Origin of the sequence: Streptomyces sp. NPDC005374, assembly GCF_042872225.1 — a bacterium.
In the GTDB taxonomy this organism is placed as follows: domain Bacteria; phylum Actinomycetota; class Actinomycetes; order Streptomycetales; family Streptomycetaceae; genus Streptomyces.
Genome location: NZ_JBIAKA010000006.1, coordinates 162,816 through 220,075 on the forward strand (window position 1 = coordinate 162,816; position 57,260 = coordinate 220,075).

Here is a 57,260-nt window from a genome sequence, read left to right on the forward strand (position 1 = left end):
TGGTCGGTACAACTGGCCGTCGCGGGGTGGTGCCCCCCGGGGGGGTGGCGCGGGGGGCTGGGGGGGTTCGCTGCCCGGCTCGCCACCACCGAACGAGACGGACGGCGGCCATTTCGCCTGCCGGACTATAGCCAATGATAAAGAAACTACGATCGCGGATAACGACCCGTCAGGATCCCTCGGAACCGGCCAAGAAGGGCACGCTGGTGCACGCCTGCGGTCCCGAACCCCTGCTGCGGGCGGTGCAGGAGCAGCGCGCGGGCTGGCCGTCCGGCACACTCGGCGTCGAACGGTTCGCCCCGGTGCGGGCGGCTGACAGAGGAGGCCGGCGTCGACGTCGACTTCTCGTGCCGGGAAGGCACATGTGGCACCTGCGAAACCGACGTACTGGACGGCACACCCGACCACCGTGACTCGCTGTTGACCGAGGACGAACGGGCCGCCGGCGACACCATGCTCATCTGTGTCTCCCGCTCGCGCGGACCTCGACTCGTCCTCGACCTCTGACGCCGATCACCTTCCGCTCAACTTCATCAGCGCCGAGCAGCGCGACCAGGCACTCGCGGGGCTGTCCTTCACCGCTGATCTCGGTGACATGGCCGACCGTCAGTTCGTCATCGAGGCCGTCGCCGAGAACCACGACATCAAATCCGGTGTCCTGCGCCTTCTGGACAAGGCGGTCGAAGACCCGGACGCGGTGCTGGCCACCAACACCTCCTCGATCCCCGTCGTCGACCTCGCCGTCGTCACCGAGCGGCCCGAACGGGTCATCGGCCTGCACTTCTTCAACCCCGTCCCCGTGCAGCGGTTGGTCGAGGTCATTCCCGCCCTCGTCACCGACGCCGACACGCTGCGGCGCACCCGCGACCTCGCCGAGCAACTGGGCAAACAGGCCATCCAGGCACCCGACCGTTCCGGCTTCGTCGTCAACGCCCTCCTCGTGCCCTACCTGCTCAGCGCGGTACGGATGGTGGAGTCGGGCTCCGCGCAACCGGACGACATCGACCGGGGCATGGAACTCGGGTGTGTGCACCCCATTGGACCGCTGCGCCTGCTCGACCTCATCGGCCTCGACACCGCCCAGGCCGTGGCCGAGTCGATGTACGAAGAGTAGAAGGAGCCGCTGTACGCGCCGCCGGCCCTGCTGCGCCGGATGGTCGCCGCGGGTCACCTCGGACGCAAGAGCGGCCGCAGGTTCCACACGTACGACGCCTGACGCTCCTCCCTCGTTCGCCGGTGCCCGCCAGTCCCTCGTCCGATCGACGCTCTGTACGCGAATGGCTCAGGGCCCAACGACGGCCGTTCGTATGCCTGTTGGGAAGGGCTTCGAATCAACACCGACCCGTCGGTCAGGGGCCATCGGGTGGTGAAGCGGAGCCAGTGGCGGCGGCCGGCGCTCACGAGCTGGGCGGCGGCGGAGAACAGGCGCAAGCGGAGCTTCTCAGGGTCCCCGGCGGCGGGTTCGGCCGGTCAGGCCGGCACCGCCACCGAGGCCCGTATGTCCTCTGCCGCCCAGCAGTTCGCAGCCCTGGCCGAACAGACCGCAGCCCGCCTTGGCCGCGGGCGCGGGCGGGGAACTGCCGCCGGAGCAGTATGTGCTGTATGCGGGCGTTGCCGGGCCCTGCGCTAGAAGGTCAGGTTCCAGGCGTCGATCTTGCCTGTGTCGGAGGCGGCGTTGTCGTTGACGCGCAGCTTCCAGGTGCCGTTCGCTACCTCCGAGGAGGCGTTCACGGTATAGGTCTGGGCGATGTTGTCGGCGCTGCCGCCGGAATGGTTGTGCAGCGTGTAGACGGTGCCGTCCGGCGCCACCAGGTCGACCTGCAGGTCACCGATGTAGGTGTGTTTGATGTCAACACCCACCTTGAGGGTGGCCGGGGCATTGCCGGTCACGCCGGTGACGGCGATCGGGCTCTCCACGGTCGCGTTGTCGTTGACGGCGAAGTCGGCGAGGTTCTCGAAGTACGTGCCGGGCGGCGGGGTGGTCCCGACGGCCTTGAGGGCGTCGACCTGTCCCTCGCCGAAGAAGGCGTTGTTGGCCGTCGTACCCGTGCAGCGGCTGTCCGAGGGGCAGGCGATGTCGTTGGCCTGGGCGGCCAGCTTGGCGCGGATCTGCGCCGGGGTGATGCCCGGGTTGGCGCTGGCGATGAGTGCCGCCACGCCGACCACGTGCGGGGTGGCCATCGAGGTGCCGCTCTTGCTGCCGTAGCCGCCGCCGGGGACGGTGGAGTACACGCTGCTGCCCGGCGCCGCGACGTCGATGACACTCTGCCCGTAGTTGGAGAACGAGGCCTTGGTGACGCCCGTGCCGTTGGCCGCGACCGTGACCACGCCCGGCAGCTCGGTCGGGATGTCGAGGCAGGCGTTGGTGATGGTGCGGGTGACCGGCGTCGAGTCGTTCGGGCTCGCGGAGTCGGTCGTCTTGTGGGCGAGGTCGTAGTTCTCGTTGCCCGCGGCGGCGATCTGGAGGGAGCCCTTGCCCTCGGCGTACTCCTGGGCGCGCTTGACGCCCTCGATGATGGCGGCCTGGTCGATGTTGTCCGGGCAGTTGAACTGCCACGGGTCCGTGTAATAGCTGTTGTTGGTGACCTTGAAGCCGTGGTCACCGGCCCAGACGAAACCGCAGATGGTGTTCTCGGCGAAGAAGAAGGCGTTGCCCGGCTCGGCGACCCGGACCGCGGCGATCTTCACCCCGGGGGCCACGCCGACGACGCCCTTGCCGTTCTTCGCCGCGGCGACGGTGCCCGCCACGTGGGTGCCGTGCGTGTCGACGTCCCGCCAGGCGCCGGCACGGGTGTCGGGCTTGCCGTAGGCGCAGGAGACCGAGTCGGCCGCGTCGAAGTTGGGCGCCAGGTCCTGGTGCTGGTCGTCCACACCGGTGTCCAGGATGCCGACCGTGACGGACGCGGAGCCCGGGTTCACGGCCCAGGCCTGGTCCGCCTTGATCTGGCTCATGTCGGCACGGACTGGTTCTCCGGCCGGGGTCGAGGCCTGGGCCGGATTGGCCGGGAGCGCCGGGTTGTAGGCGTCGGCCGGGACGTCCGAGGTGCGCGTGGCGCCGACCTGCTGCACGCCGGCGACGCCGCGCATGGTGGCGGCGAAACCGCTGGACGCCGAGTGCGCGACGATCACCCCGATGGCGTCGAAGTTCGAGAAGACGGTGCCGCCGTTGGCCTCGATCCCGGAGCGGACCGCCGAACTGTCACCAGGAGCGGTGATCACGAGATAGGCACGCGTGCCGGCCACCCATGTCGCACTCTGGGAAGCCGCCACTGCGGCCGGAGCGGGGGCCTTGGCGGCCGGCGCGGTGGAGGGGACGACGGGGAGCGTGCCCGCGAGGGCGCCCGGGGCGCCCAACGCGAGGACGGCGCCGAGCGTGGCCGCTAGCACCAGCGTGCGTCTGGGTCGGCTGGATATGTCGGGTATCAATGCGTCCTCCGGAGACGGCCCGGCCGTGCTGAGTGCACCGGCCGGGCCGTACGAAACGAGTGGTGGATGCAAGATGTCAGGTGCATGCCCCTGTTCGGAAGTACCTTTCCGCGCAGGGACGTCGCAGGGGCTTGGCTGAAAAGCGCCACTGGAAGTGCCGGCGCAGTACCGGATGGCCACCACCTAGCAGATGCACAGAGTGATCGCCCCCTCTGTACGCATCGAGCAGACCCAACGGCGGCCGGCCCGACCGCACGTTGAGGGGCTGGTGGACCGCATCACCCTGCCGCAGGCCGGAAGGAGCCGGGGGTGGTTCCCCACCTCGTACGGCGTGCCGCTCGACTCGGGTGGCCCCAGATGCGCGGGCTCCGGCCCTCCAGGGACCGTGTCCGAACCGACCGCCGTGCGGCCGAAAGCCGGCCACACGCCGACCAGGACCGCGCTCGGCTTCCTTGAGGACGCAGACGTCCAGCGGCGAGCCGTGCACGCCCTTGGACTGGACGACGACACCGAGCAGGCGTGCCGTCGTACAGTCACCGCCCTCACAGCACTGCCGGCGGACTACCGCACCGGCCTGGTCCGCCACCGCGCCCGGGACCTGTAACTGGCGTCGTACGGGAACTGTGCGACGTCATGGCAGGCTGACTCGTTCTGGCGGTAGTTGGTGACGTCAATTTGGCCGGTCGAAGGCCGAGTTGTACGCCGCGCTGCGGCGCGACTCCCGCGATGGCAGGTCGAACCAGGTGTTGCACTGCAAGCACGGCGTCACCTGGAACACGGTCAACAAGGCCCTGACCTCGGCTTGGCCGCAGCCACGCACGACAACCGCTTCGGCGCGGGCCGTCGAAGCTGGATCCGGTCACGCCGCTGATCGACGAGCACTCCTCGTCCGAGGCGTTGCGTTGCGTTGCGTTGCGTTGACCACTTGAACCCGTACCGATGAGAGGGCGCAAGCGGCCTGCGAGCAACCGCGCGGTCCCGCCAGGGACTGAGAGTCCGGTGTCTATACCTTGCTCGCGACCACCATGTAGTTCTCGGCCTCAAGATCGAACGTGCTCACTTCCGTCTGGAGTCCGACCCGGTGCAGCTCGACTTCGAGTTCCTCGTACCGGTAGGGCCAGCAGGACAGCAGTTCCGAGCGGACAAGAACCAACCCGGTCGCATCAACTTGCGCGATCGCAATCTCGATGTGGTGCTCCTCATCCCAATGCGGCGCAATCTCCCAGCGGTAGACCACGACGGCATCGCGACCGTTCCGGCGGACGAGTCGGTCACTGAACTCCAGCCGGGAACCTCTGGCCCTCACGAGTTCCCAAGTGCGGGATGTGAGTACCAAGCGCCCGCCGGGGCGCAGAAGCCGTGACATCGACTCCAGAGCAGCACCCCTGCCTGTCGCGCCCGCGGCATGGTGAAGCGAATTGCCAACGCAGAACACCATGTCGAACGTGTTGTCCTGGAAATGGTCGGGCAATTCTTCCCAGTTCGCCCGTACGGCCCGGACGGATGCCCCGAACTCCTCAGACAACTCTGCAGTCCGACGAACCATCGCCTCGCTGGCGTCAGTTGCGACAACCTGCATGCCCCGACCGGCGAGGCCAACCGCCAACTGTCCGGTTCCACACGAACAGTCGAGGACGTGAGCGTTCGGCGGCAGGAGTTCGAGGACGTCGTCGAACGACGCAGCGAACTCGGCTGGAGGCAACTTTGCATCCGAGATGAGCCATTCGTACACCTCGGCAAGCACGCCATAACCTGTCACAACCACTCCCCCCGTCACGCGGCAGACTCACGGTAGGACGTCAGTCCATCAGCGGAGCAAGCCGGGCACCAATGGTTTTCGCAAGGATGGCTCTGACGGTGTTTGCGGATTGTCAGTTGTCTGTCCGAGTGGAGGTCACCGGCTGTCCGTGCTACCGCCTCCTGACCGTTGACGAAGGGTTGGCGATATGCCGGAGACGGCCGGACGGTCCTGGAAACGTTGGAGCGGGGCCACAGGTGTGCAAAGAGGTGGTGTCGTCCATCGAGAGGTTCGGCGCACCCGGCCGCTACCTACTACCCAAGCCTCAATGGGCCTTGAAGGTGCATTCCATTAGTAGTTCTTAGGGGGCATCCGGCCGACTTGGAAGCAGCGTTGCCGGCTCCAAGTCGCGGGCTCCCCGCCACAGCGTCTCGAAGAACTCCCGGCAGTGGGCGAGGTTCTCTCGGTCTTGTTCGCCGCCGTCCAGGGACCAGCGGTCCAGCCGGGAGCCACCGATGATGTCCAGGAGATCGCCCTCGGCGGTGTCCGGCCTGGGAACTGCAGCAGCCTCCGGGTCAGGGCGCAGATCCAGCTTGTAGAGCCCCTCGTACATCACGCCGCTGTTGATGAAGTAGAGCTTGCGCAAGGGTGACATGTGCAGCACGCGAAACTCGACCGTGAGTGTCCCTTGTCCGCGCTCGGCCATCCGCCCTATGTGGGCCTTCAGGCTTCGCTCGTGCTCCATGACCATGTGCCTCAAATGTTCACGGAATCGGGGAGCGTCACAGACCTTGCCTGCGGCTCCCACCTGGCCCGGGACGTCGATCTCCTCGGTGAAGTCCGGTACCAGGACGCGTAGATGCACTCGACGCGCGGGGTCCGGGTTCAAGTGATACAGAAGGCTCTTCACCATGGTGGCGAACGTCTCGCCGGTCAAGCCCATCGCCGTCAGCTGCGCTTCTCCCCCGGCTTCGAGCGCCTGCCGGATCTCTGCTTGCAGCGCCCCTTGCGTGGCCCGAGGGCGCAACACCTGGTTCAGCCGCTGCAGTTCGTCCTCAAGGCGGCGCACCGTGGCGGTCAGGGACTCCTCTGTCTCCTGCTGTGTCGCGTGCGCAGCGTTCAGACGCTGGACCTCGCTGTAGAGCACGTAACCCACCGCGGTGAGTAGTGCGCCGCCCAAGTACACCTTGTCCTGCAAAGCGTCACCGAGAGGCTTCACCAACTGGGCTACCAAGCCCAGGGCGACGACAGCAGCGAAAACGATCTTCGTGACGGTCGACTCCGCACGCACCCATATGCCAGCCAGCCTCTCGCTCCACGAAAGCCCCGTATCCGACACAGCGTCCCCCCGGCGTGCACCAATGTCGCCTTCTGTACCCATGGTGCCCGTCAAATCAGCAGATGTGCCCGGATAGTTCACCACCAACGCCCATCAGCCGCAGCACATTGCGCCCCTCGGCCGGCTGTCACCACGAAATCCGGAGATGGCCGACGCCGCAGACCAGGGGCTTTCGTCTGAGTCAGGGGTCGGGATGATGGCCCTCGTTCGGGGCTGACAGTCTTGGGCGATGAGACCCCTGAAGACGTCCACAGAGGCGGAACTGCGGCGTCTGCTCAATGAGTGGGACCCGCTCGGCGTCACTCACGATGTGCAGCACGAGTACGACTGCATGCTCGCTCCTCTGCTCCACCGGCTCCGTTCTGGCGCCCGCCGGACCGAGATCGGCGAGTTCCTGCGGCAGGAGCTGGAAGAGCACTTCGACCTCGACCCCCTGGGCCTGCGGCCAGACGCAATGGCCGTCCGCGTGGTCGACTTTGGGCGTCGGTCGGTCCAGCTGAGGACGTGGACGGCGCACAGCCGCTCCTTCCGATCGCCTGATCGTTGATCCGGGTGTGCCGTTGACTTACGCACAGTGGGCGCCGATCGCGCCTTACTCGGCGAAGCACCGACTCTCGCGCCCGGCCTCCGGACGGGCGCTGCCGAACACCAAGACCGCGACCCACCCCGATGCCCGATGGGTCTTCCCCGCCCGCCAGGCTGGACAACCCGTGACCCCGGAAGCAAGGGCACCCCGGCTCCGTCACATGTTCGAGGCGGTCGTTGCTGGTCAGCAAGCGGTAATAGAGGGGGCGGAGACAGCACGGATGACCTCGTGGACGTCGGTGCCCTCAGGCACCTCGCCCCGGTCGATGGCTTGCTGGACGCAGGGTGCCCACTCCTTGACGCGGATGTCGTAGAAGCGGTGCAGGGCCTCGGCTGTCTTCGCCTCGCAGGTGGCGGCGGCGATCACTGCCTTGAACAGCGCTCCTTGCCGCGGGTCGGCCAAGGTGCGCTCCACGAGCCGGGCGTTGGCCTTGAGGTCACCGAGCAGTGAGCCGGTCTCGGTACGGGGCAGTGACTGCTCGGCCATGTCCACCAGCAAATCGGCCACCAGGCCGGTCACCGTTCCCCAGCGACGGTAGACGGTGGTCTTGCCCGCCAGGACGGACCGTCCCCGGATCCGCACCCTCAAACCCCATAACGGAACTCCAGTTTCGTTACTCGCTCGCGCCTGCTACATTGAGGCTCCACGCTAACGGAACTTCAAGCCCATTAGTCAGATCGGGCGGCGAGAGGAACAGCCATGGAATACAGGCGGCTGGGCACATCCGGCCTCAAGGTCCCCGCACTGAGCTTCGGCGCCGGCACCTTCGGCGGCCAAGGACCGCTGTTCGGTGCCTGGGGCAACACCGACGCACAAGAAGCACGCCGCCTCGTGGACATCTGCCTCGACGCCGGGATCACGATGTTCGACACCGCCGACGTCTATTCCGGCGGGGCCTCCGAGCGGGTTCTGGGCGAAGCGATCAAAGGCCGAAGGGACCAAGTGATCGTGTCCACCAAGACCGGCCTGCCGATGGGCGACGGCCCAGGCGATGCGGGCTCCTCCCGTTCGCGCCTGATCACCGCATGCGAGGACGCCCTGCGCCGACTCGGCACCGACCACATCGATCTGTTCCAGCTGCACGCCTTCGACGCCGGCACGCCGATCGAGGAAGTCCTGTCCACACTCGACGATCTCGTACGAGCAGGGAAGATCCGCTACCTCGGCATCTCCAACTTCTCCGGCTGGCAGGCGATGAAGTCCCTCTCGATCGCGGAGAGATACGGTCACCCGCGCTATGTCGCCCATCAGGTCTACTACTCCCTCGTCGGCCGGGACTACGAATGGGAGCTGATGCCCCTCGGGCTCGATCAGGGTCTCGGAGCCCTCGTCTGGAGCCCGCTCGGCTGGGGACGACTCACCGGCAAAGTCCGCCGCGGCCGGCCGCTACCGGCCAACAGCCGACTCCACCACACCGCGGACTACGGGCCGCCGGTCGAGGACGAACACCTGTACCGCGTGGTCGACGCCCTCGACGAGATCGCGCAGGAGACCGGCAAAAGCATTCCGCAGATCGCCATCAACTGGCTGCTGCAGCGACCGACCGTCTCCTCCGTCATCATCGGCGCCCGCAACGAGGGCCAGCTTCGCCAGAATCTCGGTGCCATCGGTTGGGCGCTCGAACCCGACCAGATGGCGAAACTCGATGCGGTGAGCGACAGAACAGCGCCCTACCCGTACTTCCCTTACCAGCGCCAGGAAGGCTTCGCCCGCGTCAACCCACCAGTTGTCGCCCCTCCGCCTGCCGCATGACCTCGGCGTCAGGTAGCTGGATCGTACAGCCGCGGCATCCCGGACTCGGACTGAGAAATGCTGCCTTGCCCCATGCCTGCCCGGGGCCCGGACAGCCCCGATGACAGTGTTTCCCTCTATCCGCCTGCTCGTCGGCACGACCACAGACGGTCGTCACGGAACCTCACGCGCAGAGGAATACGCGACAGCCGAATTCGCGAAGTCGCCAGTACGAGACCCCGTGCAGGCCGCTCGCGCACTCGCCGGCCGGAAATGCGGCACGGTTCAAATGACGCTCCCCACCAACTCACCGGACGCCGTTACCGGCCGTGATCATCAGGTAGGCGCGGCACAGAGCTCGGTGACGATCGTGAAGGAGGTGGTCACCATAGGCACCGCCATCGCCGGAGGCATCACCGTGTGCGTGGTCTGGCCGTGCGCCATGCCGTTGCGGATCTGCCGGCCGTAGTCGAGGTATTCGGCCTGCCGGGCCGTCAGGACCCCATCTTCGGCACCCTTCTTGATGAGCTGGTAAAGCGGCTTCTTGCCCGCGTCCGGAACGCGGTCGCGCAGCACGATCTCCACCGCGATCAGGGAGTGCATGACCGCCACGGTGGAGAACTCGTAGCAGTAGTACGACTGGCGCAGCAGTTCGCGAGCCGTATGGAGTACGGTCGCCGCGGCCTCCGGAACACCCGCGGGCACGACCAGGTCCTCAACAAGGTCGTGCATGTCGGCGTAGCTGTCGACGAAGAGGCGGGCGCGTTCGTCCGGGACCGGGAACGGCAGCCGCGGCGTGGTCATCTCCGTAGTCTCGCAGCTGTCTTCCCCGGGCGGCAGCGGCTTTCACCGGCTGCGCGCAGGGTGTCGGTGCCGGGACGGAGATCTCTCCCCTGCCGGAATGGCCGTATGTCGCACGTAGCGAACCCGGTCCAGGCCGTGGCCAAAGTCTGCGGCTGTCCGTTGCCCACTTCCTCAGCTGGTTGCCGACCGCCTGGAGAGCGTGGGGCTGACGCCGGGCAAGGCAGGCGCGGTCGTGTCGAGCAGAAGCAGGGCGTCATAGTCGGGACTGCAGGGTTCGGCGGTATGGACGCCGATGCGCTGCCCGGGGGTGCCTTCGACATGTAGTGACTGCGAGGTGAGGGTGACCGTTCCGACCTGTGGGTGCTGGCACGTCTTGTGGGCGGGCTTGGATCCGGTCAGGGCCGGTGATCTGGTCGTCGCCCCGTCAAAGACGCCGACGCCGAAGATGAGTTCAGAAGGCGCCCTGCTGACGGCCGGACCAATGTTCACGAGTTCGGGAGGCACCCGCCGAGAATGATCTTGTTAGAGTCCAGCCAAAGGGTGTTCAACGCGTGGGAGGTGGTCAAGCGATGACCCCCGAGGAGCAGGAACTGATCATGGGCCTGGCGGTCGGACTGGGTGATGGTCCGACGCGCACGCTCGACGAGGTGCTCGCCCACTTCCGCGAGTCCGACGGCGAGGCCCTGGCGCTCCGGCTGCTCCGGGACGCCATGGAGCGCCAGGACGCCGATGACGTCGAGATGGCGCTAATCCTCCATGCCGCCGCCGGCGCCTCGGTCGAGGAGTTCCTGGAGGCCTTGACCGAGTTGTTCCCCGCCGACTGGCACAGGGACCACGAGGACATCGTCGGGATGCTGGGCAGCCTCCGCTCGCCCCGTACGGTGCCGACGCTGGCCCTGGCGACCCACTGGGTTCCCGAGCACCTGGACTGGGACGAGAACCGGGCGCTTGCGGTGAAGGCGATCTGGGCTCTCGGCGCCATTCCCGGCCCGGACGCCCGGGACGCCCTCGAGGGCTTGCGCGACGACGAGAACAAGACCATCCGCGAGAACGCGCTGAATCAACTCGCACGCCGCGGCGAACTCTGACCGTGGAGTCGTAGCCGCTCACCCGGAACGCCCGGCCGCGTTTCCTCGACCAGGCGTTCCGCCCAAGATCAATCGCACCAGGACTTCCTGTACCTCAGCTACTCACGGGATGTCGCACAAACCACCCGCCGGTCCGTGAGTGATTCCCAAACTCATCGACATTGATCAAGGAACCGGCCCACGCGGTGACTCCCGAAGCCGTCGACGGATGACTTCCGTTCTCGTGTACAAAGCCAGAGGGGCAACGCTGAAAGAGCTCGGTGTCCGTCCAGCTCTGGAAGGCAGGTGCCATCGGTGTTGCGGCCGACGACCTCCGCAGCAACCTGGCCAGTGCTATCGAGCGCCCGTGCGAGCCTGTGCGAGGATCGCGAGGTGAACGATCTGCACTTCCGCCTTGCTGAGAAGACCGAGATTGCCACTCTCGTCCGTCTGCGTGACGACGCTGCCCGCTGGATGCTCGCCCAAGGCATCACCGGCCAGTGGCAGCCCGGTCAGCTCGACGAGGACCACTTCCGCAGGGTCATGGCGAGTGGTGAGGTCTGGCTCGCCGAGGCTGATGGCCGCGTGGCCGGGGCTTGGGAGCTGTGGTGGGAGGACGAGGACGCCTGGGGACCACAGCCGCCGGTGGCAGGCTACGTGCATCGGCTGATGGTGGACCGCAGCAACGCCCAGCCGGGGGTGGGACGGTTGCTGCTGCGTGCCGCGGAGCGTCGCATTGCCGCGACGGGGCGGGCGCTCGTGCGTCTGGACTGCCTCTCTGGCAACGCGCGTCTGAACGCCTACTACCTGGACGCCGGTTACCGGGCCGTCGGCCACAAGGCAGGAAAGCCGCAGCCGGGCGGTGCACCCAAGTCGTTCACCCTCCTGGAGAAGACCTGCGGGTCAGTCGCCGAGGCCGAGCAACTGTAGCCCGAGGGACACCCCGCTGAGGACAACGATGGCGGTAGAGCCGCTGACGGACGATCTACCCCGCAGACTGCTGCCCACGACCAGCGTGAGCACCCCGGAAGGCCAGCACACCAGCCCTTTGACCTGTGACTTCAAGTTGGCGGAGGCTCGGTGCGGTAGGGAAGATCGAGTGCGGCGCGTCGTGGTGTGCGCGGAGGGCCGGGCATCATCGAGGGTGCGCACTGCGTGCGGCGCGGGACATCGCGATGCGCGCCAAAGGGGCGTCCACCGTCATCCGGCGCGCACCAAGGGCGGAGCCACTCGATGGGCTCCACCCGACGTCGTGCGTCACCGCCCCCGCACGCGCGCGTACGCATCGCGGGGTATGGCCGCAGGAACGTCACCTTGATCATCGGGAGTCGCGCTCGTCATGCGCTTATGTGTCAGGCGGGCATGTGTCATGCGGGCAAGGCGGCAAGCCAGTCGGTCAGGAACCGGTTGATCTCCTCGGGGCGTTCCTGCTGAATCCAGTGACCGCAGCCATCAAGAATGTGCGAAGAGACCAGGCCGGGCAGAGTAGTGGGGTACGCCTTGATCGCGTCGGCCATCCAGGCCGTCGAGGCGTCCAGGGCGTCTCCCACGAACAGCGACGGCTGGGTGATGGGGGCGCCGTTGTAATCTGCCAGATCCTCCCAGTCCCGGTCCATGTTCCGATAGCGAGCCAGTGCCCCTGCCATACCGGTCCGTTCGAACTCCGCGGCGTAGACATCCAGGTCGTGCTCGCCCAGCCAGGACGGCAACCGGCCGGCCGGGAACCGGTCACCCAGCCTGCCGCCGTGGCTGACGAAATGAGGATCCGGCGTGCCCGGTGCGGGCATGGTGTCGGCGGACAGGGCAGCGTAAAAGCCCGCGAGCCAGCCGCGCACATCGGGCTCGATCTCCGCCTCGGCGCGGCCCGGATGCTGGAAATAGGAGACGTAGAACTCCTCCGCCCCGCCCATCTGCGCGAAAGCCTCACTGGGCCTCGGTCCGCCAGGCGGAGCGTAGGGCACGCTGAGCAGCCCGACCGCGCGGAAGACATCGGGCCGAATCAACGCGGAGTTCGCGGCTATGGTCGCTCCCCAGTCGTGCCCGACGATCACCGCGGACTGCTCCCCCAGCGCGTGCACCACCGCAACGCCGTCCTCCACCAAGTTGAGCATCCGGTACGCGTCCACCGCCCCGGGCCGGGAGGAGCGACCATAACCGCGGACATCCACAGCCACCGCGCGATAGCCCGCCGCGGCCAGTGCCGACAGCTGATGGCGCCACGAGTACCAGGACTCCGGGAACCCGTGCACAAGGAGAACCAGCGGACCGCTGCCCTGCTCCACCAGGTGGATCCGACCGGCAGGTGAGGGCACCAGACGGTGGGTGACGCCAACGGCGGTCTGTGGCATGGATCCTCCTGGGCACAACACGGATGGCCGGCGCCGGCGACCGGACCCGCGCCACTACTCTCACGCTCCGGCCAAGGGCACCGGCAATAATCATTCAGTGGGCAGCTCACCCAGCGCGACTCCCGTTGCCGGTTCAGCAAAAGCCGACCGCCCCGCAGACGACCTTCTCCACAGACCCGCCCTGCACCCCGTGAGCGCTCCGAAAGCCCGTCACACCAACCCATTGACCTGCGTCATCAAGTTGTCGGGGGCTCAGTCCGGCTTCGTAGGCGAGTACGGACGCCGCCTGTATCCCAGTTTGGACACCACTTGTCGACCACAGATCCTGGAAACGTTGTTGAGAAGTAACACCGCTGCGGAGTGGACGCAGCGAACCTATTCGGCGGGTTCGGCGATCAGTGCCGTACCGATCTTGCGGAAGCCAAGTCGCGCGTAGATCTGTGCGACGTCGTTGTCACCTGCCGATAGGAAGACGGTTGCCGCGCCCCGCGCTCGGGCATCGGCCACCAGTGCCGCGGTGACCGCGAGTGCGAGACCGCGACGCCGAGCCGTGGGGAGCGTTCCGACGCCGACGATCTCGGTGATTCCTGCGAGCGGTTGGTGCTGGCCCGCCGACAGTACCGATCCCTGCTCGACAGCTGCGGCGACCGCCGTCAGACCTGCCCGGATACGCGCGATCGCCCGTTCCACCGATCCGTCGGCGGCACGGGCGTCGACCGCTTCTGTCAATTGCGGTGTTCCCGCGTGACCGACGTGGGTTCCAGGCTCGGCGAAGGCAAGGTGAGGAACGGCCAGGGCGCTGGGCAGGATCGGATCATCCGCGCCGATGATCCGCACCGATATGTTCCGGGCAGCACTTGCAGTGGTGCTGCGGGAGTGCCGGGATCGAGCCCCATCAGTGGATGTTCGTGGACCACGAGTCCGGACTTCTCAACTGCCGACCGCAGCGTTGGCGTGGTCTCGGCGACCCATTCCAAACTCTCCAGGATCCCCAGCTCCCGCTGGCGGGCACGGACCTTGTGCACGTCGGTGGCCTCCAGCGGCCCTGACCACCCGCGTGCGGGACGTGCGTAGAACGGCCAGCCCGGGCCTTCCCGCACGAACAAGGTGAGCGGCCCGTGGTCTTCGACACGGGCACCGTGGCGTGGGACCGCGTCGTAGTACTCCTCGATCCGGTCCAGCAACGTCCCCTCAGGGTGATCGTCAAAATCGGCAGAAGTCACACCGGGCATCCAAGCAACAGAGCCCCAACGACGCCACGTCATTTCGACCTGCTCGCAGAGCACTCCAGCCTCCCACCGCAAGCACCTTGCCCAGGCCCGGTTGAGCGCTCTGTGCAGAGAAGTGGGTGCGACGCTCCTCCGCCAACTGGTCGTTGAACCGGTCGGGCATCCCGGAGCACGGAGAGACCCCGGGCCGCAGATGCCCCGGGGTCTCGTGCGCTCAAGGATCGGATCGTGACCTGCCGGGGCCTCGGGGGCGGCTGCCGGCCTGTCCGGGGTGTTCGACGGTGGTAGTGGCCGGATTTCGTCACCGGTGGGTTACAGCTCGGAGTGTGGGAGAACTGTCGACTCCACGGTTCCGTCTGGTGTGACGGGGGCGGCGAGTAGCCGTGCTCCGGGCAACTGGGAGTCGGGGGACAGCATGCGGTACGTGAAGGTGATGCCTGGTTCGGCGATGGTGGTCGTCGTGGCTTCGGCGGCGCTGGCGGTGGCGGGATGTCAGCCCGGTGGGGGCGGTACAGATACCGGGGACGGCGGTGCCACCCGGTCCGGGGCCGTCAGCTCAGCGGCCTCCTCCTCCACCCCCGGCTCCCCGAAGCCCGGCAGCTCCGTCTCCGGTTCCTACACGCCCTCCGCCTCCCGGCCCGCGCCCGCCGACTCCGCACCTCGGTCGTCCGCACCCGCTTCGGGCGGTTCGGCGGCGGCCTGTGCCGCGGGCAGTCTGAAGGCGACCGCCCGTCAGGCCGCCGTGCGGCCGGCCGGTACGGGCACGGGGGCGGCCGTCGTCGAGTTCACCAACGTGTCCGGACGTACGTGCGTCCTCACGGGGCACCCCACGGTGGCCGGCGCCGGGAACGGCTCTCCCGAGATGAACGTGCCACTCACCGTGAAGCCGACCGGAGCCGCAACGCCAGCGACGGTGGCCCCCGGCGGCAAGGCGTGGGTGAAGCTGACGTTCGTGCAGGTACAGGGGGAGGCCGACGGGTACTGCGTGTCCGGTTCGGCGCCCGTGGTGTATCCCACGATGGTCGTCCGGCTGCCGGGGTCCGGGGCGCACCAGGTGGCCCTGGACGACGGGCAGTTCGCCGAGTGCGACGACACCGTGACCGTCACCGCCGTATCAGCGGTCAGGCCTTCCTGACCCATTCCAGGCGTAACACCAGCGCGCGCAGCATGACGATGTCGAGCGGAACGGTGTCTGTTCTCACCGGCCGCCGATGGTGGCGGGTCCGGCGTGGATGACCTGGATGCGACCTGGCGCCCCGCACACAGGGGCGTCATCGCCATCAGGCGCGCCGTCGATGAACAGCACGACTCCATACGCCGGGCTCCACGGGGAGGTCTGGCGAACTCCAGGGGCCTGTGGCTTGCCCGAATGGCGCCAGGGTCAGCAGTCGACGACGGCCCGCCCGAGGGCTTCGGGGGTCGAGTGCCCCTGCGCTGGCGGCCCTTTGTCGGCGTGAGAGGTGCAGCAGGTCGTCCACGAGGATGCGCCCGGCCCCCGACCACGGCTGAACCATTGAGGTGACCTGCCGTTGACGTCCTTCACGACCTTGCCGTCAGGATCGTGAGAGGCATCGGTGGACCACCGGCAGGGCAAGCCCGTCGTTGATGTCGCTCTCCGCGTTGCGCAACTGGCGCAGCTCATTGGACATCCTGACGCGCCGCCGGTTGCCGGGGTTCGAAAGGACGGAGTAGCGCAGCGCAACCCACCGCGCTCGTTACAGCACCCGGCAGCGCAGCACCGCGAGCGGATGCCGTCTCCTGCGAGCAGAGACATCCGCTCGGCGTCGCTCATCAGATGGTCGACCGCGTGATCACCCCGAAAGGCCAGGATCAGCACCGGGAACTCCTCGTCCGGCGACCGAACCTCCACGTACCCCTGGCCGCAGGACCGCAGGTCGTTGAAGCGGTCTGACAGGTCCTTCACCTCTGAACGTCTCTCAACCGGGTGGAACAACCCAGATTCCGGCGACATCGCCGCCCACATCACGCTCATCCAGCCCCCTTCACACAAGCCGTCGCCCGCGGTCCAGGGCCGCGCTCCCACGTTCCGCCACGACAGGACTACTGGGACGGGGGGCATGATCGTGTTACGAGCTCCTATGAGATGGATTCCCTCGCTGCAAAAGGCAGTTCGGCTGCGTGTGGGCCGCTACCGGAGTTCGATGGCCTACGAGGCCGCCGGGAAGTCTCAGCCACCGGTCCCTTCGCTGATGTCGGAGACGACGATGTAGTCGATGAAGTAGTCCTCGAACTCGTCGTCGGTGAACTCGCCGACCGCCCACAGGTCCTCGATGTCGTCCCAGTACCCGCGGGGGGCGTCGATGCGCAGGGGTGCGGCCCGTCAAGTGTCGCGCTCGCATTCGTCGCCGCCTGTCTTGACCTTGACGATGCCGCTGAAATCGTACCGGCCGCGCTTGATGTGGTCGGGGATCGGGTTTGGCCCACAGCCTCGAAGCCCTCGGTCAACGACCCGTAAGCCAGTCCACCAAGTCATAGACCGCACGGCAGTAGGGATCGTGGACGTCCCTTCGCATTCGCTCCAACTCCCCCGTTTCCAGGAGTACCGGAAGCACAGCATGTGCTCCTGTGACACCAGCAACAACAGAGCCGTCTTCGTCGCGAAGGGGAAGGTCGACACCGAACGGCGGAACGTCCTGTGATGCGGGGGTGTCCAAGTAGAGCCGACATGTCGCCTGATCGAGAAGCAGGAAGCCACGGAGGCGAAGCTCCGCCGACTCATCCGGCACCTCGGAGACGGAGAAGGCTGCCGCCGCAGCCCGCAGGGCATCGGACAGCTCGAACCGCGGCTGGTCGACGAAACGGTGAACAGCGGCGCAGGCGTCGATCACGGGAATTCCGAAGGCGTCGCGCGGTGCCCTCTCGACCTCACCTTCAGCGCAAGCGGCCACTTCGCTACGCAAGGCGGCCTTTAGGTCTCCTGAGGGAATGTTCCCTTCGTGCAAGTCCGTGAGTGGCATGTCGAAGGCAACCGACGTGTCCAGTTGCTCTCCGTCCCACAGAACAACCCGGACGACGCCGCGTCGCTCCGGGGCACTCACGACACCACGCACCAGCCGGACTCCCTGCCCGGTTGCGACCGCCGTGACGCTGCTCAGCATTTCGTGTGCCAGTTGCGCCTGCAGACTGGACAGGCCCGTCTCGTCCCACATCATCAGTTGGTCCGTCACACTCGATTCAACGCGTCAGGGCACCTGTTGACACCCTGGCAGTAAGCCGTGATCACGCCGATCTTGTCGTCATGGTCAGCGAGCTTGTACCTGTGGTCAGCGGTCTCCCAGTGGTACTGCGCAACGACCTTCACGCGAGCGAGAATGATGCCGAGGCGGTCGTACAACACAGCGCCGTACAGCTTCCGGGTCGCTGTACTCCCCCTCTCGGGGTGCTCGCTGACCGCTACCTTGATGACCTTGCTGGTGTGGATGTTGTGCGGTCCGGAAAAGTGGACCCATCCGAACGTTCTGTTGCCCTGCCGGGTGGGGATGTAACGGCCGTCCGCGTCATGGCCGGCGAACCTCACCACGCTCCAGTGGCTGCTCACGGCCTCAGCTGCTGCAGCCCCCGAATCACCCGCCACGGCAGCAGAGTCCGCCGCGATGACCTTGTCCGTGTTGTCCGCTACGGCCGAATCTGCCTGTGCGACTACCTCCGTGACAGCTTCGTACGTGAGTCCTTGCTGAGCGGCCTTGTCAGCTCCGAAAGTCTGGACGTACTGCTCATCAGTCGCAAGGAGAAGTTGCCCATCCCCCGGACTGACCGGTGCGTCACTGCCAGCCGCATTGGTTCCTGCAGACGTTGAAGTCCGGCCGGCGACGTCGGGAGCATCGAAGCAATCGGGAGTCACCCCAAGAACAACGGATCCCAACAGTGCGAACGAAGCCACCTCGACCTTCAATCGTTCCCCCATATCCCATATCCCTGAATCGAAAATATTACTGACACCAGCAATACGTCGTGGTCAGCGGCGTAGCGCGCGCTCAAGCTACCTGCGAAAGGGTCCGATCGTCCACGCAATTCAATGATTCCTGAACCACCATGACAACTGGAGCCCAAGGGCTCTGCTCACGGCCCCTTGATGCGTTCGGCGCCGGCTGACTCGCCTCGAGGTTCCACCCTGCAGGGTCGAGTACGACGTCAGTACAGATCTCGGCGAAGAACTCGCAGTGCCCGGCACCTGCTGGTGCCGCTGAGGCCGTCCAGCCGTCGGCAAAGTCGTCGCTCCGGCCGAAGCCGCGTAGGTGGTCCATACTTCCCAAGAGGCAGCAGTCGATCCTCCGACCGTGCACGTTTCGAACCTGAACGTGTATGAATGCGGCGAACTTTGTGAACTCGACCTTGCCGACGCCTCTGACGTACACGGCTTCGCGTTCTGTCTCCAGGCCCTCCGTCGCCGCGCTACCGATGTGCCGTAGAACACGGCGCGCTTCCTCAAGCCGGTTTCCAGTCGTGCGCTGCTTCGGTCCGAAGCCGCCTTCGAGGCCGGTGGGTGAGAGGACGAAGGTCCGCTTCGGCGTTCCTCCCAGTCGACGCCTTTCTCCTCGGCAACCCGTTGGACTGCTCGGTCTGACCAGTTCACAAACCGGCCTACCTCGTAAGGGGCTGCCATTCGACCTCGAATTCGTCGGTGCAAGTCGGCTTCCGGAGTGGGGCCAGAGTGCCACTCCCGGGCTTGCTCTTCGCGGGATCAGCCGGATTCCCTCCCCGGAGGGGGCAGGCACCTTGGGGACGGCGCCGGGCGAGAACAGTGGTTCCGGCACCCTCGGGCTGTACCGGTTCCAGGCTGAAATCGCTGCGCAAGCCTGTCTGTCCGTGCTCACTCACCAGGACATCGAGTACGTCGTCTGCGAGCGGCACGAGGACTTCGTCGTCGGTTTCAAGGGCGGAAGAGACGAACTGGGTTCGGTGAAGCACCGTCAGTACCGCAGGACGCTCTGGAACGTCGGTGACCTGTGCCAGGACGGGGGGCCTGACCCACCTCTTGAACAGTTGACGTGGATGCGGCGGTGCGAGCAACGTCCAGCTCGTGTGCAGCCGGCTCACGGTACCCACCTTCGCCCGTCGTCAGCTGCCGGTGAGCGCTCTCGGAGGGGCGAACCTCCGCAAAGAACTGGCGTGAGGGCTCGTGTCTCCCGATGAGGCCGGCCATGCGGAGAAGCTCCGCGCGACGGGTGGGACGGGAGTGCGGCCGAACGCCTTCACTGCCGGGTGAGCGGGAAGCTGAGGACTCCGCGGTCGTGTCCGACGATCAGGTCCGGGCCTTCGATGGCCAGGCAAGTGAGCGTCACGTCCAGGTCGATGTGCCGTAGCGCGCCGGTCTCCGGTTCCCACACCCGAAGCCGGTGACCGTGACGGGTTCCGTGGACCAGGACCGTGCGCCCGCCCTGCAAGGCGGCGGCGATGATCGGCACGCCGAAGGTGCCTGTGGAGCTGGGCAGACCGTCCCCGATCGGGGCAGCGGTGACGGGATCCCACAGCATGACCACGCCACGGTCGTCTGCCGTGGCCAGAACGGTTCGGTCGGGTGTGGGCACAGCCGCCACGGCCGCCGCCCGGTGGTCGGCATCGGCGAGCGCGCGTGCACTCGGCTGCACGGCGGCGCCCCGGTCCCAGGGGTCGTCGACGGCCGGATCCCACACGTGCACGCGGCCCGCGGTGTCCGCGGCCGCGATCAGCGTGTGGCCCACGGAAATCGGCACAGCGGCGACCGACCGGATCGGACTGCCGTAGGGATTGAGACGCCCCACGCACTCACCGCTGTCCGGTTCCCACATCCGGACGGCGCCTCGGGGGGTGGCGGTGACGAGCAGGGTGCGGCCGTCGGGGACGACAGCGGCGCACATCGCGGTCACCCCGCCGAGCCAGTCGCCGGCAGGGTCACGAACCGGCTGCCCGGTGACAGGGTTCCACAGGGCGATCGTCCCGCTGTCGCCTCCGCTCGCCAGAAGGACGCGGCCCTCGGGCAGGGGCAGGGCCGTCATGGAGCGGACACGGTCAGGATGTCCCAGCAGCGGGTCGTGGACGAGTCGGCCGTCGGTCACGTCCCACAGGCACACCACACCCTCGTCCCCGGCCCCGGCCACCAGGGCCGGCCCACCGGGGCGGGACACCACCGCCAGTGCCTCGACACCTCCGGATGAACCGGGTGCGGAAGCGGAGAACACCGATATACGGCTCCAGAGTGTGCCATCGGCTGCGAGCAGCGCGTTCTCCTCCTGCCGGAACCGGGTTGCTGCTCCGCCTGTTCGTCCGGCCTCCGCCGGACGCTGCTGGGGACGCGCACCGTCCGGGCTCGCCACCAGGCCGTCGGCGATCGTCCACGTCTGCTCGCAGCCCCAGCAGCAGAAGTATCCGGTGAGCGTCATCAGCCGGCGGGCCAGGTCCCTTGCGTCCTCTTGTGGGGTGCCCCTGACCGCGACCATGCCGGCGACCAGGCACAGGACAGCCTGTGCCGGTGTGCCGGGAGACACCCCGGTCACCGCGACTTCGCGCGCCACCCGCAGGAAGGGCTCCCAGCGCTCCCCCAGTGCCTCTTCCTGCAATGCCGCGGCGGCCTCGCCCCAGGGATGCCCTTCCTGCCGGGCGCGGGCGGGGTCGGGCAGCCCTGGAGCCTCGACGGGCAGACGCGCCGGATCCACGAAGAAGTTCGGGATCTCGGTTTCGCTCCCGCAATCGGGACACGACAACAGGAGGCCACTCTCCCGGTGATCCAGAAACTGCCACAGCGCCTCGCCCATGGGGTGGCGGGCCAAGGCCACGCAGGAGAACACAAGTTGGGCACAGACCTGCGCTGGAGCACCGACGGTGAGAAGGCTTCGAGTGGCCGCCCGCTCGGCCAGACCCAGTGCGGCGCCGAATCCCACCTCGAGATCGGCCGGGACGGGGGGCAGGTAATCGGCGGTCACGATGAACCCCAGGTCCACCCAGAAGTCCACGGTCTGTTCCGGAGGCAGCACCGCTGCCGCCTCGACGAGATGCGGCAGGACCGCATAAGCCCCGTCGGCAACGACTCCGTCATCCAACAGGCCGCCGGACAGGTCCGTCCAGGTCCGCCGCCAAGCATCGCCGCCCCCGGTGGCAGCCGCGGAGGCCAATTGCTCCAGGAGCACCTGCAACTCCTCGAACTTCACACCGTCGAAATCACACCAACGAGGGCTGTCCAAGGGCAGCTTCGGAATCATGGAGCGAGTCTCGCAGGAGGCACTGACAATCAGGGGGCGGCTTGATGTCCGGGAGCCTTTCGCTCAGGTCATCGTGCAAGTCGATCGGGCCCAGAACCTGGGCGACGAGGACACGGCGTACCTGGCATTCTGGTCACATCGGGCCACGTCGGCGGGGTGTGCAGAGTCTCTTGGCGTCACCATCGCCGCCCCAGCCGATCCCGCCCGATCGCCCGATCGCCCGATCGGACAGGATCTCGTCACCTGGTCCTGAGCGAACTCAAGAACAGTCGCATTCAGTACCGGGTGGAGGAAACAGCACACATTTGATGCGGCCAGGCCTTGGACACCACCGGCGTCAACATCCTCCTCGCCGCCCACCGCGACCTCACCGAAGCCGGCGGCCGACTGCGCCTGGCCGCACCGACCGAAGCCGTGTTGCGCACCATCCAGATCGTCGGCCTCGAAACCGTCATCGCCTGCCACGCCACCCTGCGCCAGGACCTCGACACCTGAACCGAGCGGTCGTCACGATGCACCACTGCATCACGGCTGGCCGGAGCCCGCTTCGCGGAGGGGCCACGCTGCGGACCCCGGCCTCGTCAGTGCGGCCATTCGACTCGGGGCGAACTCCCGCGCGTCCCGAGTACCGCACAGACGATTCCGCGCGAGGCGTCGCGTCCAGGGAGTCCGCGGCTCCTCGCGCACGGCGGCCGTCGTCCATCACCGACCAGGGCGGCGGCCCTCCCCCACTCTTGCAGGCAGCTTCCCGCGCCATCCACATTTGAAAGGCGTACTTTCCCTGCGTCTTTGCACCGCCCGCAACGGACGAGACGGCTTCCCTGCCCCCGTCCACGATCAGACCGCCGTCTTCGCCGGCTACGACTATCAGGTACTGATCTGCGGTGCCCAGGCCGCGGACGGTCCCCGTGGCGGGTACGCACGGACCCGTCGGTCTGTGGAGGGACCGCGCACAGGGCTGGGACATGGACGCTGCCGGACGGGCCCCTGATCGCTGAAAGCGGCGGGATGCCATGAGCCGCCGGGCGGTGCGTGAGGAGGGCTGTGTTGGGAACTTGGGAGCCAGGCCGACGTCAGCTGCGTTCCCCTGGGGGCTGGCCCGGCCAGGTTCCTCTGGTTCTGACTGTGAGCCGGAGGAGCCGCGCCCACCGTCAGGACACAGCGCCCCGTTCACAGACCCGGCGGGCCACCTCACGGAGTTTGACGTTGTTCTCCTGCGAGTAGCGGCGCAACACCTCGAACGCCTGCTCCTCGGTGAGGTGGCGGCTGCCCATGAGAATCCCCATGGCCTCACCGATCACATGCCGAGTGGTGACGGCCTGTTCCATCTGGGCGTGGGTGCGGGCGCTGGAGAACGCGACCGCGGCGTGCGAGGCCAGCAGCCAGCCGGCCAGCTCACTGGCCTCGGTGAACGCACCCGGCCGCCGGGAGTACAAGTTCATCGCGCCCAGGTCCTCCTCCTCGGTGAAGAGGAGGAAACCCATCATGCTGCCCACACCGAGGCGGTGGGCCTGCGAGGCATAGGCGGGCCAGCGCGCCTGCTGTTCGGTGAAATCGGAGATGCGGAAGACCCTCTCGCCCTGGGACCTGCGGGCAGCATCGAAACACGGCCCCTCCTCCAGGGCTTCCTGCAACCGGTCACTGTCGGCGACCAGTTGATGACTGGGAGCCAGAGTCTGCACCTTCCTGCCGTGCAGAACGAGGATGCCCGCCGCGTCACAGCCCTCCACCAGCTCCGTGGCCGAAGCGGTGATCCGCTCCAGCGTGGCATCCACCGTCTCCTGCGCCAGCAGATCCCGCGCCATCGACGCCATCTGCTGCGCGAACCCGCTCCAGTCCATCCACCCGTCCTCAACCGATCGATCAACACATCCCGGCCCCGTCCCCGCCCAACCCTCTACCCGCTCTTCCCTTCAGGCAGCACGCGGGATGGAAAGTTGATCAACCTGCGAGCCCGATACGGCCGCGTCCCTTGGTCCCAACAGTTGTCGATCAGCGGCCGGACTTCGGCCAGGGTTGCCCGACGGTTCGCTTGCCGATTACCGCCTGCTTGGCCGCCGTGGATCCGATCGACATGACTTGGGCGGCTACCGAGGCGAGATGGAGAGTGCGCGCACGCGCCGACACCCCGGCGTACAGGACGCCGTCGAGGTCACGGTGGAGGACCCAGGAGAAGAAGACACCGTGATCATGGCGGCGGTCACAAGAGCCGCTCGGCGGGACGACCTCGTGTGCGCCCTGTGCGCGGAACTGCCGCCCTGCGCCATTTGACGCAACGCTTTTCAGCCGCCGCTCCGTGGGAACGTTTCCTGGGCACACCCCTGGTCCCTCACCCACGGAACCCACGGAGCGCCCGTGCTGAGCAGCTCAACTCCCTCCGCGGTCTGCGAAGTCGGCGAAGCGGTACCCCTCCTCGACCACACGGACGTGGCCGGCACCATCGTCTGCTTCCGCACCGAAGACACCGAGCCCACCGTGCTGTACCGGCACCGGCAGCACATCCTGCGTCCGTAACGAACATGACCGGCACCACGCCCCGCACCAGAGGCCGCTCGCCTCTCCCGGTGTACCTGACCTCCGCCGTTCTGGCTCGGACGGCGGACGAGGGAGCCCGCGTCGCACTCGTCATGCTGGCCACCCAGCATGTCGGCAGCCCGGCCCTCGGCGGAGCCCTGGTGGCCGCGCTGATGATTCCCCACGTGGCAGCGGCACCCGTGGCCGGCGTACTGGCCGACTCGGTACGGCGGCGCCGCCTCTTCCACGGCAGCGCCGTGACACTCTACGGTGCGGCGCTCGGCGCCCTGGCCCTGTTGGTGGGCCGCGCCGACGACGGCGTGGTGCTGGTTCTGGCCGTGGCCGCCGGGTGCGTCGCCCCCTTGGTCACCGGAGGTCTCACCAGTCTTCTGGGGGAGCTTCTCAGCAAAGAACGTCTGACCAGGGCGTTCAGCGCTGACGCCGTGTCGTACAACCTGGCGGGCATCTGCGGGCCTGCGGTCGCGGCAGCCCTGGGCACAGCGGTGAACGCGGGGACAGCCCTCGCGGTACTGGGAGTCGGAGCGATGGCGGGTGGGCTCCTGCTGTTCTCGCTGCGGCTGCGCCCCCGGGCCCGGAGACCGACCGGATCGGGACGGCTCAGGCCCGCTGACCTGGTGCAGGGAGTGGCCGAACCGACCCGCAACGCTCCGCTGAGGTCGGTCACCTGGGGTAGCAGCGTGGGACAGCTGGGCGTGGGGGCGCTGCCCGTGGTGAGCGTACTGCTGGCAGCCGACTACCACGCCTCATGGGCCACCGGCGGGCTGATGACCGCGTTCGCCGCCGGTGCCCTGGCGGGTTCCCTGAGCTATGCCTGGCACCCTGTGGGCCGACGAACCCCGGAGCGTGTGGTGCTCTGGGGTCTGCTGGCCACCGGGATCCCTCTGGCGTTGGTGCCCTGGGTTGGCCACGCAGTTCCCGCGGCGGGGCTGTTCGCTTTGGCAGGCTTCTGCACCGGTCCTCTGTTCAGCGCTCTGCTGGCCGGCCGTGACCGGTACGCGCCGGCGGCCGTCCGCACCCAGATCTTCACCCTCGGCGCCGGGCTCAAGAGCACCTTTGCAGCCGCCGGGGCGGGTGCAGCGGGCGCCCTCAGCGGACTGGGAGCCGCACCCCTGATGCTGGGAACCGCCGTCTGCCAGGTCCTCGCCACCGCTCTGGCCCTCGTCCTGTTGACAGGCGGGCGCACCGGCCCCAGCGGGCCGGCGGCAGGTCCGCCCGAGCCGCCGCCGACGTCTGCGGGGCAGGCGGGGCAGGGGCGCGGCGGATGAGGAGCGGGGCGCGGTCGTCAGGAGCTCGCGCCGGGCTGGTGGTTGAGGAACCGCTCGCACAGGTCGTGCACGTTCAGGCCGACGCCATGACGGGCTCTGGCAGCGAGCCGTTCCATGCGTGTGTCCAGGAGTTCCCTACGGCGTTGGATGGCCGTCGGTGTAGAGCAGAGCCGCGTCTCAGCCTGCCCGCCGCTTCCCTCGCACCTCGGCGCTTCGAGAGACGGCGGACAGTCCCGTCTCCGGAGAAGCGCCCGCGAACTCCTTCGATGATGCAGGTTCGGCTACTTGTTCTGAGGCGGCACCCAGCTGCGCCACCACCGCTTTGCCGTCCGACAGCGCAATAGCGCACTCACCGAATACTGCCGCTTCACCAGTTTTCCTCGAGACGAGCGAGGTGGGCTGCCACCCGGACAGGAGGTGGCAGCCCGCGCGTTGTCACAAGCTGAGGTAGAAGCGCACGGTCGTGCCGTCGTCGCTGGTGTGCACGCGTACCAGGTCGGCCACGTAGTGGACCAACATCAGGCCCCGGCCGCCCAACTGTCCGTGCTCCGGCGGGCGTCGGCCGGCCAGCGGATCGGCCAGTCGGCCCGCGTCGCGGACCTCACACACCAGCTGCCCCTGGTCGGCCCAGACCGCGAGTGTCCCGCCGCCTCCGCCGTGGACCACGCTGTTGGTCGTCAGCTCAGCGACCGCCAGCTCCACATCCATCAGCCGCACCCCGTCCATGCCCAGCCGCATCGCCTGAGCGAGAGCGAACTGGCGGACCGCCGGAAGGTCCTCATCACCGTAGGAGAAGGCCGCGGCGTCCGGTGCGGGCACAAGCGCCTGGTTGTACCGATCGACGACCGCCTGCCAGTCGTAGACGCCGCTGACCGACTCACGGCCATCCCCGTTGATGAGGGTCGGGTGGGTGACCCGCGCATCGGCGATCACCTGCGGATCCAGCCGCGCCTCGTCATAGGGGCACAGGATCGTCACCGCCCTGCCCTCGAACGCGGCGTTGATCAGCGCCTCGTGCTGCGCGCACGCCGGGTACTCCACCGCGCTGCGCTCGGCCCAGATCGGCTCGCCGATGATCCGCACACGTCCGTTCGGGTGGGCGTCGGCGAACCCGCGCAGCACCTTGGGGATGATCCGCCCCGGGTTGCGGCCGGCCTCGGTCATGTCCAGGAACAGGATGCCCTCGGCATCCCCGCCCAGACCTGCCTTGATCAGCTCCAGGTTGGGGCCGGGCACCGCCACGGCCATCGGCTCGCCGTTGGTCAGACCCCCGCGCAGGAAGGCCACCGTCTGCTGCGTGTACTCCTGCTCGGTGCGGTAGAAAAGGGCAGGGTGCACGAACGCCTCGTGGGTGGTCACCGTGCTCATCACAGAGCCACCTCGATCCGGTCCAGGCCCGGCCAGAACATCTCCAATACCCGCGGCAGTTGCGGCGGGGGCTTCTCGACCACAACCCTCCCGTCGGGCAGGTTCATGGCGGTGATCGCCAGCGCGGTCACCCCGGCCACGTCGACGAACGCCACATCCGACAGCTCCACATACGACACGCCCGCGTGCCGCCGGGCCAGTTCGGACAGGGCCTGCTCCCAGGACAGGCGAGTGAGGACGTTGATCTCACCGCGGGCTCGAATCCCGGAACGACCGGGCAACGGGCTCACCTCCAACGCCGCCCTCCCTGCCTTCGCCGGGGCGGACCCGCCCACCGCATGTCGGGCATCCACGCTCGGACTCCTTCACATCAAGCCGCCCGCCGACCGTCCCGGCACGGGCAGAGAAAAAGCTCCTCCCGACGTGCAGTCTATCCAGGCGGCAGACCCGCCTGGTTCCGCTAGCGGAAGCGCGCAACGGCCATCGAGGTTTCGGATAGTGCCCGGCGACACAAGCGACGTGCAGAACACCGCACCGAGCTTCCAATCCCCGGCTGCGCAGCAGTACTTCAGGGACCGCGGCCGACTGGACACAAGGACCTTACGGCGTCAAGTATCCGCTCAGAACGCTGGTACCGCCTGGCATCGCCGCGCTACCGCTCGGCGGCGCCGTCCTCGCCGTCGAGCTCGTAGACCCGGGTTCGCAGCCGTTCACCGGCCCAGTCCAGCCCGACACCCAGGTCAAAACCAGTGATTTCGGGTCGTCGATGTACGTCGGGTCGATCTCGGCGACGCTGCCGCCGGGCTTTTCAGCAGCCGCAGCAAGTAGCCCCGGCTTGTCGAGTGGGTTGCCTGGAAGCAGTGTTGTGCTCCAGGCAACCGGACACGGCAAGCAAAGGCACGTCGATGACGCCCCTGTAGCCCACACCGAAGGTCAGTCGGCTCGCTCCGGGTCCGTGGCGATCGACGTTCCCGTGGTCATGTGTGCCTCGCCGACCCTGGAAGGCGGATCGACGGCATCATCGTTTTCGGTGTTGTCGCTGTTCTCCAGGAGGCCGCCGTCCACCACGTCCGTCTTATCGGTGGAGTCGTTGTTGCCGTCGCTCTCCTTCTGCCGCCTCTGCAAGGCGAGTTCCCTGGCCCTCTTCTCGGAGTACAGCCTCATCTCGGCCTCTGTCCGGTGCTCGAACACTGTTGTCTCCATGGCAGTTCGTGGGGTTGGGGGCACACATGTGCATTTCCGATCGTGGCTGACCACCGGTCCCGCCCGCTGAGTCCTTTTCCGACACTGTGCTGCACCTCCACAGGTCCACCCGGAACGCGGTAACGGAGACCGCCTGGACATTCCGCGGCTCACATACCCGTTTGGAAGTGATGACCGGGCACCCGAGAGTTCTGTGACAGTGTCACACCATTGGCAACCGCGACCCGAGTCGGCAAGAGTTGGCCGACGGCTCGGCACCGAGCCGTCTCAGCGCGAAACAGCTGACGGCTTTGCCAATGGCTCTCGTGGTCGTCGCCGACCCACTTGCGCGGCGACTCGAGAGGGACACCCGGGTTCCGGCAAGGTCCGTGCGGGATTTCGGGGGTCGCTCCGGTCGCGGATCAGGCCGATGTGGCCTCGCCTTCGAACTGGATGGCACGGATCTCCCGGCGGGAGGAGATCCCGAGCTTCGAGAACACCTTGCGGAGGTGCCATTCGACCGTGTGGCGGCTGATGAACAACTGGGCGCCGATCTCGGGGTTGGTGAGTCCCTTCCCGGCGAGCCGGGCGATCTGCGCCTCCTGCGAGGTGAGAGCCGTGGGGGTCGCGACCGCGTGGCTGCGGACCTTGGCCCCCGTGGCGTGCAACTCGCCTCGTGCGCGTTCGGCGAATGCCTCCGCGCCGAAGCGGCTGAACATCTCGTGTGCGAGGTCCAGTTGGGCACGGGCGTCGACGCGTCGGTTCTCGCGGCGCAACCACTCCCCGTAGAGGAGATGGGCGCGGGCCAGTTCCATGCGGACCCGGGTCCGGCCGAGTCGCTCGATCGCCTCGCGGTAGAGCCGCTCGGCGGAGTCGCCCTCGCTGAGCAGCGCCCGTGAGCGCGCTTCCACGCCCAGCGCCCAGTCAGTGCCGCTGGCTCGCGTCGCCTCCGAGAGCTGCTCCAGCGCGTCGGCGGCCGACTCGGATGAGCCGATCCGTACGGCAGCCTCGATCAGCTCGACCAGACCCCATCGCGGCGTGGCGATCTCCCTCTGCTCGGTCGCTGCCTCCCGGGCCGCAGCCAGCGCCCGCGCATACTGGCCGAGCCCGTTGCAGAGCACCGCCTCGTACCAGTGGGTGAGGCTGACCGTGGCACCCTGGCTCCGCGGCAGCGCATCGGCAAGGACCGCGTCGATCAACGTACGGGCCTCGCCCTCGCGCCCACGCCAGACGGCCAGGCCGAGGGGGCCGTAACCTCCCGGGCTGCTGTTGCCGGTTGCCGCGCACACCGCCACGCTCTCCTCGATCAGCGACTCGGCCGCCGCCAGTTCCCCGGCAATGAGGTGCACGAATGCGCGGGAGTCGAGTGCGTCGGGGAGAGCGCTGAGTGCTCCGGCCTCGCGAGTGACCGTCACATGGCGCGCCGCTGCCGTGTGCCAGCTCTCGTCGTCCCACAGATCCGAGGCGATGAAGGACCCGAACCAGAGCCGACGCAGCTGCTCCGGTACGGGGAGCCGCTCGTCGCAGAGTGCTTCGAGTGCCCGCTCCATCATCGGCACCGAGGCCGGGTAACCCTCGGTGAATCGCACGGCGAGGGCGTCCAGCACCATGTCGGACACCTGCGGCTGCCGTGCCGGCGGTGCCGCACGGGCGGCCTCGCCCACCTCCAGCAGTCCTGGGCCGCGCGCCAGGCGGCCGGTGAATATCGCCGCCGCGACGGCATCGAGGTAGGTCCCACGAGCGAGTGCGACCTCGTCGAGCCGGCCGAACCGGCGAGCGGCGGTGAGCAGCAGCTGCGGGGCCTCTCCGCCGCGGTTCTGGGCGAACGCGATTCCGGCGCGCAGTACCTCGATCCTCGCGCGGTCCAGTTCGTCGAGAGGTCCGGCCGCCGCCGTGAGGACGAGGGTGGCAGCCGGCTCGAACGCTCCGGCCTGGAGTTTCGCCTGTGCTGCGTCCACCGCGCGCTGGGCGCGTCGCGCGGGATCCTCTGTCAGCGCGGTCGCACGTTGGAGGAACGCGGCGGCCGCGGCGATGCCGCCGCGTGCCTGGGCTCGGCTCGCGGAGTGCTCCAGTTCCGCGGCCACGCTCTCGTCGGGCCCCGAGGCGGCGTCGGCAAGGTGCCAGGCACGGCGGTCTGGGTCCAGTTGGGTATCGGTGGCGTCGGCCAGCGCCTTGTGCACCTCTCGGCGTTCGCTCGAGTCCGCTGCTCGATAGGCGGCCGAGCGCACCAGCGGGTGCCGGAACCGCACCCGGTTGCCGAGTGTGATCAGGTCCGTCGCACCTTCGTGGGACACGGCGGTGTCGGCGTCGATCCCTAGGAGCCCGGCCGCGCGTCTCAGCAGTGTCACGTCGCCCAGGGGTTCGGCGGCGGCGATGACCAGCAGGCGTCGGGTCTCGGCCGGAAGGGCCTGGACGCGGCGGAGGAACCCCTGTTCGATCTGGCTCGACAACGGCCGCGCGTCCGGGCGCTCGAAGCCTCCGGCCATCTCCGCCGCGGTCAGCCCGCGCGGCAGCTCGAGCAGGGCCAGCGGATTGCCACGTGACTCGGCGACTATCCGGTCGCGCACCCGTTCGTCGAGCGGGCCGGTGACGACCGAGTCGAGCAGCGTCCGGGAGTCGCGCTCGGTCAGTCCCGTGACGGACAGCTCGGGAAGGCTGCCGAGAGTGTGGCCGGCACTGGGTTCACGGACGGCGAAGACGAGCACCACCGATTCTGCAAGCAGTCGGCGGGCCACGAATTCCAAGGTCAGCGCGGACGCCTTGTCCAGCCACTGCGCGTCGTCGACGAGACAGATCAGCGGCTGGTCACCTCCGGCGTCCGCGATGAGACTCAGCGTGGCCAGACCCACGAGGAACCGGTCGGGCGCGGCTCCGGCGCGCAGACCCGAAGGCCGTGCCGAGCGCATCGCGCTGAGGCTCGGGCAGCTGGTCGAGACCGGCGAGCAGCGGAGCGCAGAGCTGGTGCAGGCCGGCGTAGGAGAGTTCCATCTCGGACTGGACGCCGGCCGCTCTGATGGTGCGGCATCCGGTGGCACGAGCGAGGAGGTGTCTCAGCAGCTCGGTCTTGCCGATTCCGGGCTCACCGCGCAGGACCAGGACACCGCTGCGCCCGGCTCTGGCACCTGCCACGAGATCGTCGAGGGCCTCGCATTCGTTCTCCCTGCCGAGAAGCCCGGCCCGTGAACCGCGCCTCGCCATGGCAGCTCCCTTGTCAGGACTCTTCGCTCGGTATGGTAATCCGTTCGCTGATCGCCACGCCCATGATCGACCGTGCTGAGTCGGCCCGCCTGCGGGCCCGCAGAACGACTGAGTGGGCTCGCCCGCCCTGTGTGACGGTGTCGGTCAGCGCGTTCCGGAGACGTGGTCACGGATCACCGGAGGACGACCACGCAGTCACCTACGGCTTTCGAGGACGCGGTCGGCCGTCCCCGGCCCGAGAGCCGAGCAGGCAGGCACACACGAGCCCTCACCCGGCGTCGACGCCTCCCGAGTCGCTCACAGAGCCTCCGTCCTGGAGTGCGGCCAGCGCGGCGGCGAGCCTGCCCCGGCTGGTGACGCCCAGGCGGGGATAGATGCGGTACAGATGGGCTCCGACGGTGCGGTGCGAGATGAACAGGCGCTGGCCGATCTCCCGGTTGCTCAGCCCCTGCGACGCGAGCACCGCGATCTGCATCTCCTGGGCCGACAGCCGGTCGCTGGTGTTCGCGTGCCGCCGGCCGCTCGACTCTCCGGCGGCACGCAACTGCTCGCGCGCCATCTCGGCCCACGGCCGCGCGCCGATCCGGTCGAACTCGTCGCGGGCACTGCGCAGCGGGTTGCGGGCGTCGACGTAGCGCCGTTGCCGACGCAGCCGGCGGCCTTGATGCAGATGCAGCCGGGCCCGCGCCAGGGTCCAGTCGGCGGGCAACGCGGCCAGGGCCGCAATGTAGTGCTCCTCCGCCGTGTCGTCCGGCGCCAGCACCGCCTCGGTGTAGGCGTGAGCCACCACCATCATCTCCGAGGGCAGTCGGGCCGCCAACCCGGGGAGTCCGTCGAGCAGGTACCGGGCCTGCTGCACGGTGCCCGCGGCCACTGCGGCGTCCGCCAGGTCCGGTGCGAGCAGCCAGCGGCTGACCGAGTGGTGGTGCGGGTCGGCCGGTTCGAAGGCGCGCGCGAAATGGTCGTAGGCCTCGGCCGAGCGGCCGTCGAAGAGTGCGAGCAGGCCCTCGACCTGCTGCGCCATCACGGCGGCGAACGGCATGCCGGGGAACAGCCGGTGGGCGCGCAGCTCGCCGAGCATCCGTGCTGCGGCCTCGGCCTCCCCGCGCAGCGCCGCCACCAGGCTCCCCGTCGCCTTCACCCCCAGCCAGACGATCCACTCCCCGGTCTCCTCGGCCAGGGCGAGCCCCTCGCCGGACTCCTCGCGGGCCCGGTCGAGCTGACCGAGGTACACCCGCGGCCAACTGCCCGCGAGTGACCGGGCGAGCAGCCCGAGTCTGCCCTGCGACCGCCACACCGTGGCCGCCAGTGACAGGTACCGGGTGGCGAGAGTGGCGTCGCCCAGGACCATCGCGCCGCTGCCGAGGAAGTGCATGATCCGGCCGTCCAGGCGATCCGCCCTGAGGCTGCCGAGCCGTGCGATCACCTCGGCGCCGTACCGGTACGGCTCGGTGTACGCCCGTACCGTCAGGACGACGGGAGAGTCCGGATCCGGGTTCCATCGGTCCAGCTCGGCCGCGGCCAGCGAGCGCACCCGTGCGTCGCCGTCCTGGAAGAAGCACCGGGCGGCGGCCCGCCACAGCACGTTCTCGGCGACCCGCACGTCTCCTGTGTCGAACGCGCCGGCCGCTGTGGTCACCATGTCCTCGATCCGGCGGTGCGGCTCGTCGGGTTCGAACGCCGCCTTGTCGGACACGACCATGAGGCGGGCCCGCTCCAGCGGGCCGAGTTCGCTCATGTCGGCCTGGTCCAGCAGCAGTTGGGTGTGCACGCGGTCGTTGATCTCGCTGGCCGACTCGACCGCCCGGACCAGGATGCCGGTCCTGCGGCGCGGGTCCTGGACGAGCTCGGCCGCCTGACGCAGGGCCGGTACGGCCGAAGCCACCTTGCCGCGGGCCAGCGCCGTGTCGGCGAAACGTTCCAGCCGCGCGGCCAGTTCCTCGTCCGGGCCGAGCGTGGCGGTGGCCAGGTGGAGAAGCTGGCGCTCGGGGGTGTCGGCCATGGCAGCGGCGATGGCGCGGTGGGTTGCCAGCCGGTCCGCGACAGTGGCGCGGGTGTAGATCGCCGAGCGCATCAGCGGATGCTGGAACACGAGGGTACGGCCGACCAGACCGACCAGGCCCGCGTCGACCGCCTCCTGCACCGCGTCCAGTGACACCACCGCGTCCCTCAGGCTGCTCGCCACGTCCAGGAGCCGGTTCAGCGGTGCGCTGGGCTCGGCGGCCAGGGCCAGCAGGAGCGCACGGCACCCGGGGCTCGCCGAGTCCGTACGCGCGGCGAACGCGTCCTCCAGCCGCTGGGTGAGGGGCAGGTCGTCCAGCTGCGTGCCCATGTCCTGGACCGTCTTGGGCAGTTCGACGAGAGCCAGCGGGTTGCCCGCGGCACGCTCCAGGACGAGGGCCCGGAGCGGCGCCGACAGACCCGGTGCACCCGCGTCGAGCAGTTCGGCGGCGGCCGACCGGCCGAGTGGCCGCAGATGGAGCTCCGGCTGGGCGCTCGGGGCGTAGGAGTCGGGAGCGGGGAGCCGGGACGCCGCCACGATCAGTACGGGAAGATCGCGGGTGCGCCGGGAGACGAATCCGAGGACGTCCCGGCTCGGCGAATCGACCCACTGCAGATCGTCGACGAGCAGCAGGAGCGGTTGTCCCTCGGCCGCGTCGGCGAGCAACTCGAGTACGGCGAGCGCGACCCGGAAGACATGCGGCTCGGCCTGCGTGGCGCTGAACGCGTCGACCAGCGCGGCCCGGTGCGGGGACGGCAGCTTCCCGATGCCGTCGGCAGCCGGTTGCAGCAGCAGTTGCAGAGCCGCGAACGGCAGCCACAACTCGGTCTCCACACCGGCCGCGCTCAGCACCTTGAAAGCGCGCTCGGTGCCCTCGGCGCCGATCGAGCGCAAGAGGGCCGACTTGCCGACGCCGGCCGTGCCGTGGATCAACAGGGCACCGCCGCGTCCGGCCGCCGCGTCCGCCAGCAGTCCACGCAGGACCCGCAATTCCTCGTCCCGGCCGATCACCGCGCGGGTACCCGGTTCGGCCTCAGGAGGTTTCCGGCTGCTGGGCTGAGCATGTGCGGATTCCTCCGTGCAGGGAGTCACGTCGCACCGCATCCTAGCCGCGGCCCATTACACCCTGGGCGTGATCACACCATCGGTAGAACGACTGGAGTTTCGTCCATGACGCAGCAGCACAGCCCTGATGCGCAGGTGTCGCACGGCGGAACCGGCCGCCCCGGTGGCTTCGGCCGGTTCTGTCGACTTCGGTGGCGCGGGAATCGTCCGGCGTCAGGAGGACCGATTCGCGGGGTTCCCGATGCGGCGGACGGCGGACCTATGCGGAGGAGCGTCTCGCGGGTCTCCTCTGTCAGACCGCCCCAGATCCCGTACCGCTCCCGGTGGTCCAGCGCGTACCGGCGACACGGATTCCGTACTGGGCACCTGTCGCAGAGGGCGAGCGCCCGCTGGACGGCGTTCCGGTCGTCCGGGGACGGGAAGAAGGTCCTGATGTCGGAGTCTCGGCAGTTGGCCGCCCCGGACCGGTTCACCGCGGCGGGGGCTGACGGTGTGTCGGGCGCTGTCATGTCATCTCCTCCAGCTTCCTGCCGTTGGTCTCGCGCACGCGGACGGCGACGAAGACGAACGAGAGCACGGCGAAGCCCGCGTAGACGGCGTAGGTGGACGACAGGTTCCAGTCCGCCATGCGGGGGAAGCTCTCGGTGACGGCCCAGTTGGCGATCCAGTTCGCGGCGGTCGCCACCGACATCGCGGCGGCGCGGATCCTCAGCGGGAACATCTCGCCGACCATCACCCAGAGCACCACACCCCAGGAGACCGCGAAGAAGAACACGAAGGCGTGGGCGGCGACCAGCGCCACGGTGCCCTGGGTGTCCGGAATGGACAGGCCGCCGCCGCTTCCCGTCTTGTACGAGAACGCCCAGGACGCGACGGCCAGCGACACGGCCATGCCGGCCGAACCGGTCAGGGCGAGCGGCCTGCGGCCGACCCGGTCGATCAGCAGCATCGCCACGACGGTTCCGACGATGTTGACGATCGACGTGGAGAGGCTGATCAATAGCGAGCTGGCCTGGTCGATGCCCACCGACTGCCAGAGCAGCGACGAGTAGTAGAAGATGACGTTGATGCCGACGAGCTGCTGGAAGACGGCCAGTCCGATGCCGACCCACACGATCGGCAGCAGCCCGAAGCGGCCGTCGAGCAGATCGCGTACCCGCGGCTTGTGGTCGGTTTTGAGAGCGTGCTGGATCTCGGCGATGCGCTCCTCGGCGCCCGTGTACGTGCCCTGCAGATCGCGCACTACGGCGAGGGCCTCGACCTCACGACCCTTCGCGACGAGGAAGTGCGGTGACTCCGGGATGCGCAGGGTGAGGAACAGGTAGCAGAGCGCCGGTACGACAGCGGCCATGAGCATCCACTGCCAGGCGTGCAGGGCGCCCAGCGGGTTCTCGCTCCTGCCGTCGGCTCCCTGGGCGATGCCCCAGTTGACGAGCTGGGAGGCGGTGATACCGAGCACGATGGCCGCCTGCTGGAACGAGGCCAGCCGGCCGCGATGGTCGGGCGGGGCGACCTCGGCGATGTAGGTGGGCCCGATCAGCGAGGCGAGGCCGATCGCCGCACCACCCACGATGCGCCAGGCGCCCAGGTCCCAGACGGAGAAGGGCATGGACGAGCCGAGCGCGCTGATCGCGAAGAGGACCGCGGCGAGGTGCATCACGCGCCGACGGCCGACGCGGTCGGCGAGATGTCCGGCGCCGGCGGCTCCGAGGGCGGAACCGAGCAGGGCGGAGGCGACGATGGTGCCGGTCTGACTGGAGGTGACGTCGAATCGATGCTGGATTCCGGTGACGGCGCCGTTGATGACGGCACTGTCGTAGCCGAACAGGAAGCCGCCGATGGACGCGGCCGCCGAGATGTAGGTGACACGCCGGAGGTTGGTCGGGCGGAGCGCAACCCTTGAGTGGGCCCGCCCCGCGGAAGAGGCGTTCGCGGTCATGGACAAGGACTCCTTCACGGGACGGGTGCCCGACCGCGCGGGCGGGTGCACCGGTCGTAGAGGACGTGGATCGGGATGACGACTGCGCTGATGGCCGGGCACGGCTCCTCGTCCCGGTCGGCGAGCGGGCCGTCGCTCAGACGCCGACCGCCGGGGCGGCGATCAGTTCGTGGAGACGGGCGAGGTTCGCCGCGCCGACGAGGCCGGCGTCCGCTCCGACGGTGGCGGTGCGGACCTCTGCGTAGACGCGGTGCTCGCCGCCGCCGAGGGCCCGTCGGTAGGAGACCTCCGCCGGACGCCTGATCAGTTCGCCGGTGTCGCCGAGGCCGCCGCCGATGACGAGTACGGACGGGTCGAGGATGGAGGCGAGGTCGGCGAGGGCCTGGCCCAGCCAGCGGCCCGACCGGGCGAACACGTCGAGGGAAAAGGGGTCTTCGCCGAGGGCGGCCTCGGTCAGATGGCGTCCGTCGAGGCCGGCGGTGGTGCCGTCGCCCAGCGCGAGCACCGCCGCCGCGCGGGCCGGATCGGCGGCCGCCATCTCGCGGGCGCGGCGCGTGTGAGCCGCTCCGCTGGCGTACTGCTCCATGCAGCCGTACTGGCCGCAGGGGCAGCGGAGGCCCTCGGGAACCGCCCGGTAGTGGCCGATCTCGCCGGCCATGCCGAAGCGGCCGCGGAAGAGCCGGCCCCTGCTGATGATGCCTCCCCCCAGGCCGGTGCCCGCCGTGACCATCAGCATGTCGTCGTGTCCGGCGCCCGCTCCGTGGATGAACTCGCCCCATGCGGCGGCGTTCGCGTCGTTCTCGACGACGACCGGAAGCCCGGTGGCCTCCTGGACGATGTCCCGGATCTCCTTGTCGTGCCAACCGAGGTTGGGCGCGAATCGCACCGTCGAGCGGTCCGCATCCACGTATCCGGCGGCTCCGACGCCGACTGCCCGGACGTCGTCCAGGCCCTTGCGGACCTGCTGGACCGCCTCGGCGATCGCACCGGCGATCCGGTCCGGGTCACGCGGGGTGGGGATGCGCACACGGGAGACGACCTCCCCTGCGGGGTCGACCGTCCCCGCGGCGATCTTCGTGCCGCCGAGATCGACGCCGATGGTCAGACCGCCGTTCTGTTCGTTCATGCGGCACCGCCCATGCCGTCGAACCGACGGTGCGCGTGCCGGCATGTGTGTCCGCTTGACCGTTGCAGGCTGACGAAAGCGAGAGACATGGTGTGTTTCCTCACGTTGCGATGCCGTGTGAAGGCGATGGTTTCGCCGTCGGTCCGGCTACTGGCTCAGCTTCCGCAATCCGGTGGCGAGTCGCATGAGTCATTCGACTGCGATCGGCTGTTGCCGCTCGTTGTGTCACACACGCGCCCCTCGCCTTGTCTTGCTAGGGAAGCAAGTCCGATCGGATGGAGGCGTGACACGGTGTTGGACAACGAAGCAATGAGCGGGGTCGACGAGCACGGGGGCCAGGACGGGACCGGGCCCAGGATGCTGGCGGACATCAAGCCGCCCTTCGTACCGGAGGGAGCCTCGGCGATGACCGTGGTGGTCGAGTGGCCTCCGGGACACCCCGGCACGCCACCGCACCGGCACTCGGGGCCGTGTTTCGGCTACGTCACCGAAGGCGCCGTCCGGTGGGAACTCGAAGGCGAGCCCGAGCGGGTGATCAAGGCCGGTGAGACGTTCTGGGAGCCCGGCGGTGACGTGATCCATTACCAGAACGGCAACGCCCTGTCGGACACACCGGCCAAGTACGTGGTCATCATGCTGTGCGCGCCCGGCCGGCCGATGCTCACGCTGGTCGACGAGGAGGAGCTGGAGAAGCGGTCCCACCTGCGCGCTCCCCGGCCCTCGGCCGACTGAACCACCGCCCGGAGACGAGGAGTCCGCCGCACCAGTTCTCGAAGGGGGCCACCGTGGCCGAAAACGGGTCGATGCCATGCACGACCGAGGTGCTGGTAGGACGCGACCGGGAACTGGAGCTGCTTCGGTCGTACGTCGACCAGGTGCTCGGGCGCGGTGGGGTGCTGGTGCTGACCGGGGAGCCGGGCGTCGGCAAGTCCGTGCTGCTGGATGCCGCAGCGACGGCGGCGACTGCGGCCGGTGCGCTGGTCCTGCGCTCCGACGGGGTCGAGTTCCTCGCGGATCTGAGCTTCGCCGGGCTGAACCACGTACTCGAACCCCTGCTGCACGGGTACGGCGGTCTCGACCCGGTGCACCGCGAGGCACTGTCAGTGGCGCTGGGCGGAGGTGACGGTGCCCCGGTGGATCGGCTGGTCCTCTACGGGGCCGTCCTGGCGCTGCTCCAGCGGGCGGCGAGCAGCCGTCCGGTCCTGTTGGTCATCGACGACCTGCAGTGGGTCGACCGGGCCAGCGCCGCCGCGCTGGCGTTCGTGGCGCGGCGGCTGGTCGGGAGTCGAGTGGGCCTTCTCGCCGCCTGCCGTCCAGGGTTCGAGAGTTTCTTCGAACGCGCCGGACTTCCCGAGCTCATCGTGCCCCCGCTGGACGAAAGAGCGGCCGCTGGCCTGGTCGGCACCCGCTTCCCGCTGCTAGCCGGGCGGGAGCTGCGGCGGGTCCTCGCGCAAGCCCGGGGCAATCCGCTGGCACTGCTGGAACTGCCGGCCGCGCTCGGCGACGCGCGAGGCACCTCGGGAGTGGTGCTGTCCGAGGTGCTCCCGCTCAGCCGTCGGCTGCAGGACCTGTATGCCTCCAGGGTCGCGGAGATGCCTGCCCCCACCCGCCGACTGCTGCTTCTGGCCGCGCTGGAGGGCGGCGGCGATCTGTCGGTGCTGCGGGCCGCCGCCGGCCAGGACGTGCTGTCCCTTCTCGCCCCCGCGGAGCGGGCTCAGCTGCTGCGGATCGAGCACCGAGGACCCGGGCGGCTGTCCTTCCACCATCCGCTGATCCGCGCGACCGTCGTGTCGGGCTCGACCAGCGGTCAGCGGCTGGACGCCCACCGCGCTCTGGCCGAGGCGCTGACCGGACAACCCGATCGCCGAGCCTGGCACCTCGCCGAGGCCACGCCCGATCCGGACGAGCAGGTCGCAGCGCTTCTGGAGCACACCGCCCACCAGGTCCGCAGGCGCGGCGACGCCGTCGGCGCGTTCAACGCGCTGGTACGGGCCGCGGACCTCACGCCCGGTCCCGCGGACCGCGGCAGACGGCTGGCCGAAGCCGCCTTCGTGGGCGCGGACGTCGCCGGCGAACTGCGCACTGCGGCCGAACTGCTCGTGGAGGCCCGACGCGCCGACCCCGAGTTGCGGGGGTCGTTGCGCGCGGCGGCGGCCGCCTCCCAGGTGCTGCTCAACCGCGACGGTGACGTCAACACCGCGCACCGGCTGCTCGTCGGTGCGATCACCACCCGCGAATCCCGGTCCGACGGCGACGACGAGGCGCTCTTCGAGGCGCTGTGCACCCTGCGCAGGGTCTGTTTGTGCGCGGGCAGACCCGAGCTCTGGAACGCGTATCACGCCGCCATGTCACACCTGTCCGTGCCGATGCCTCCCCTGCAGGAACTGCTCGGTGATGTCTACTCCGATCCGGCACGCTCCTCCGCGTCCGCCCTCGGCCTGCTCGACGCGGTGATCCACGACCTGCATCGGGAGACGGACCCGAGCCGGATCGAACGGGTCGCGATGGCGGCACTGTTCGTGGACCGGGCGACGGGGTGCCGTGCGGCGCTCTGGCACGTCGTCGAGAACGGTCGCGAAGGCGGCGCGGTCGCCTCCGCTCTCATGGCGCTGGTGGTGCTGTGCCTGGACGACTTCATGACGGGACGGTGGGACGAGTGCGGCCGTCTCGCCGAGGAGGGGCTGGCGCTGTGCGAGGCCCACGGCTACCAGATGCCGGCCCAGCAGTTCCATCGGGCCCTGGGCCTGCTGGCCGCGGCGCGCGGCGACGACGACGGCACGGTACGGGGCCTGGCACAGGAGATCACGGAGTGGGCGGTGCCCCGCGGAGCCCGGACCGTCGAGCACTTCGCGCGTCACATGACGGCCCTGGCCGCCCTGGGACGCGGTGACCACGAGGAGGCCTACCTCGAAGCGACAGCGATCAGCCCTTCGGGAGAGCTGGCCGCGCATGCCCCGCTGGCCTTGTGGGTTCCCATGGACCTCGTGGAAGCCGCTGTCCGCAGCGGACGCCGAGCCGAGGCACTCGCCCATGTCGCCGTGATGCGCCAGACGGGCCTGCCCGCCATCTCCGGCCGGCTGGCACTGGTCACCGCGGGTTCGGCCGCGATGGCGGCCCCCGAGGACCGGGCCGCCGAAGCCTTCGAGGAAGCGCTCGCCGTTCCCGGTGCCGAGCGCTGGCCATTCGACCTGGCGCGAGTCCGGCTGGCCTACGGGCAGCACCTGCGTCGCGCGCGGGCCGCGAAGGAAGCCGGAACGCATCTCGCCGCCGCCTTGCAGACCTTCCGCCGTCTGGGGGCCACTCCCTGGGTCGCACGGGCGGCCGAAGAGCTGCGGGCCACCGGTCGTACCGCCACTCGGGGGGTCCACCGGAATCCGGTGACGAGCCCTCTCACGGAGCAGGAACTCCAGATCGCCTCGCTCGCGGCCGCCGGACTGACCAACAAGCAGATCGGGGAACGCCTGTTCCTCTCCCACCGAACCGTGGCGGCCCACCTGCACCGGATCTTCCCGAAGCTCGGCATCACCTCGCGGGTGACCCTCGGCGAGGCCCTCACCGCACAGGCCCTCACCCCCCGGGAAGAGACGCGAGCGCGTCCCTGAGCGCCGCGCGTGAGGCGATGCCGAGCTTCGGGAACAGCTGGTAGAGGTGCGAACCGACGGTTCGGGGCGAAAGGTGGAGACGTTCTCCGATCTGCTTGTTGGTCAGTCCGGCGGCCGCGAGCGCGGCGATCTCCTGCTCTTGTGGAGTGAGGGTCACGGAACCGTTCTTCGCTCCGCTCCGGGACCGGTAGGTGGCACGGAGTTCTCCCGTGGCCCGGTCGGCCCACGGCCGGGCGCCCAGGTGCTCGAACACCTCGGCCGCCGCGTCCAGTTGGGCTCGGGCCTCCGTCACGAAGCGCATGCGCCTCAGGCGCTCCCCGTAGGCCAGCCGGATCCGCGCCAGATCGAAGGGCCAGTCCTGCGCTCCGGGGACCGCCAGCGCCTGCTCGAAACACCCGACCACGCTGTCATCGGGTGCGACCAGCGCGGCCGAGCCGGCCACCAGCAGCGCAAGCCGCGGAGAGAGGGCAGCGACCCCGGCCTCCCGCAACGCACGCACGTGTGCCCTCGCCTCTGCGGTGCGCCGGGTGTGCACCGCCGCTTCCACCAGGTCCATGCAGACCCACAGTGCGCATGGGGCGTGGGACTCGAGTCGGCCCGCGGGGCTGATCGCCACGGCGTGGCGGTATGCGCGTTCGTAGTCGCCAGCACCGAGCTCGACGAGGACCCTTGCATGGTCGGCGTAGGCCGCCGCCGCCAGAACGCCCCGAGGCACGGCCCACTGCGTGATCCGGTCGGCCGCGCTCCGGCTCTCTTCGAAGTGCCCGCGGACGGCGTCGAGCAGGGCCTGGTGGTACGTGAAACACCAGGAGAAGAAGGGGTATTGGCGCTCCTCACATATATGCAGACCCTCGGCGGCCAGCATTCCGGCCTCCTCCCACCGGCCTGCTGGGAAGTCCTGTAGGCACAGCTGCATGAGCGCGTCGATGTGCCGGCGTACGTGGCCGCCCCGGCGTCCTCGGCGGACCATGTCCCAGGATGCCTCCCGGGGTTCCGTGAGCCGGTCGGGGTGAACGGTGGCCATCTGCGGCGGTGCCGCCGGCTTCAACCGGCCGAGGACCGCGTGGAAAGGCTTCCACAAGGCATCCCGGCCACCGGCCCAGCACACCAGCCGCAGCATGTGCAGCGCCTCGATGAGGGCGTCGTCCTGGGCGCCATGTCCGTGGCTGCCGGTCTCGACGGCCTCCACCAGGAGGCGGTGAACCATGTCGAGGTCGCCGTCACCGCCGTTGAGCAGGAGGAGTGCCGCCGTCGCGGCGGTCAGCGGCGACCGGGTGACGTCCGGATCCGCGCACCGCGCGCGGTCGACAAGCTCCGAGGCCGCACGCAGCTCACCGGTCGCGTCGGCGCACAGATGGGCGGCCCGGGTCAGTCGGCGTGCGCGGTCCGCGGGACGCGGGCTCAGTTCGGCGGCCCTGGTGAAGGTGCCGACCGCTGCCGTGGCGTCGCCTCGCCGGGCGGCGCGGTGCCCGGCCTCCTCCAGCAGGGCGGCGACACGCTCCTCGGGGACCAGGGTTGCCCGGCCCAGATGCCAGGCCCGACGCTCGGGAACCGCCGCGCGGATATCGGCGAGCACGCGATGGGCCTGGCAGCGCTCGCTCAGGGTGCTGGTCTCGACGACCGCGGCCCTCGTCAGCGGATGCCGGAAGACGATCCGGCGGTTCGTCCCGTCATAGGCGATCAGACGGTCCGATTCCACCGCTGACAGCGCCGCGAGCACCTTCGGGCCGTCCGGTCCGGCATGGAGGACGCCCGGGTCTCCGGTGCCGTCGAGGGCGAGGAGCAACAGGAGCCGGCGCGATTCGGCCGGCAGAAGGGCCACGCGCGACGCATGGCGGCTCCGAGGACGCGGGGAGAGGGGCAATACGTCGTGCAGATCGGTGAGCGCGTCGCGTTGGGGGCCGCTCATCGCGGCGGGCAACTCAACGAGCGCCAGCGGGTTGCCCTGCGCCTGTTCCAGGACACGCTCCCGCACCGGTTCGGCCAGCCCCGGAAAACGGCCCCTGAGCAGTTCTGCCGCCGCATCGCGATCCAGCGGTGGCACCTCGTACTCGGTGAGCCCGGCTCGGTCGAAGGAGGTCTCGGTTCCCGATCTGCAGGCGGCGAGGAATCCGATACGGCTGCCCGCCGACCGACGGGCGACGAAGCCCAGCACCACCGAACTGGCCCGGTCGAAACCGGCGAGGTCGTCCACGGCGATGAACACGGGCCGTTCGGTTGCCGTCCGGTGCAGCAGAAAGATCACCGAGTCGGCGACGTGATGCCCGTCGGACACCGGATCGCCCCCGTAGCCGAGCGCACTGCGCAGCACCCTCCTGTGTGGGTCCGCCAGGCGCTCGATCCGATCGTTCAGCGGCAACAGCAACTGGTGAAGACCGGCGTAGGCGAGTTCGGCCTCGGACCGGACACCGGCGGCCCGGAGAACCCGGGCACCCTCCTCGGACATGACCCTGGCGACCTCACCGAGCAGCACGCTCTTGCCCACACCCGGCTCTCCGGACAGCAGCAGGGCACGGCCCGCGGCCGAGCCCTGCCCGAACAGCGCCGTGATCTCCCGGAGTTGCCGCACACGCCCCACCACCTCAAGGGGCTGACCGGTGTCTGCGGAAGGAGTCCGGGGCGACCGTTCGACGCGCGAGCCGAGTGACATGGGTACTCCGTACGTTTGCGCTCGTCCTTCCCACCTCACGGCGGGGGGCTTGAGCTCACCGTGCACCGGCCGGAGAGGCCAAACATCAGTCACGTGACTGCGCGGCGACTCCCGGGTCATTTGACTGATGGTGCCGACCCACGGGGGCCGCGCAGAATCGTGATGTCACTGAATCACACGAGTGGACGCGAGGCGCAGCACACCGTGTGTTCTTCGATCCCCCTTGATCCCAGCGATTTACGAGCGGTGATGTGATGAGAGAAACCGACAGTTGCACTCCGGTGGTGTGCCGGATGCTGGTCCGCCTGATCGTCGCCGAGGGAGTGGACCGGCCCGTGATGCTTGACCTGTCCTACGACCGAGCAGATCCCTACGCGGTGTCCCTGACGTTCCACATGTACACCGACACGACCGTGCGTTGGGTGGTCGGCCGTGAACTCCTCCTGGACGGGCTGGAGAAGCTCACCGGCGTCGGCGACGTCCAGATCTGGCCCTGCCGGGACCCGCGGTCGGACAGGGTGCACATCGCGCTGTGCCCGTGTCCGGAGGAGAGGGCCGTCGTCGTGACCGCCCCGGCGCGAGCACTGGGGAGCTTCCTGCGCCGAACCTTCGCGTTGGTGCCCCCTGGTACCGAGGAGTGCCACCTGGACATGGACGGAGCTGTCCACCAACTCCTGGGCGGTCCCGGTGAGTCGCTCCGATAGGGGCCGTCCGGTCCGGATGGGCCGGTGCCGTACGACGTCGCGGACCCCGCCCTCGGCGCACAGGCACCCCGCCTATCTCGAGGTACAGAAGGAGCGCGCCGAGGACGTCCAGTTGCGGATCGCCGACTGGATCACGCGGTTCGCCGGATCGATGTGGTTCGTCTACATCCACGTGGTCGTGTTCGCGGCATGGATGGTGGGGACGGAGAAGAGCCCGTGGCCGACGCTCACGCTGATCGTCTCGCTCGAAGCCATCTTCCTGTCCACGTTCGTGATGATCGGCCAGAACCGGCAGGCCGAGTTCACCCGTAAGAAGGCCGACCACGACTACGAGGCGCAGGAGCTCGAACTGCGTCACAACACGCACCTCACGGAACTCGTCCACACGCTCACCGTCGAGATCCACAAAGCGGTGAACGCCGCGGCCGCAAGCGGGACGGACACCGGCGCGAACGCCGAGCAGATGCCCACCGCTCCGGCCTGAGTCACCGATGCATGTCACATCGGCCCGGCCTGCGCGGTCTACATGGTGACGGACAACAAGCAGAGGCAGTCATGCGAGAGATTCTGATCGTCGGCGGCGGCTACGCGGGCTTCTACACCGCCTGGGGCCTGCAGAAGAAGCTGCGTCCGGGCGAGGCTCGGGTCACGGTCGTCGACCCGCGCCCGTACATGACCTACCAGCCCTTCCTTCCCGAGGTGGCGGCCGGTTCGGTGGAGGCACGTCACGCCGTCGTGTCGCTGCGGCGGCACCTGCGTGGCACCCGGCTGATCTCGGGCACCGTGACCGGGATCAGCAACGCGGACCGTACGGTGACCGTCCGCCCGGTACACGGCGACGCCTACGCGCTCCACTACGACGTCCTCGTCGTCACGGCGGGCGCGGTGACCCGCACCTTCCCCATTCCCGGACTCGCGCAACAGGCCATCGGCCTCAAGCACGTGGAAGAGGCCGTGGCCATCCGTGACCGGCTGTTGACCGCGTTCGACCAGGCCGCGTCGCTGCCGGTCGGCCCCGAGCGGCGAAAGCTGCTCACCGTCACGTTCGTGGGAGGCGGGTTCTCAGGCGTCGAGGGCTTCGGTGAACTGCTGTCGCTGGCGGCCGCGATGCTCAGGTCGTATCCGGAACTGACCGTCGGCGACCTGTCCTTCCACCTGGTCGAGGCCCGGGGCCGCATCCTGCCAGAGGTGAGCGACAGGCCGGGTGCCTGGGTGGTGCGCCACCTGGAACGCCGCGGCGGACACGTCCATCTGAACACGCAACTGCTGTCCGCCGAGGACGGTCACGTCGTCCTCTCCGACGGAACGGAGTACGACTCCGAGCTGATCGTCTGGGCGGCCGGCAACGCCGCGAACCCCGTCGTGCACAACCACACGGACCTGCCGCTCGACGAGCGCGGTCTGCTGCTGGCCCGCGCCGATCTGCGCGTGGGCACCGACGCCGAACCCGTACCGGACGTGTGGGCCGCCGGCGACGACGCGTCCGTCCCCGACCTGGCCTCGCCGGTGCCGGGCGCGCGCACGGTGCCGAACGCCCAGCACGCCGTGCGGCAGGGCAGACGTCTCGCCAAGAACCTGGTGGCCGACCTGCGCGGGCGGCGCGTGCGGAACTACCGCCACGGCAGCCTGGGTGTGGTGGCGACGCTGGGGCTGGGGCGGGGGATCTTCCAGTACAAGGGCATCGTCATCAAGGGGTTCCCGGCGTGGCTGATGCACCGGGGCTACCACGTGCTCGCGGTGCCCAGCTGGGAACGCAAGATCCGCGTTCTGGCCGTCTGGCTCACCGCCGCCCTGACAGGCCGGGATCTCGTGTCCCTCGCCTCCGTCCAGCACCCGCGGGACGCCTTCGTCACGGGTGAGGTGACGCAGAACCCGAGCGCCGGCCGTGCGAAGGAAGGCAGCACACCATGACCATGTGGGGTTCTCGTTTCCATCGGGGGTACGCCGTGGCCGCACGCGAGGAGGCCGCACGGGGCCTGCCCGACATCGAGGGCTTCCTGTACCGGGAGGCTCACAGCGGAGCGGCACTCCGCCGCGTCGCGGACTTCACCGCACGCGTGGAGGGGCTCACCCCCGAGCAGAAGCAGGACATCGCGCAGTGGTACGTCGACGAGCAGAAACATGTCGCGCACATGGTGACGGATCACATCGCCGAGCGCACGGACGCGCTGGAGGCGCGGCACCACGTCAGGATCCGGCACTGGCTGCGGGGAACACTCACCGGGATGGCGCTGATCACCCTGGCGATGACCGCGTGCGTCGTGGTGATCCTCGGCTCGTCCCGGTGACCGCCCAGGGCCGGGGCTGTCCTAGGAACGCCCGGTGCGGTACAGCCCCCTGCCGGCACGCCGGACGCGGGAGGAGGCGACGAGGCGGTCGAGTGTGCTGCGGACCGCGTTGATGCTTCCGCTGTCGGCGTCACGGCCGAGCGCCGCCGCGACGTCACGGGCCCGTACCTCGACGTCACCGGCCTCGGCGAAGTACGCCAGGATCTGCTCGGTGAGCTTTCCGTACTGCTTGTCCGCGTCGGTGTCCATCTGAGGAGCGGGATCCGGAGCCGGCGTGCCCAGCGCGCTCTCGAGAGCCCCGAGGGCCCTCTGTACCGAGCCGAGATGTGCGACGACCGCCGCCAACTCCCTTTCCAGCGCCTGCTTGTGGAACTGCAGCCGGGTCAGTTCCTCCTGAAGGCCCTCGGCGGTGACCTCGATGCTGTGTGCCGTACGGCTCGCGGAGACCATCGGTACTTCCCTCCTCAACCCTTGCCGACATCCTATGCAGCGCTTGGCGTGTCAGACAGAGCATCTCAGTGTCTCGAACAGTGGCATTTCGCAGGTCCGTGAAACACATCGTCCATTTCTGTCACAAGCGCGGGTCGATCACGGTCCATGCAGCGGATGAACCGTAGCAACGGAGGCCAATGGATCATGTATGTCGAACCGTTTCCCACCACCTCACCCGACGACCTCGAGGACGCTGTCGCCGTCTTCCTGCACCACCGCAGGCGCCTCTTCGGGATCGCCTACCGCATACTCGGCTCCACGGTCGAGGCCGAGGACGTGGTCCAGGAGGTATGGCTGCGCTGGCAGAAGACCGACCGCTCGGTGGTGGTGAGTCCTGCGGCTTTCCTGTCGAGCGCGACGACCCGCCTGGCCATCAACGTCGCTCAGTCGGCACGCGTGCGTCGGGAGACGTACATCGGACCGTGGCTGCCGGAACCCGTCGACACCAGCGCGGACCCCGCGATCGGTGCCGAGCACGTGGAGACGGTGGAGTTGGCCCTGCTGCTGGTGTTGGAGAAGCTGACTCCCGTCGAGCGCGCCGCCTATGTACTGCGCGAGGCGTTCGACTACGCCTACACCGAGATCGCCGACATGCTCGACGTCAGCCTCGTCAATGTGCGGAAGATCGTCAGCCGCGCTCGTCGGCATCTGCTGGACGAACGGCGGGAGACCGTGGACGCGGCTGAGCACCGCCTTCTCCTCAGCACCTTCGTCTCAGCGGCCAGAACAGGAGACGTCGCGTCACTGGAAGCCCTGCTCGCGCCCGATGTCGTCAGCCTCTCCGACGGCAACGGCATGCGGGGCTGTGCCCGGGTGCCTGTGCTGGGCCGTGCCCGGGTGGCCCGGCTCGCGGCCTATCGGCAGTTGTGGCGGGAGGCGGTGCCCGAGCTGGTCGACGCCAACGGGGCTACGGGCGTGCTGGTCCGCCGGGACGGCCGTACGGTCGCCTTCATGACCGCGGCCGCCTCGAAGCACGGCGTTCACCAGGTGCTGTGGGTGTTCACACCGAGCAAGATCGCCGCCTTCCTGGATTCCCGTTCCCGCGCCGCGCTCACCCCTGGTCCCACGTAGGGCGGTGGTTCCAGGACCGCAGTTTGTCGGGGTTGAGCATGACCCAGACCTGGGCCACACGGTCGTCCGAGACGTCGAGGCTGATGACGGCGGCGACCTGGCGGTCGTAGTGGGCGACGAGGCCGGTCCGGCCGTTGACGGAATGGGGGGTCAGGGTGGTGTGCGGGCTTCGGGCCAGGAGCGTCAGGAGGCTGTCGGCGACCGGCCGACAGCCGTGGACCGGCCCGGTCAACGCCCGTACCTTGCCGCCCCCGTCGAAGAACGCCGTCGCGTCCGGGCACAGCAACGACGTGAGCAGTTCCCCGTCCTCGGTGACGCATGCCCGGCGCACTGCGTGCGCTACGGCGTCGTGCTGCTGCGGTGTCGTGGCCCGGGTGCGGCGCAGACACAGCCACTGCCTGGTCCGTGCGGCGAGTTCGGCGAGTTCCGGCTCCGGACGGCCCACGATGCCGGCGACCGTGGCCGGGGCCATCCCGAAGGCACGGAACACGAACGCGGCGCGCTCGGCGGTGGACAGGGACTCCAGGGCGTTCAGCACGACCCGGTCGGCCTCCTCCTCCACCGCCGACGGCTGTGCCCCATGCCCCTCCTCGTGACCTGCCGTGTCCCGGCCGGCCCGTGCGAGGCAGTCCAGGCAGATCCCGCCCACGGTCTTCGCCAGCCAGGACCGGGGGACGCCGACCTGCCCACGCGCAGCGTCGGACAGCCCGTACCACCGGTGATACGCCTCGTCGACGACGCTCTCCGCCGCGCCCAAGTCACCCAGCATCCAGTGGGCGACATCGAGCAGGAACCGGCGTTCCTCCCACAGCTCGTCGATCGGCACCGCGTCGCTCTGGTCCACAGGGCATCCTCGCTCTCGCTCGCACTGCCCCGCACGCGGCAGGGGCGTCGGCTCACCACGTAAGACCGGGAACTGCCGGATGGTGTGACACGGGCTCGTCGCGGCCGCGTGTCACACATACGGCGGCTGCCCGGTCTTACAGGACAAGACTGCACTTTCTCCCTTGACTGCCGAACGAGGTGACCATGCCGTGGAATGGCGTGAACGGGCAGCGTGTCTGCGCGTAGATCCCGAGCTTTTCTTCCCCGTGTCCAACAGCGGTCCCACCCTTCGGCAGATCGACGAGGCGAAGGCCGTCTGCGGCGGTTGTCCCGTCGCGGAGCAGTGCCTCGACTGGGCCGTACAGGTGGGGCTCGTGGACGGCATCTGGGGCGGAACAACGGAAATCGAGCGCCGGGCCATGCGAGGAATCGAGACCCGGGTGGCCGTGCAATGAACAAGGGAGAAAGAGTCGCCGAATGGGCCGACGGGAGAGTGGGCGTCCGCCGACCGGTCAGAGGAAGAGCACGACGGGCGTTTCCGGACCACTGGTCCTTCCTGCTGGGGGAAATCTGCCTCTACAGTCTCGTCGTTCTCATCGTCACGGGCGTGTATCTGACCTTCTACTTCCATCCGTCGATGAAGGAGGTGCAGTACAACGGGAGTTACGCACCGCTACGCGGTCAGATGGTGTCGGAGGCCTTCGACTCGACCATGCACATATCCTTCGACGTCCGCGGCGGTCTGCTGATCCGGCAGGCCCATCACTGGGCGGCACTGGTCTTCGTCGCCGCGATACTCGCCCACATGATGCGGGTGTTCTTCACGGGCGCCTTCCGCAAACCCCGCGAACTCACCTGGCTGATCGGCTTCCTGTTGTTGGTCCTCGCCATGTTCGGCGGGCTGACGGGATACGACCTCCCGGACGACCTGCTTTCCGGAACCGGCCTCGCCGTGGTGAACGGAACGATCCTGTCCGTTCCGATCGTCGGGACGTACCTGTCGATGTTCCTGTTCGGAGGCGAGTTCCCCGGCAACGATCTGGTGGCCCGCTTCAACACCATCCATGTGCTGATCATCCCCGGCCTCATGGTGGGACTGCTGACCGCCCATCTGGCCCTGATGCTCTACCACAGGCACACCCAGTACCCCGGGCGTGGACGTACCGACAGCAATGTCGTGGGCGTGCCGGCCAAGGTACGCGTCGTCAAGTCCTCCGGGTATTTCCTGCTGGTGAGCGGTGCCGTCTTCGTCATGGCCGCGATCGCACAGATCAACCCCGTCTGGCAGTACGGGCCTTACCGTGCCGACCAGGTTTCTGCCGGGTCGCAGCCCGACTGGTACATGGGCGTGGCGGACGGCCTGCTTCGGGTGATGCCGGGCTGGGAAGTCGACTTCTGGGGTCATACCCTGGCGCTCGACAACCTGATTCCGTTGTCGGTGGGGGTCGGCCTCTTCCTCGCCCTGGGCGTGTATCCGTTCATCGAGACCTGGGCGACCGGTGACACCCGCGCGCACAGTCTTCTGGACCGGCCACGTAACCGGCCCGTCCGAACGGCACTTGGTGTCGCATGGCTCAGTTTCTATCTGGTCTCCCTGATCGGGGCCGCGAACGACATCATCGCGATCCGTTTCCATGTTCCGGTCGAGTCCGTGACGTGGGCGGTCCGAATCGGACTCCTCGTGGTGCCTGTCGCGACCTATGTGCTGACCAAACGAATGGCACTCGGCCTGCAACGCGGCGACCGCGGCAAAGTGTTGCACGGACGTGAGACCGGCATCATCAAGCGCATGCCGGACGGCGAATTCGTCGAGGTGCACGAGCCGCTGCGCCCTGAGCAACTCCACGTCCTCACCCAACACGAGCAGTACAGTCCGATCGGTCCCGGTGTCGGCCTTTCACAGCGGCTGCGTTCCCGGGTCAGCCGGATCCTTTACGGAGAAGGCACACAGATCATCAAGCCGACCCTGCAGGAGTACCAGGCGCTGCACAAGGGTCACGCCGACGACCATGCCTAGGCCGATGCCGCCTCGCCTGCGAGCCGTATCGTGCGGATCTCCTTGCGGGAGGTGATGCCGAGCTTCGAGAACACCTTGCGCAGATGCCATTCCACCGTGTGGGGGCTGATGAACAACTGGGCGCCGACCTCGGAATTCGTGAGACCGTCCCGGACCAGGCGGGCGATCTGCTCCTCCTGAGGGGTGAGGGTCACATGCGCCGCAGCGGGATGCTTGCGGACCCTCGCTCCCGTCGCCCGGAGTTCGCGGCGCGCCCGCTCGGCGAAGGCCCCGGCTCCGATGTGACCGAGCATGTCGTGCGCGATGCCCAGTTGGGCGCGGGCGTCGGCTCGGCGGTTCTCGCGGCGCAGCCATTCCCCGTACAGCAGGTGGGTCCGGGCGAGGTCCATCCGCACGCCCGCGGCACCGAGCCGCTCGATCGCCTCTCGGTACAGGGCATCGGGGACCTGCCCCTCACTCACCAGAGCACGGACGCCGGCCGCGGTGCCGAGAGCCCACTCGGTACCGGCGGCCTGCGCCATGTCGGTGATTCTGCGCACCGCCGCGGCCGCGTCCCCGGGTCTGCCCAGTCGTACGGAAGCCTCGACCAGTTCGACCGTGGACTGGAGGGACAGGCCGAGTTCCTGCGGGTTCTCGCAGCCCCGCAGAGCGGCCGTATACGCCTCCGCGTACCTGCCGAGGCCGTTGTAGAGCACCGCCGCGGCCCACTGCGTGGCGGTCTCCACCTTGCCTTCCCCGCGCAGGAGGAGATCCTGGGTGACCGCTGCGATCGCCTGCTGGGTCGCGGCCTCCCTGCCCTTCCAGGGCTCGACCACCAGCGCGCTGTAGTGCGCGAAGAAACTGCTGCCGGTCGCCTCGCCGATCGCCGTCGCCTCCGCGACCAGGGAGCCGGCTCCGGCGAGATCACCGGCGAAGACCCGGTTGGACAGACGGAGCAGGAGCGCCGACGGCAGCACCGACAGGGCCCCCGTCCCGCGTGCGAGGTCTACCAGGCGTGCCGAGAGGACGGACCAGCTCTCGAAGTCCCAGGTGCTGTGGGCGAGGCGGCACGCGAGGGGGAGCCAGCCGAGCCCCTCCGTGGGAGAGATCCCGCCATCGCGGAACGCGGCCAGAGCCTGGTGCAGCATCGGCGTGCCCGCTGCGTAGCCCTCTGTGGTCAGCAGCGCCTGGCCGTCCAGAAGGAGATCGTCGCGTGTCGGTTCGGCGGGCGTGGGCGTCGCGAGAATGGCCCGGGCCACTTCGAGGATCCCCTCGCCGTTCGGCAGGCGACCGGCGGTGAGGGCCGCGTAGATCGCGTCCCGGTATGTCTCACGGGCGAGCCCGGCGTCGAGCGGCTCGAGTCGTCTGGCCGCTTCGAGCAGCAGCGGCAGGCCGGCACCGGCGCTGTGGGAGGCGGTCATGATCCGACCGCGCAGCAGGGTCGACCGAGCGGCTCCGAGGTCGTCGAGGGGGCCCAGTTCGGCCGCGCCCGCCAGTTCCCGCGCCGCGTCGAAAGCACCGGCCTGGTATTTGGCGTGTGCCGCCGCCAGCGCCCTGTCTCCACGGCGCGTGGGGTCGGGCGTCAGCTGGGCGGACCAGTCGAGGAAGGCCGCCGCCGCGGCGACTCCGCCGCGTGCCTGCGCCCGCTCCGCGGAACGCTCCAGCTCGGCGGCCACAGCCTCGTCGGGTCCCACCGTCGCACGCGCCAGATGCCACGCCCGACGGTCCGGGTCGAGCCGGGCGTCGGTCACGTCCGCCAGGGCTCTGTGCACCTCGCGCAGGTCGTTCGGACTCGCCGCTCGATAGGCCGCGGAACGCACCAGCGGGTGCCGGAAGCGCGCCCAGGCACCGAGGGTGATCATTCCCGACGCCTCGGCGTCCGCCGCGGCCGCGTCCACGGCGATTCCCAGCTGCTCGGCCGCACGCCTGAGCAGGGTCGCGTCGCCGACCGGCTCGGCGGCGGCGATGCACAGCAGGCGTTGGGTCTGGGCCGGCAGCGCCTGGACACGGCGGAGGAAGTCCTGCTCGAGCCGGTTCGACACCGGCCCCGCGCTGGGGCGCCCGGAGCCCCCGGCCGGGTCCAACGCGGTGAGAACATGCGGCAGTTCGAGTAGGGCAAGTGGATTGCCGCGGGTCTCCGCGACGATGCGGTCACGCACTCGGCGGTCGAGCGGTCCGGTGACGACGGAGGCCAGGAGTGTCCGGGAGTCGTCCTCGAACAGCCCGCCCACGGGCATCTCGGGAAGGCCGGTGAACATCTCACCGGTGGTCGGCTCGCGCACGGCGACGGCGAGCACGACCGATTCCGCGAGCAGTCTGCGGGCGACGAACTCCAGGGTCTGTGCCGAGACCCTGTCCAGCCACTGCGCGTCGTCGACGACGCAGACCAGGGGCTCGCTCCCGCCGGCCTCGGAGAGGAGACTCAGCGTGGCCAAGCCCACCAGGAACCGGTCGGGCGCGGCCCCGACGTGCAGCCCGAACGCCGTGCGCAAGGCGTCGCGTTGAGGCTCCGGCAGGTTGTCGAGTCCCGAGAGCAGTGGCGCGCAGAGCTGGTGCAGGCCGGCGTAGGAGAGCTCCATCTCGGACTGCACGCCGACGGCAATGACGGTACGGAATCCGGTGGCGCGCCCCCGCAGGTACGTCAGCAGCTCGGTCTTCCCGATCCCCGCCTCACCCCTCAGGACCAGGACCCCGCTGCGCCCGTCCCTGGCGCCCGCCAGCAGGTCGTCGAGGGCCCGCCGCTCGTCCCGCCTGTCAAGGAGTCCGGCTCCGGAACCGCTGCTCGTCATGGCCGTCTCCCACGTCAGATCCTCCCGGCGGTGCGTCGGCCGGTGCATTGCCGGATCACTGCAGCCGTGGTGCGGCCGTGGCGAGCCGCGCCCATCGTAAACGGCTGCGAAAAGCGGAGAACTTCCGACGTCGAGTGCATGTGGTGGATCGAGTGCCGCCCGGAACGACGGTCGGGACAGGCCCCGGCCACGGATCTGCCACGGCACGACCACGCACTCCCCTACGGCCTTCCAAGGGCGCGCCGGGCAGCCCTCCGGAGCGACATTGATGCCGGCTGCCTTCGAGCTGCTGACCTACGGAGCAGAGGAGCCGGACGTGGACACACATCTGACCGAGACCTGGCAGAGCCGGGCAACGACGGGCACGTCCGTCATCGCGCTGGACGACGCGACCTGGGTGTTCGTGCGGGCCAGGCCCGGGCTGCTCACCCTCGCCAGGCAGATCGTCGGGAACGCGCACGACGCGGAGGACGTCATCCAGGAGACGTGGCTGCGGTGGCAGGGTGCCGACCGCACGGCTGTCACCAACCCGTCGGCACTGCTCAGGACGACCGCCGTCCGGCTGGCCATCAACGTCGTCCAGTCCGCCTGGAAGCGCCGGGAGTCCTGTGCCGACCCCTCGCTCCCGGAGCCGGTGGACCACCACGCGGGCCCCGAAGCGGTGGCCGAGCGTCAGGACGCCATGGAACGAGCGGTACTCCTGTTGATGGAGACCCTTACTCCGAGGCAACGTGCCGCGTACGTCCTGAGGGAGGGGTTCGGCTGCCCGTACGACCGGATCGCCGAGATCCTGCACCTCAGTGTCGTCAACGCCAGGCAGCAGGTCGCCCGTGCCCAGCGGCGTCTCACCGGGGACCACCGAAGCCAACCGGTCGACTCCGTCGCGCACCGGCGGCTCGTTCAGGCGTTCTTCTCGGCAGCCCGGACCGGCGACCTCGGGCATCTGGAAAGGGTGCTGTCCACCGATGCGAGCGGCCTTCGGTGACCGCTGCGGCAGGTGCCGGCGGCCTGGTCTCGCGCGGATCAGCATTTCGTCGACGGTGAGGTTTCCGGGGAAGATCAGCGGCAGGCGGAATGCCGGTTCAGCGCCGTCGAGACAACATTCATGCGCTCGCCGAGATCCGCGAGTTCCTGGCGCAGTTCCGTGACCCGGCTGCGAAGCTCGGCGGCTTCGGCGGTCAGCGATGCGAAGGTGGCGGCGAGGTCCACACGGTCCTCAGCGATCAGGGACATCGTGTCTCCATGACTTCATGGCACGGGTGGCCCTCTCCTTTCGGTGAGGGCCACCCGTAGGAATTACTTCTGCTGTGCGAGCCAGTCGGCGAACTTCGTCTCGGCCCGGCGGGCGTCCGAACCGGGCAGGAGGGTGTCGTCCTGCAGCGGGGCGCCCCAGTACGTCGCCTGCGGGTCCGTGACGATCTTGCGCGGGTCGTTCAGGGCGGTCAGCCCCATGCGGATGAACTCCTCCAGCTGGAACACCTCGGGGCCGCCGACCTCCACCACCCCGCCCACCGGTGCGCCGACCGCGGTGCGGGCGACGGCCTTGGCCACGTCGTCCGAGACGATGGGCTGGATCCTCGCGTCGGGCAGACGCACGGTGTCACCGTCAGTGACCCCGTCGGCGAGTCCCTTCGCGAACTCGAAGAACTGGGTGGCGTGGACGATGGAGAAGGGGTTGCCGGACGCCCTGATCAGGTCTTCCTGGACCTGCTTGGCGCGGAAGTACCCGCTGCCCTGGAGGCGGTCGGTGCCGACCACGGACAGCGCCACGTGATGCGCCACACCTGCCTCGGTCTCGGCCTTCAGCAGGTTGGTCGTCGAGGTGCGGAAGAACTCCATGACGGCCTCGTCCTCGAACGAGGGCGAGTTCGACACGTCGACCACGACCTGAGCGCCCTGCAGGACCTCGGCCAGCCCCTCCCCCGTCAGCGTGTTGACGCCAGTGTTGGGCGACGCCGCGACCGCCTCGTGCCCGTGCGCGCCGAGCCCGGCGACCACCTTCGAGCCGATGAGCCCGGTTCCACCGATCACTACGACCTTCATGACGGAATTCCTTTCGAGATTATTCGGGTTTTCCTGATGCCTGTATCAGTAGTGACCGGGCACCGGATGTGTTTGTGACACCTTCTATTCGACCTATTCGACGAGTTTTCCCGTGGTCGAGACGTCCTCCATCAGGGAGGAAATCTCGCCGGGGACAGCCGGAATGCTTTCGTGGGTGACGCCCGTGGTCGGGGACCAGACGAGATTCACCTGCAGAGCGGAATCCAGGCCCGGGTAGTCGCTGCGGTTGTGACAGCCACGGGTCTCGCGGCGCTCCAGTGCCGATTCGAGGGTGGCCCGGGCCGCGAGTGCGGCGGACTTGAGGTCGAAGGCGTGCGCGAGATCCTGGTAGCCGGCGATGTCCGGGTGGATGCCGACGTCCTGCATCCTCTTCTCGATCACCGCGAGTTCCGCCAGTCCCGCACGCAGACCGTCCTCGTCGCGTACGACACCCGCGTGCTCGGTCATGGTGTTGCGGATGGCGCGCTGCAGGGCCCGCACGTTCTCCGGCCCGTCGGCGGCGAGAAGCCCGTCGATCTCCGCACGGGCCTCTGCGATCGCCGACGCCGACCGCGGCTGCGCCTCCAGGGACTGCGCGTACGCGGCGGCGGCCTGTCCGGTGAGGCGGCCGAACACCAGCAGTTCGATGAGGCTGTTCCCGCCGAGACGGTTGGCGCCGTGCAGTCCGCTCGACGCCTCACCGATGGCGTACAGGCCGCGCACGTCCGTGCTGTGGTCCTCCGGACGCACCCACACCCCGCCCATCGAGTAGTGCGCGGTGGGCGCGATCTCGATCGGCTCCTGGGTGATGTCCAGCATCTGGAGGTCCAGCAGGGTCTGGTAGACGCGGGGCAGCCGCGTCATGATCGTCCGCCGGGGCAGGTGCGAGACGTCGAGCCACACACCTCCCTTGGGCGTGCCGCGGCCCTCTTTGATCTCCGTGTACGCGGCCAGAGCCACCCGGTCGCGGGTGGACAGCTCCATGCGCTCGGGGTCGTAGCGGGCCATGAAGCGTTCTCCGAGCGCGTTGCGCAGGATGCCGCCCTCGCCCCGGGCGGCCTCGCTGACCAGGGTGCCGGCCGCGTTCTCCGGTTCGATGATGCCGGACGGGTGGAACTGCACCAGCTCGGCGTCCCGCAGCCTGGCCCCGGCCTCCACGGCCAGTCGGAAGGAGTCGCCCGTGTTCTCGTCGCGCCGTGAGGAGGTGCGCCGCCAGATGCGCGTGTGGCCACCGGCGGCCAGGACGACGGCGTCGGCGTGGATCAGGTAGCGCCTGCCGCTGGTGAGGTCGAAGCCGTACGCCCCGAACACGGCGCCCTCGTGCACCAGCAGCCGGGTGATGTACACCCCCTCCAGTACCGGAATGTCGAGCTGTTCGGCACGCCTGATCAGCGTGCGCTGGATCTCCAGGCCGGTGTAGTCACCGGCGAAGGCGGTCCGCCGGAACTTGTGCGCGCCGAAGAAACGCTGCGAGATCCGGCCGTCCTCCTCGCGGGCGAAGGCCATGCCGTAGCGCTCCAGGTCGTCGATGCCCCGGGCGGCGCCCTGGGTGACGATCTCCACGGTGCGCGGGTCGGCGAGGAGGTAGCTCTCCTTCAGGGTGTCGGCGGCGTGCTGCTGCCAGCTGTCCTCCGGGTCCATGGTGGCCAGCGCGGC

The 57,260-nt window shown here is 68.9% G+C and carries 47 protein-coding genes and 3 pseudogenes (1 of these 50 only partly in view); 22 read left to right on the top strand and 28 right to left on the bottom strand.

Going from position 1 to position 57,260, the window contains the following annotated elements; genetic code table 11:
- Positions 1-194: 194 nt before the first annotated feature.
- A pseudogene (locus ACFYRX_RS17010) lies at positions 195-507 on the top strand (flavin reductase family protein); the annotation flags it as partial.
- A gap of 25 nt (positions 508-532) precedes the next feature.
- Positions 533-1,216: pseudogene (locus tag ACFYRX_RS17015) on the top strand (3-hydroxybutyryl-CoA dehydrogenase); the annotation flags it as partial.
- A gap of 410 nt (positions 1,217-1,626) precedes the next feature.
- Here the strand turns inward: ACFYRX_RS17015 and ACFYRX_RS17020 are convergent.
- Entirely contained in the window at positions 1,627-3,387 is a 1,761-nt protein-coding gene (locus ACFYRX_RS17020; RefSeq protein WP_389100249.1) for a S8 family serine peptidase, read from the bottom strand.
- A 424-nt stretch (positions 3,388-3,811) separates the two neighbouring features.
- Between ACFYRX_RS17020 and ACFYRX_RS17025 the strand changes: the two genes are divergently transcribed.
- The gene (locus tag ACFYRX_RS17025) at positions 3,812-4,030 is read left to right on the top strand and encodes a hypothetical protein (RefSeq protein ID WP_389100251.1); all 219 of its coding nucleotides are present in this window, start codon (positions 3,812-3,814) and stop codon (positions 4,028-4,030) included.
- Positions 4,031-4,429: 399 nt separating this feature from the next.
- On the opposite strand, the gene ACFYRX_RS17030 is transcribed toward ACFYRX_RS17025, so the two are convergent.
- Together ACFYRX_RS17030 and ACFYRX_RS17035 are read right to left on the bottom strand one after the other, a co-directional pair.
- Positions 4,430-5,185 (bottom strand): class I SAM-dependent methyltransferase, encoded by a 756-nt coding sequence (locus ACFYRX_RS17030; protein ID WP_389100253.1) that lies wholly within the window; start codon positions 5,183-5,185, stop codon positions 4,430-4,432.
- Positions 5,186-5,525: 340 nt separating this feature from the next.
- Positions 5,526-6,587, bottom strand: a complete 1,062-nt coding sequence (locus ACFYRX_RS17035; protein WP_389100255.1) for an ATP/GTP-binding protein — start codon at positions 6,585-6,587, stop codon at positions 5,526-5,528.
- 145 nt (positions 6,588-6,732) lie between these two features.
- Between ACFYRX_RS17035 and ACFYRX_RS17040 the strand changes: the two genes are divergently transcribed.
- The gene (locus ACFYRX_RS17040; RefSeq protein WP_389100257.1) at positions 6,733-7,050 is read left to right on the top strand and encodes a hypothetical protein; all 318 of its coding nucleotides are present in this window, start codon (positions 6,733-6,735) and stop codon (positions 7,048-7,050) included.
- Positions 7,051-7,252: 202 nt separating this feature from the next.
- On the opposite strand, the pseudogene ACFYRX_RS17045 reads toward ACFYRX_RS17040, so the two are convergent.
- Positions 7,253-7,656 (bottom strand): annotated as a pseudogene (locus ACFYRX_RS17045) (TetR-like C-terminal domain-containing protein); the annotation flags it as partial.
- 132 nt (positions 7,657-7,788) lie between these two features.
- Between ACFYRX_RS17045 and ACFYRX_RS17050 the strand changes: the two are divergent.
- Positions 7,789-8,841: an aldo/keto reductase gene (locus ACFYRX_RS17050; RefSeq protein WP_389100259.1), complete on the top strand. Its 1,053-nt coding sequence runs from the start codon at positions 7,789-7,791 to the stop codon at positions 8,839-8,841.
- A gap of 315 nt (positions 8,842-9,156) precedes the next feature.
- Here ACFYRX_RS17050 and ACFYRX_RS17055 read toward each other — a convergent pair whose 3' ends face one another.
- Both ACFYRX_RS17055 and ACFYRX_RS17060 read right to left on the bottom strand, forming a co-directional pair.
- Positions 9,157-9,624, bottom strand: a complete 468-nt coding sequence (locus tag ACFYRX_RS17055; protein ID WP_389100261.1) for a hypothetical protein — start codon at positions 9,622-9,624, stop codon at positions 9,157-9,159.
- A gap of 171 nt (positions 9,625-9,795) precedes the next feature.
- Entirely contained in the window at positions 9,796-10,128 is a 333-nt protein-coding gene (locus ACFYRX_RS17060; protein ID WP_389100263.1) for a hypothetical protein, read from the bottom strand.
- 65 nt (positions 10,129-10,193) lie between these two features.
- Here ACFYRX_RS17060 and ACFYRX_RS17065 point away from each other — a divergent pair, with 65 nt between their 5' ends.
- Both ACFYRX_RS17065 and ACFYRX_RS17070 read left to right on the top strand, forming a co-directional pair.
- On the top strand, positions 10,194-10,712 hold the full coding sequence (locus tag ACFYRX_RS17065; RefSeq protein ID WP_389100265.1) for a HEAT repeat domain-containing protein: 519 nt from the start codon (positions 10,194-10,196) through the stop codon (positions 10,710-10,712).
- A 372-nt stretch (positions 10,713-11,084) separates the two neighbouring features.
- Positions 11,085-11,621: a GNAT family N-acetyltransferase gene (locus ACFYRX_RS17070; RefSeq protein ID WP_389100267.1), complete on the top strand. Its 537-nt coding sequence runs from the start codon at positions 11,085-11,087 to the stop codon at positions 11,619-11,621.
- Positions 11,622-12,058: 437 nt separating this feature from the next.
- On the opposite strand, the gene ACFYRX_RS17075 is transcribed toward ACFYRX_RS17070, so the two are convergent.
- Both ACFYRX_RS17075 and ACFYRX_RS17080 read right to left on the bottom strand, forming a co-directional pair.
- Positions 12,059-13,039, bottom strand: coding sequence for an alpha/beta fold hydrolase (locus ACFYRX_RS17075; RefSeq protein ID WP_389100269.1), 981 nt, complete (start codon positions 13,037-13,039; stop codon positions 12,059-12,061).
- 375 nt (positions 13,040-13,414) lie between these two features.
- Positions 13,415-13,876: a GNAT family N-acetyltransferase gene (locus ACFYRX_RS17080; RefSeq protein ID WP_389100271.1), complete on the bottom strand. Its 462-nt coding sequence runs from the start codon at positions 13,874-13,876 to the stop codon at positions 13,415-13,417.
- Positions 13,877-14,683: 807 nt separating this feature from the next.
- On the opposite strand from ACFYRX_RS17080, the gene ACFYRX_RS17085 reads away from it, so the two are divergent.
- On the top strand, positions 14,684-15,403 hold the full coding sequence (locus ACFYRX_RS17085) for a DUF4232 domain-containing protein (protein ID WP_389100273.1): 720 nt from the start codon (positions 14,684-14,686) through the stop codon (positions 15,401-15,403).
- Between the two features lie 1,327 nt (positions 15,404-16,730).
- Here the strand turns inward: ACFYRX_RS17085 and ACFYRX_RS17090 are convergent.
- The 3 genes from ACFYRX_RS17090 to ACFYRX_RS17100 all read right to left on the bottom strand — a co-directional run bounded on the left by ACFYRX_RS17090 (position 16,731) and on the right by ACFYRX_RS17100 (position 21,464).
- Positions 16,731-17,441: a hypothetical protein gene (locus ACFYRX_RS17090; protein WP_389100275.1), complete on the bottom strand. Its 711-nt coding sequence runs from the start codon at positions 17,439-17,441 to the stop codon at positions 16,731-16,733.
- 11 nt (positions 17,442-17,452) lie between these two features.
- Positions 17,453-18,193 (bottom strand): hypothetical protein, encoded by a 741-nt coding sequence (locus ACFYRX_RS17095; RefSeq protein WP_389100277.1) that lies wholly within the window; start codon positions 18,191-18,193, stop codon positions 17,453-17,455.
- Positions 18,194-19,481: 1,288 nt separating this feature from the next.
- Positions 19,482-21,464 carry a WD40 repeat domain-containing protein gene (locus ACFYRX_RS17100; protein WP_389100279.1) on the bottom strand — a complete coding sequence of 661 codons (1,983 nt, stop codon included), beginning with the start codon at positions 21,462-21,464 and terminating at the stop codon, positions 19,482-19,484.
- Between the two features lie 321 nt (positions 21,465-21,785).
- Between ACFYRX_RS17100 and ACFYRX_RS17105 the strand changes: the two genes are divergently transcribed.
- Complete coding sequence (locus ACFYRX_RS17105) at positions 21,786-21,959, top strand: STAS domain-containing protein (RefSeq protein ID WP_389100281.1); 174 nt, start codon at positions 21,786-21,788, stop codon at positions 21,957-21,959.
- A gap of 656 nt (positions 21,960-22,615) precedes the next feature.
- On the opposite strand, the gene ACFYRX_RS17110 is transcribed toward ACFYRX_RS17105, so the two are convergent.
- On the bottom strand, positions 22,616-23,305 hold the full coding sequence (locus ACFYRX_RS17110; protein ID WP_389100283.1) for a GAF and ANTAR domain-containing protein: 690 nt from the start codon (positions 23,303-23,305) through the stop codon (positions 22,616-22,618).
- A gap of 259 nt (positions 23,306-23,564) precedes the next feature.
- On the opposite strand from ACFYRX_RS17110, the gene ACFYRX_RS17115 reads away from it, so the two are divergent.
- From ACFYRX_RS17115 to ACFYRX_RS17125, 3 genes are all read left to right on the top strand, one after another.
- Positions 23,565-23,735 (top strand): hypothetical protein, encoded by a 171-nt coding sequence (locus ACFYRX_RS17115; protein WP_389100285.1) that lies wholly within the window; start codon positions 23,565-23,567, stop codon positions 23,733-23,735.
- A gap of 84 nt (positions 23,736-23,819) precedes the next feature.
- Positions 23,820-23,978, top strand: a complete 159-nt coding sequence (locus ACFYRX_RS17120; RefSeq protein WP_389100286.1) for a hypothetical protein — start codon at positions 23,820-23,822, stop codon at positions 23,976-23,978.
- Between the two features lie 5 nt (positions 23,979-23,983).
- Complete coding sequence (locus ACFYRX_RS17125) at positions 23,984-25,264, top strand: MFS transporter (RefSeq protein ID WP_389100288.1); 1,281 nt, start codon at positions 23,984-23,986, stop codon at positions 25,262-25,264.
- Between the two features lie 435 nt (positions 25,265-25,699).
- On the opposite strand, the gene ACFYRX_RS17130 is transcribed toward ACFYRX_RS17125, so the two are convergent.
- From ACFYRX_RS17130 to ACFYRX_RS17170, 9 genes are all read right to left on the bottom strand, one after another.
- Positions 25,700-26,632 carry an anti-sigma factor RsbA family regulatory protein gene (locus ACFYRX_RS17130; protein ID WP_389100290.1) on the bottom strand — a complete coding sequence of 311 codons (933 nt, stop codon included), beginning with the start codon at positions 26,630-26,632 and terminating at the stop codon, positions 25,700-25,702.
- Positions 26,632-26,985, bottom strand: a complete 354-nt coding sequence (locus ACFYRX_RS17135; protein ID WP_389100292.1) for a hypothetical protein — start codon at positions 26,983-26,985, stop codon at positions 26,632-26,634. The genes ACFYRX_RS17130 and ACFYRX_RS17135 overlap by 1 nt, the downstream gene beginning before the upstream one ends.
- A gap of 580 nt (positions 26,986-27,565) precedes the next feature.
- Positions 27,566-27,835 carry a hypothetical protein gene (locus ACFYRX_RS17140; protein WP_389100294.1) on the bottom strand — a complete coding sequence of 90 codons (270 nt, stop codon included), beginning with the start codon at positions 27,833-27,835 and terminating at the stop codon, positions 27,566-27,568.
- A gap of 401 nt (positions 27,836-28,236) precedes the next feature.
- The gene (locus ACFYRX_RS17145; RefSeq protein WP_389100832.1) at positions 28,237-30,663 is read right to left on the bottom strand and encodes a LuxR C-terminal-related transcriptional regulator; all 2,427 of its coding nucleotides are present in this window, start codon (positions 30,661-30,663) and stop codon (positions 28,237-28,239) included.
- Complete coding sequence (locus ACFYRX_RS17150) at positions 30,620-31,012, bottom strand: ATP-binding protein (RefSeq protein ID WP_389100296.1); 393 nt, start codon at positions 31,010-31,012, stop codon at positions 30,620-30,622. Before ACFYRX_RS17150 ends, ACFYRX_RS17145 begins: the two co-directional genes overlap by 44 nt.
- Positions 31,013-31,280: 268 nt before the next feature.
- Complete coding sequence (locus ACFYRX_RS17155; RefSeq protein WP_389100298.1) at positions 31,281-34,106, bottom strand: ATP-binding protein; 2,826 nt, start codon at positions 34,104-34,106, stop codon at positions 31,281-31,283.
- Positions 34,107-34,150: 44 nt separating this feature from the next.
- Positions 34,151-34,588 carry a WhiB family transcriptional regulator gene (locus ACFYRX_RS17160; RefSeq protein ID WP_389100300.1) on the bottom strand — a complete coding sequence of 146 codons (438 nt, stop codon included), beginning with the start codon at positions 34,586-34,588 and terminating at the stop codon, positions 34,151-34,153.
- A complete protein-coding gene (locus tag ACFYRX_RS17165) occupies positions 34,585-36,018 on the bottom strand; it encodes a sugar porter family MFS transporter (protein ID WP_389100302.1) in 1,434 nt (477 codons plus the stop codon). Before ACFYRX_RS17165 ends, ACFYRX_RS17160 begins: the two co-directional genes overlap by 4 nt.
- Before the next feature lie 136 nt (positions 36,019-36,154).
- Positions 36,155-37,144 (bottom strand): ROK family glucokinase, encoded by a 990-nt coding sequence (locus tag ACFYRX_RS17170; protein ID WP_389100304.1) that lies wholly within the window; start codon positions 37,142-37,144, stop codon positions 36,155-36,157.
- Positions 37,145-37,453: 309 nt separating this feature from the next.
- Between ACFYRX_RS17170 and ACFYRX_RS17175 the strand changes: the two genes are divergently transcribed.
- The gene (locus ACFYRX_RS17175) at positions 37,454-37,876 is read left to right on the top strand and encodes a cupin domain-containing protein (protein WP_389100306.1); all 423 of its coding nucleotides are present in this window, start codon (positions 37,454-37,456) and stop codon (positions 37,874-37,876) included.
- Between the two features lie 53 nt (positions 37,877-37,929).
- Complete coding sequence (locus ACFYRX_RS17180; protein WP_389100308.1) at positions 37,930-40,746, top strand: AAA family ATPase; 2,817 nt, start codon at positions 37,930-37,932, stop codon at positions 40,744-40,746.
- Here the strand turns inward: ACFYRX_RS17180 and ACFYRX_RS17185 are convergent.
- The gene (locus ACFYRX_RS17185; protein WP_389100310.1) at positions 40,712-43,396 is read right to left on the bottom strand and encodes an AAA family ATPase; all 2,685 of its coding nucleotides are present in this window, start codon (positions 43,394-43,396) and stop codon (positions 40,712-40,714) included. The genes ACFYRX_RS17180 and ACFYRX_RS17185 overlap by 35 nt on opposite strands.
- A 254-nt stretch (positions 43,397-43,650) precedes the next feature.
- Here ACFYRX_RS17185 and ACFYRX_RS17190 point away from each other — a divergent pair, with 254 nt between their 5' ends.
- From ACFYRX_RS17190 to ACFYRX_RS17205, 4 genes are all read left to right on the top strand, one after another.
- Positions 43,651-44,100: an SsgA family sporulation/cell division regulator gene (locus tag ACFYRX_RS17190; protein WP_389100312.1), complete on the top strand. Its 450-nt coding sequence runs from the start codon at positions 43,651-43,653 to the stop codon at positions 44,098-44,100.
- Positions 44,084-44,584, top strand: a complete 501-nt coding sequence (locus tag ACFYRX_RS17195; protein WP_389100314.1) for a DUF1003 domain-containing protein — start codon at positions 44,084-44,086, stop codon at positions 44,582-44,584. Before ACFYRX_RS17190 ends, ACFYRX_RS17195 begins: the two co-directional genes overlap by 17 nt.
- A 71-nt stretch (positions 44,585-44,655) precedes the next feature.
- Positions 44,656-46,011, top strand: a complete 1,356-nt coding sequence (locus ACFYRX_RS17200) for an NAD(P)/FAD-dependent oxidoreductase (RefSeq protein WP_389100316.1) — start codon at positions 44,656-44,658, stop codon at positions 46,009-46,011.
- Positions 46,008-46,388 carry a hypothetical protein gene (locus tag ACFYRX_RS17205; protein ID WP_389100318.1) on the top strand — a complete coding sequence of 127 codons (381 nt, stop codon included), beginning with the start codon at positions 46,008-46,010 and terminating at the stop codon, positions 46,386-46,388. The genes ACFYRX_RS17200 and ACFYRX_RS17205 overlap by 4 nt, the downstream gene beginning before the upstream one ends.
- Positions 46,389-46,409: 21 nt before the next feature.
- Here the strand turns inward: ACFYRX_RS17205 and ACFYRX_RS17210 are convergent, their stop codons facing one another.
- Positions 46,410-46,838: a hypothetical protein gene (locus ACFYRX_RS17210; protein ID WP_389100320.1), complete on the bottom strand. Its 429-nt coding sequence runs from the start codon at positions 46,836-46,838 to the stop codon at positions 46,410-46,412.
- 186 nt (positions 46,839-47,024) lie between these two features.
- Between ACFYRX_RS17210 and ACFYRX_RS17215 the strand changes: the two genes are divergently transcribed.
- Entirely contained in the window at positions 47,025-47,951 is a 927-nt protein-coding gene (locus ACFYRX_RS17215) for a sigma-70 family RNA polymerase sigma factor (protein ID WP_389100322.1), read from the top strand.
- Here ACFYRX_RS17215 and ACFYRX_RS17220 read toward each other — a convergent pair.
- The gene (locus ACFYRX_RS17220; protein ID WP_389100324.1) at positions 47,932-48,795 is read right to left on the bottom strand and encodes an RNA polymerase subunit sigma; all 864 of its coding nucleotides are present in this window, start codon (positions 48,793-48,795) and stop codon (positions 47,932-47,934) included. The genes ACFYRX_RS17215 and ACFYRX_RS17220 overlap by 20 nt on opposite strands.
- A 190-nt stretch (positions 48,796-48,985) precedes the next feature.
- Between ACFYRX_RS17220 and ACFYRX_RS17225 the strand changes: the two genes are divergently transcribed.
- Together ACFYRX_RS17225 and ACFYRX_RS17230 are read left to right on the top strand one after the other, a co-directional pair.
- Positions 48,986-49,231, top strand: coding sequence for a WhiB family transcriptional regulator (locus tag ACFYRX_RS17225; RefSeq protein ID WP_389100833.1), 246 nt, complete (start codon positions 48,986-48,988; stop codon positions 49,229-49,231).
- On the top strand, positions 49,228-50,793 hold the full coding sequence (locus ACFYRX_RS17230; protein ID WP_389100835.1) for a cytochrome bc complex cytochrome b subunit: 1,566 nt from the start codon (positions 49,228-49,230) through the stop codon (positions 50,791-50,793). The genes ACFYRX_RS17225 and ACFYRX_RS17230 overlap by 4 nt, the downstream gene beginning before the upstream one ends.
- On the opposite strand, the gene ACFYRX_RS17235 is transcribed toward ACFYRX_RS17230, so the two are convergent.
- Positions 50,790-53,561 carry an AAA family ATPase gene (locus ACFYRX_RS17235; protein WP_389100326.1) on the bottom strand — a complete coding sequence of 924 codons (2,772 nt, stop codon included), beginning with the start codon at positions 53,559-53,561 and terminating at the stop codon, positions 50,790-50,792. The two genes, ACFYRX_RS17230 and ACFYRX_RS17235, sit on opposite strands and share 4 nt — an antisense overlap.
- Before the next feature lie 316 nt (positions 53,562-53,877).
- Here ACFYRX_RS17235 and ACFYRX_RS17240 point away from each other — a divergent pair, with 316 nt between their 5' ends.
- Positions 53,878-54,546: a sigma-70 family RNA polymerase sigma factor gene (locus ACFYRX_RS17240; protein WP_389100328.1), complete on the top strand. Its 669-nt coding sequence runs from the start codon at positions 53,878-53,880 to the stop codon at positions 54,544-54,546.
- Positions 54,547-54,620: 74 nt separating this feature from the next.
- On the opposite strand, the gene ACFYRX_RS17245 is transcribed toward ACFYRX_RS17240, so the two are convergent.
- The 3 genes from ACFYRX_RS17245 to ACFYRX_RS17255 form a co-directional block, all read right to left on the bottom strand.
- Positions 54,621-54,794: a hypothetical protein gene (locus ACFYRX_RS17245; protein ID WP_389100330.1), complete on the bottom strand. Its 174-nt coding sequence runs from the start codon at positions 54,792-54,794 to the stop codon at positions 54,621-54,623.
- A gap of 63 nt (positions 54,795-54,857) precedes the next feature.
- Positions 54,858-55,604 (bottom strand): SDR family oxidoreductase, encoded by a 747-nt coding sequence (locus ACFYRX_RS17250; RefSeq protein WP_389100332.1) that lies wholly within the window; start codon positions 55,602-55,604, stop codon positions 54,858-54,860.
- A gap of 93 nt (positions 55,605-55,697) precedes the next feature.
- Positions 55,698-57,260: the 3' portion of an FAD-dependent oxidoreductase gene (locus tag ACFYRX_RS17255; protein WP_389100837.1), read on the bottom strand. The gene runs 138 nt beyond the window's last position; only the last 1,563 of its 1,701 coding nucleotides appear in the window; its start codon lies off the right edge, out of view — the gene reads right to left on this strand; the stop codon is at positions 55,698-55,700.

Excerpts from the sequence above, each read along its gene's own strand:
- ACFYRX_RS17040 (WP_389100257.1), top strand. The coding sequence starts at position 6,733 with ATGAGACCCCTGAAGACGTCCACAGAGGCGGAACTGCGGCGTCTGCTC.
- ACFYRX_RS17050 (WP_389100259.1), top strand. The coding sequence starts at position 7,789 with ATGGAATACAGGCGGCTGGGCACATCCGGCCTCAAGGTCCCCGCACTG.
- ACFYRX_RS17055 (WP_389100261.1), bottom strand. The coding sequence starts at position 9,624 with ATGACCACGCCGCGGCTGCCGTTCCCGGTCCCGGACGAACGCGCCCGC.
- ACFYRX_RS17065 (WP_389100265.1), top strand. The coding sequence starts at position 10,194 with ATGACCCCCGAGGAGCAGGAACTGATCATGGGCCTGGCGGTCGGACTG.
- ACFYRX_RS17075 (WP_389100269.1), bottom strand. The coding sequence starts at position 13,039 with ATGCCACAGACCGCCGTTGGCGTCACCCACCGTCTGGTGCCCTCACCT.
- ACFYRX_RS17085 (WP_389100273.1), top strand. The coding sequence starts at position 14,684 with ATGCGGTACGTGAAGGTGATGCCTGGTTCGGCGATGGTGGTCGTCGTG.
- ACFYRX_RS17090 (WP_389100275.1), bottom strand. The coding sequence starts at position 17,441 with ATGATGTGGGACGAGACGGGCCTGTCCAGTCTGCAGGCGCAACTGGCA.
- ACFYRX_RS17095 (WP_389100277.1), bottom strand. The coding sequence starts at position 18,193 with ATGGGGGAACGATTGAAGGTCGAGGTGGCTTCGTTCGCACTGTTGGGA.
- ACFYRX_RS17100 (WP_389100279.1), bottom strand. The coding sequence starts at position 21,464 with ATGATTCCGAAGCTGCCCTTGGACAGCCCTCGTTGGTGTGATTTCGAC.
- ACFYRX_RS17110 (WP_389100283.1), bottom strand. The coding sequence starts at position 23,305 with ATGGACTGGAGCGGGTTCGCGCAGCAGATGGCGTCGATGGCGCGGGAT.
- ACFYRX_RS17115 (WP_389100285.1), top strand. The coding sequence starts at position 23,565 with ATGGAGAGTGCGCGCACGCGCCGACACCCCGGCGTACAGGACGCCGTC.
- ACFYRX_RS17125 (WP_389100288.1), top strand. The coding sequence starts at position 23,984 with ATGACCGGCACCACGCCCCGCACCAGAGGCCGCTCGCCTCTCCCGGTG.
- ACFYRX_RS17130 (WP_389100290.1), bottom strand. The coding sequence starts at position 26,632 with ATGAGCACGGTGACCACCCACGAGGCGTTCGTGCACCCTGCCCTTTTC.
- ACFYRX_RS17140 (WP_389100294.1), bottom strand. The coding sequence starts at position 27,835 with ATGGAGACAACAGTGTTCGAGCACCGGACAGAGGCCGAGATGAGGCTG.
- ACFYRX_RS17150 (WP_389100296.1), bottom strand. The coding sequence starts at position 31,012 with ATGGCGAGGCGCGGTTCACGGGCCGGGCTTCTCGGCAGGGAGAACGAA.
- ACFYRX_RS17160 (WP_389100300.1), bottom strand. The coding sequence starts at position 34,588 with ATGACAGCGCCCGACACACCGTCAGCCCCCGCCGCGGTGAACCGGTCC.
- ACFYRX_RS17165 (WP_389100302.1), bottom strand. The coding sequence starts at position 36,018 with ATGACCGCGAACGCCTCTTCCGCGGGGCGGGCCCACTCAAGGGTTGCG.
- ACFYRX_RS17170 (WP_389100304.1), bottom strand. The coding sequence starts at position 37,144 with ATGAACGAACAGAACGGCGGTCTGACCATCGGCGTCGATCTCGGCGGC.
- ACFYRX_RS17175 (WP_389100306.1), top strand. The coding sequence starts at position 37,454 with ATGAGCGGGGTCGACGAGCACGGGGGCCAGGACGGGACCGGGCCCAGG.
- ACFYRX_RS17185 (WP_389100310.1), bottom strand. The coding sequence starts at position 43,396 with ATGTCACTCGGCTCGCGCGTCGAACGGTCGCCCCGGACTCCTTCCGCA.
- ACFYRX_RS17190 (WP_389100312.1), top strand. The coding sequence starts at position 43,651 with ATGAGAGAAACCGACAGTTGCACTCCGGTGGTGTGCCGGATGCTGGTC.
- ACFYRX_RS17200 (WP_389100316.1), top strand. The coding sequence starts at position 44,656 with ATGCGAGAGATTCTGATCGTCGGCGGCGGCTACGCGGGCTTCTACACC.
- ACFYRX_RS17205 (WP_389100318.1), top strand. The coding sequence starts at position 46,008 with ATGACCATGTGGGGTTCTCGTTTCCATCGGGGGTACGCCGTGGCCGCA.
- ACFYRX_RS17210 (WP_389100320.1), bottom strand. The coding sequence starts at position 46,838 with ATGGTCTCCGCGAGCCGTACGGCACACAGCATCGAGGTCACCGCCGAG.
- ACFYRX_RS17215 (WP_389100322.1), top strand. The coding sequence starts at position 47,025 with ATGTATGTCGAACCGTTTCCCACCACCTCACCCGACGACCTCGAGGAC.
- ACFYRX_RS17230 (WP_389100835.1), top strand. The coding sequence starts at position 49,228 with ATGAACAAGGGAGAAAGAGTCGCCGAATGGGCCGACGGGAGAGTGGGC.
- ACFYRX_RS17235 (WP_389100326.1), bottom strand. The coding sequence starts at position 53,561 with ATGACGAGCAGCGGTTCCGGAGCCGGACTCCTTGACAGGCGGGACGAG.
- ACFYRX_RS17245 (WP_389100330.1), bottom strand. The coding sequence starts at position 54,794 with ATGTCCCTGATCGCTGAGGACCGTGTGGACCTCGCCGCCACCTTCGCA.
- ACFYRX_RS17250 (WP_389100332.1), bottom strand. The coding sequence starts at position 55,604 with ATGAAGGTCGTAGTGATCGGTGGAACCGGGCTCATCGGCTCGAAGGTG.